This is a genomic window from Alpinimonas psychrophila (genome assembly GCF_014137865.1).
Taxonomy (GTDB): Bacteria; Actinomycetota; Actinomycetes; order Actinomycetales; family Microbacteriaceae; genus Alpinimonas; species Alpinimonas psychrophila.
Map to the genome: position 1 here is coordinate 57,672 of NZ_JACGWU010000005.1, position 57,012 is coordinate 114,683.

Sequence of the window (57,012 nt, forward strand, 5' to 3'; positions counted from 1 at the left end):
TCCGGTCATTGCAAACTCATACATGTTGGCCCACGGCACTCGCGATGCCGCGAAGCCGCGCAGGAGAGTCGCCGCAAGCTGCAGGAGGAACGCAAGGGTGGTCAAGGCCATAGCAATCCGGGGCAGTTTCGACGCCTTCACAACAGCGTCATCCCCGGCGCCGCGCGCCAAATCTAGCGTGAAGAGGATAAACGCGATGGCATAAATAGCCATCGACGAGTACAAGGACAAAACTGAATACTGCGAAAGAACATCGGTCACGAGGTCAATCCTAGATTGGTTGCGACAGCGTTATCCAGCGCTGTCACGGCTGAATCAAGAGTCGGGTCATCGCCGCGTGCGAGACCGGCTGTTTCAATGTGCACTGCTCCGCCGGGCAAAGTCGTGACGGCGACCCATAGACGACGGCGAGGAATGAAGAGCGAGATAAGCAAACCGGCCAGTGCAGCAAGGGCAAAGACGAGCACCCACCCTTGCGTCGGATCGCGGTGAATGTCGAGGGAGGCAAACCTTTTCACTCCGTCAAACGTCACGGTGCCAAGCCCGTTCGGGAGGTCGGCCGATTCGCCAGGCTTCAGTTCAATCGACTTGACACCCGTCTTTCCCCCGGTCAATTGCGTCAGATTTTTCGTATCCAGTGCGTAGACCGATCGGGCCACCCCAGCGTTCAACCCGAGATCTCCGGCGTACACATTAAAGGTGACTTCGGGATCAATGAGGTCGGGATACATCGAAAAGAGGGCGCCACTATGCCCCGTGCTGACGGTGGGGTAGAAAAAGCCGATCATTCCCAGTTGCTGGGAAAGGCCATCCGGTAATTTGATGACACCGACGGAGGTGAGGTTCCTGTCCTGCGGCAAGAACGGCGTGGAGTCGGTAAAGATGACCTCGCCCGCGGGGTTACGCACCGTGATGGTGGGCGCATAGCCGTTCCCGAGCAGGTAGACGTCGGTGTCGGCGATGCGCAAGGGTTCGTTGACCTTGATGTTCTGCTGGACGGGGGTACCGCCCCGCAGTTGGGTCGTCACACTGGCGTTGTAATCCAGGGGTTGACCGATGGCGTTGGGGTTGGCCTGCTCGTAAACGACCTTAAACGAGTCCAGCGAGATCGAGTACGGCGGCAGGGTTGACGGATTAAAGAAACGACCGGGATTGAACGAGTCATAGGCCAGTAGAGAGTTGGTGAAACCCTGGCCCTCAACGACCACGCGCTGGCCGGCAAAACCGAAGCCGCCACCAAAACCGACTGTGAGCAAGACCCCCACGAGGGCGAAGTGGAAGATGAGGTTTCCGGTTTCCCGGGCGTAGCCTCGCTCGGCTGAAATCGTCAGTGTTGACCCGCGGTCATAACGACGAACCCGGTAGCGCAAGCCCCGCGTAATCTTGTGGGCTGCCTCAATAACGGCTTCTGCGCTGACGCTTGTGACGTCGCGGGTCAGGTGGGCGGGCAGACGCGACAGGTTTACCGGCGTCTTGGGCGGGTCGGCGCGGAGTGCCTCAATGTGATGCTTGGTGCGCGGGATAACGCACCCGATCAGTGAGATGAAGAGCAGCAGGTAGATGCTGGAGAACCAAGCCGACGTGTAGACATCAAACATCTGAAAACCGTCAAGGATGGGCGCGCTTTTGGGGTTATTGACGAAATACTGCGTGACACCGTTGGGGTCAGAGCTGCGCTGCGGAACGATGGATCCGGGAACAGCGGCGATGGCCAGAAGCAGAAGCAACAGCAATGCCGTCCGCATGCTCGTGAGTTGGCGCCAGAACCAACGCATCCATTCGCGGGGGCTGAGCGCCGGGCTTGTGGCCGATGCCTTCGCGGGCGCAGGGCTGTCGAAGTGATCAGATGGTCGGGACAAAGCCTGAAATCACCGCCTGTAGTTGATATATCCATTGAGTCCAGAGTCCTGAGACCATAATCACACCGATGATGACAAGCATGATGCCTCCCGTGATGTTTATTGCACGGATGTGGCGGCGCAGGAATGCCACCGACCCCGTCACCCAAGTGAGGCCAAGGGCAACGAGCAGGAAGGGAATGCCGAGGCCGAGACAGTACGCCAAACTCAGAATTGCTCCGCGCCACGGGGACGCCGAGTTTAGGCTGAGCGACAAAATGGCCGAGAGGGTGGGGCCCATGCAGGGGGTCCAACCGATGCCAAAAACGATACCAAGCAGCGGCGCACCCCACACTCCGGTGGCGGGCGAAATGGCGAGTTTGGCCGTGCGCTGCATGAAGCCAAACTGGCCTACAAAAACCAGTCCCATCACAATCACGACGGCCCCGAGGATGCGGGTGATGAGGCCCTGCGACTGAACAAGCCACGCCCCCATGGCTCCAAAGGCGGCACCGTAAGCAACGAAGACCAGCGAGAACCCCAGGATAAAGAGGAAGACCCCCAGCAACAGCCGGCCGACGTCGCGGCGTCGGCGCTTGGCGCCGTTGGGCACGGAAGCGATTCCGCCGACATAGGCGAGGTATCCAGGAACAAGGGGAAGAATGCACGGGGATGCAAAAGACACGAGACCGGCTAGCAACGCCAGCGGCAGGGCCGCAATGAGCTGGCCGCTAAAAACAATCTGTCCGATATCGCCCACGCTATGACGCGCTTTCGGCGGAAATGTCTGTGACGAGCGTCGTCAGAATAGAGGTGTCGGAAATTTGCCCCAGAATTCGCGCGGCAACGCGACCCTTTCGGTCGAGAATGAGCGTCGTCGGCACGGCGTTCGGGGGAACATTGGAGGCGAACGACAGCTGGGCTTGACCATCGAGGTCAACGATGCTGGGGTACGTGACGCCAAACGTTTTGTCAAAAGTGACGACGGTTTCGGGCTGATCACGAACGTTCACCCCCATGAAACCGACCCCGTTCGGTGCCGTGGCCGTATGGACTTTTTCGAGGAGAGGAGCCTCGGCGCGGCAGGGAGCACAGCCCGCATACCAAAAGTTAACGACCAGAACGTTGCCAAGATAGTCAGCCGATGCCAGAGTTTCGCCGGTCTCGGAAAGCCCTGAGAAGACAATGGGCTCGGTGCGGTTCGCGAGCGGAATTTCGGTGACGCTTCCGTCACCGGCGATGTAATTCTTGTTGCTCCCTGCCCGGTACTGCTCCGCGAGAGGGTCGCTCGAGCATCCGGTTATTCCAACAAGGAGAACGAGGCCGAGACCCAGAGTGGCAGTAACGGTAGCGGCGAAACCACCCTTTCGTGTGCGGCTCATACTGCTCCCACGTCTAAGGCACCGGCCGACAACGGCTCCGCGGGGTCGACATAGCCAACCTCAACGAATCCGAGTTCGGGGCGGGCCGGGTCTACAAGTTCGAGCGTCGTGACGCTGGAGAGGGCGCAGCGCCGCGAACGGGGGTCGTGAAAAAGCCGTTCGTGATGCACGTCGCGGTGGACCATCCAGATGGGAAGTTGGTGACTCACGACCACAATGTCGCCCTCGATACCATCGGTATCGGCGTGCACCATGGCATCGGTCATGGCGGCTCGCATGCGCGAAGCGATGCTGCGATAGGGCTCGCCCCAGCTCGGGCGGAACGGGTTAACCAAGTACCGCCAATTCGCCGGATTCTTCAGGGCGGAATCGACGCCGCGCATCCGCTTGCCTTCGAAAGCGTTTCGGGGCTCCATGACTCGTTCATCAAGATCGATGTGAAGGTTCAAGGCAGCAGCAACCGGAGCGGCAGATTCCTGGGTGCGCTGGAGTGGCGAAGCAATCAGCCGCGCCATAACGCGGTCACGACCGGCGAGATCGTCGGCCGCTAGGGTAGCCATCTGGTGCCCGAGCTCCGAGAGCCGGTAGCCGGGTAGCCGCCCGTAGAGCACACGGTCGGGGTTAAAAACCTCACCGTGACGCACAAGATGAAGCTGTCTGGTGACCACCCGTTAAGTCTACGGATGCTCACCCAGAGAATTCGCCGTGCATTGCTTATACTTGCACCACGCTAAATCCAAACTACACATCACGTAAGGGGAAAGCACATGGCCTACATCACCGTTGGAACAGAAAATAGCACGAACATCGACGTCTACTACGAAGATCATGGAACCGGTCAGGCCATCGTGCTGATTCACGGCTACCCGCTCGATGGCTCGTCGTGGGAAAAACAGACCACCGCCCTGCTGAATGCCGGCTACCGTGTGATCACCTATGACCGTCGCGGATTTGGCCGTTCCAGCCAGCCGACCGTTGGGTACGACTACGACACGTTCGCCGCCGACCTCAATGTCCTGCTCGAAACGCTCGATCTTAAGGATGCTGTTCTTGTTGGCTTCTCCATGGGAACCGGAGAAGTCGGTCGCTACCTGGGAACCTACGGATCTGAGCGGATTGCAAAAGCCATTTTCCTTGGTTCCCTTGAGCCCTTTCTGCTCCAAACAGACGACAACCCGACCGGCGTACCGCAGGAGGTCTTCGACGGCCTGCGTGCAGCGGTCACGGCCGACCGTTTCGCTTTCTTCACGCAGTTTTACCAGAACTTCTACAACAGCGCCGAGAACTTAGGCACGCGTCTCAGCGAAGAGGTCCTTCGTCAGAGCTGGAACATCGCCGCGGGTTCCAGTGCTTTCGGTTCCGTCGCGGCACAAGCAACCTGGCTGACCGACTTCCGCTCAGACATTGCAAAAATCGACGTGCCTTCGCTCATTGTGCATGGCACCAGCGACAACATCCTCCCCATTGACGCAACAGGGAGAGAGTTTGCCAAAGCGCTCCCGGCCGCCGAATATGTCGAAATCGAAGGCGCCCCGCACGGGATGCTCTGGACCCATTACTCCGAGGTCAACGAAATCTTGCTCAACTTTCTTGCAAAGTAACTTTCTGAAAACATTCCCTCGTTGAGGTCTTAGGGTCACGGCATGGGCTAGTGCTGGTTTCGCGTAAACTCGAGGATTGTGACTGACCGCATCCTTATTAAGAACCTTTCCGCTACGCCCGAGGGCCCCGTCTCCGTTTCTGGATGGGTTGAGACCGTGCGTGATCAGAAGAAGGTGCAGTTCGTCGTGTTGCGCGACGAGAGTGGTGCCGTTCAACTTGTGCACCCTCGCTCAGAGGAGAGCGACCCCATCGCTGAGAGCATCTCCGGCCTCGCTGCGGGCAGCTTCATCACCGTTTCGGGTGACCTCAAAATCGACGAACGCGTCAAGCTCGGCGGCCTCGAGATCAAACTTTCTGATCTCACCGTTGTCTCCGAGGCCATCGCCGAGACCCCCATTGCCGCTGACAGCAGTATCGACAAGCGCCTCGACTGGCGCTTTCTCGACCTGCGCACCCCGCGTAACAGCCTCATCTTCCGCATCCAGACCACGCTTGAGCACGCCATGCGCACCTACTGGATCGAGCGCGACTACGTCGAGATTCACTCACCCAAACTGATGGCGAGCCCGAGCGAGTCCAACGCCGAGCTCTTTGAAGTCGACTACTTTGAGGGCAAGGCGTACCTCGCGCAGAGCCCCCAGTTCTACAAGCAGATGGCGCAGGCCGCTGGCTTTGGAAAGATCTTCGAGATTGGGCCCGTCTTTCGCGCGGACCCGTCGTTCACTTCGCGTCACGCCACGGAGTTCGTGAGCGTCGACGCCGAGATCTCCTGGATTGACAGCCACGAAGACGTCATGAAGATGCAGGAAGAGCTGCTAGTCGCCGCTCTCACTGCCGTGAAGAACAAGCATGGCGAAGAGATCAAGACCTACTTTGACGTGGATGTTGTGGTTCCATCGTTGCCCTTCCCCCGCATCCCGCTGGCCGAGGCCAAGCGCATCGTGGCCGAGCGTGGATACGAGGTGCCGCGCGCGGATGACGACATGGACCCCGAGGGTGAGCGCCAGATTGCCGCCTACGTGGCCGAGAAGTTCGGTCATGAGTTCGTGTTCCTCACCGACTACGCCGCCAGCATTCGCCCGTTTTATCACATGCGTGACGATGCCGATCAGAGCATCACGCGCAGCTACGACCTCATCTGGCGGGGCACTGAGATCACGACCGGGGCACAGCGCGAGCACCGCATCGAGGTTCTCACCAAGCAGGCGCAGGAGAAGGGTCTCGACCCCGAGGAGCTATCCTTCTACCTGGACTTCTTTAGGTATGGCGTTCCCCCACACGGTGGATTTGGCATGGGCCTTGGCCGCGTCATGATGCTGATGTTGCACCAGCCCAACCTGCGCGAGGTGACGTACTTGTTCCGCGGCCCCAACCGCCTCACGCCATAAGGTTCACTCTTTTCGCCCCACTTTCGGCTGACGTTCAGACACAAAAAGGGAGCCTTCGCGGGCTCCCTTTTTCATGCTAAGTCTCGGTGTTACTTGGCGGCACCAAGCTCGGTGAGCTTCGCGTGCAGTGCCGAGTCGGAGGGCTCCACCTGGTGGGTTCCATCCGGAAAAGCAATGACGGGGATGTTCTTGCGCCCGCTAATAGCCTCGGCCTGGGCGGCACCCTCGACGACGGCCTCGAGGTCAACGTAGTCATAATCCACGTTCAAAGTGTCGAGAAGCTTCTTCGAACGGCGGCAATCGCCACACCATTCGGCGCCATACATTGTGATTCGGGAGTCAGTTTGAGCATTCATACTTCCAGCGTACGTTCATCTCACACACAAGGGAAGCGCACATGTGAGCAGTTTTGCCGTCATATGGATGCTTTAAGCCGATAGGGTAACCGCTGGGGCCTCTCGGTCACACTCTGTCTACGAAAGGCTTCACAACATGTCAAACTTCGGAGATTTCATCTGGTTCTTCCTGGTGAGCTTCCTTTTCATCGCCTACTTGATGATCTTGTTCTCGATCATTGGTGACCTGTTCCGTGACCACAAGCAGTCCGGCTGGGTTAAGGCTGTCTGGATCATCTTCTTGGTCGTCGTTCCCTTCATCACCGCGTTCGTTTACCTCATCGTCCGCGGCCAAGGTATGGCCCAGCGTCAGAACGCTGCCGTCCTCGAAGCCAAGTCTGAAGCCGACGCCTACATCAAAGAGGTCGCCGGCACGTCACACGCTGACGAGATTGCTAAGGCTCACGCCTTGAAGGAGTCAGGTGCCATTACGGCCGACGAGTTCACGGCGCTGAAGAAGAAGATCATCGAAAGCGTGTAACAACCAGCCAACCTTCGGGTTGCACAACGAACGGCCCGGAGACATTTTCTCCGGGCCGTTCGTCATTGACGGTGAATCTAGATTTCGATGTCGATTGCCGTACGCGAAGCAAAGAGTGGCTTGAGGTGGTTGACGGCAACAACATGCAGGGGGTGAACGAGGTAGGTCTCGAGATCATCGAGATTGGCATATTCCGACTGAAGAATGGCATCCCCGTTCACGCCAAAGTAGGCAACGTTAGGCGTCACGCTCAGGCTGATGAGCTCGTCAAGTTGCTCAACAAGGGGCTCCAGGGTGCGGCGAATCTCGGCCACGGCCTCGGCACGTCCGGCTTCGTCGGTGGCAACAAGTTTCCAGATAACGATGTGGCGAATGCTCATAGGAGCTCCTTCAAAGAGTTGGTAAGGCGAACCGGGTCGATGCGCCAAAAATTATGAACTTTTCCATTGATGAGCAAGACGGGGATCTGTTCCCAGTACTCATCAAAGAGCGCGCGGTCTGTTTCGATCGAGAGCTCGCGAACAATGAGGCGAGAGACGCCCGGATCGATGGCCGGACTATCCGCGCTGTGAAGCTGGGCCACGACGTCGTTCACAACGAGACGCGCATCGTCACACAAGTGACAGCTGGGCTTGCCAATCAGGGTGAGGGTGATGTTGGGCACGTCTTCCAGCCTAGAGGGCGTGTGGCCCGCGAATGGGCATGCAAAAAGCGCCTGGCACTGTGGCCGGGCGCTTTTGGCGTGGAAGGAAAGAAGAATTTACTTCTTGTTGCGACGCTGGTGACGGGTCTTACGAAGCAACTTACGGTGCTTCTTCTTCGCCATGCGCTTGCGACGCTTTTTGATTACTGAACCCACGAGAACCTCACAAATATTGGGCTAGGCCAGAAACTTTACTGGCCAGATTGAGCAATATGCCTCGTGGAAGTCTAGCGGATGAATTTGATGCCAACTACTCCGAGCGGCGTGCTGCCCGGCGGATGGATTCGGAAAGCTTGGTGGCGGCATCTTTAGAACCGGTTTGGAGTTCACGCCACGCCTGGGTTACTTGGTAGACGGTGCTGGCAGCGACGCTTCCCACGTTTGTGGCCGCAGCCACGACGTCGTCTCCCAAGAGTCGCTCCGATTCGGCGCCATCAGCGTTGCCAGCGAAGTTAACACTGAGGAATGGTATCGCCCAGTCTTCAAGTTCCTCGAGCGGCGTGGCATCCAGGCGGTATAAACGGTGCTGTCCCTCTTCACGCACCACAACGAGTCCGGCCTCACGCAATACCTTCAGTTGTTTCGAGACAGTGGGTTGCGTGAGTCCGGTGCGCGCGACTAACTCCGACACACTGAGCTCGCTCGTGCCCTGCACCTGGTTCTCCAGAAGGATATGTAGCATCTCGCGGCGGGTTGCATCCGCCACCACGTCAAAAATGTCAGCCATGACACTAAGGTTACCGGAGTCCGTGACCGGGCTACCATGGCTGTGCGGGCATATCTCGCGTCACGGGTCGGCAAGGATGGGTGCATGAACGAGGAACTAGCCCAGAATGCGCCGGCCTGGGTGCGCGTGAGGGAAGCCCTGGAGGGCTTCGCCCGCAGGTCACCGTCCCGTTTTGCCGTCCTGATTTTCGCGGCGATGATTCTTGTTTTCACGGCAATTTTCGCGGCCCCATTCTCGGGGGCGAACAACACTCCTACAGCTCTTGCCGATGCGCTCTTCACCGCCGTCTCGACAATTTGCGTCTCGGGCCTATCCACGGTCGACATGGCCACGCACTGGTCGCCGCTCGGGAACGCCTTCGTCTTTATCGGAACCCAGATCGGTGCCATTGGTGTGTTGACGCTGGCCTCCGTGCTGGGCGCCATCATCTCCGGCGGCTTGGGCCTTCGCGCCAAACTCATGATTGCGAGCGACACCAACCCGCTTCGCCTGCACGCCGGGCCGGTGCCGGAGGGCCAAGCCATCAAGCTCGGGGATGTCGGCGGTCTCGTGGTTTCGGTGGCCGTGAGCCTCTTTGCCATCGAGACGGTCATCGCGATTCTTATGATGCCCAGCGTCATGGCGGCCGGGTACCCCGTGGGGGAATCCATTTGGTACAGCTTTTATTACGCGGCATCCGCTTTCACCAACACAGGCTTCACGCCGAACATCGGTGGACTCGCCATTTTTCAGGGCGACTTCTGGTTTCTCTCCCTCATCATGATTGCTGTGATGCTCGGCAGCTTCGGTTTCCCAGTTCTCTATGCCCTGCGCCGACACCTGTTTCACCCCCGCAAGTGGTCGCTCCATGTCAAGCTCACGCTGACGACCTGGTGGCTGCTGTGGGCTGGCGGCATCCTCGCCTTCCTCATCGTTTCCCCGATTGGGTCGACCGCGTTTCGGGCATTCGACGCCGGGCAAAGAATTTTTGAAGCGGCTTTTCTCTCGACGATGGCGCGCTCGGGCGGTTTCAATATCGTCGATATCAGTCAGCTCGACACGGCCACCCTCTTGCTCACCGACATGTTGATGTTTATTGGTGGTGGTTCGGCATCCACCGCCGGCGGTATCAAGGTCACGACCTTTGCCATCCTTCTGCTGGCAGCCGTGGCCGAGGCACGAGGACGTTCCTCTATCGAAGTCTTTCGGCGCCGGGTCCCCAGCGATGTTCTGCGCCTGGGGGTCAGCGTGGTTCTGTGGGGGGCGACAACGGTGGCTTTGGGCACACTGATTTTGTCGAATATTACGGATGCTCCGCTGGAATACATCCTCTTCGACGTGATCTCGGGTTTTGCCACTGTGGGTATGAGCACGGGGGTCACTGCGAGTCTGCCCGATTCTGGCGTCTACGTGATGGCTGCCATCATGTTCATGGGCCGGGTGGGTACAGTAACGTTGGCGGCGGCCCTGGCGGCAAGCCAGGTTGGCCAGTTCTTTAATCACCCCGAGGAAAGGCCGATCGTTGGTTGATCGCAAGAAGAAGAACACCGCCGTGCTCGTCATCGGGCTCGGCCGTTTTGGAGCAGCCACGGCAGGGCAACTCGATCGCCTCGACCGCGAAGTTCTGGCCGTAGACGAAAACATGGAGCTCGTTCAGAAATGGTCTGAGCGCATTACGCACGCCGTTCAAGCCGATGTCACGAAGATTGAAGCTCTTGAGCAAATCGGAGCCCGCGACTTCAGGACAGCTGTTGTAGCGGTTGGGTCTTCCATTGAAGCAAGCGTTCTCATCACCGCCAATCTTGTCGACCTCGGTGTCGAACAGATTTGGGCCAAGGCCATCAGTAAATCTCACGGCAAAATTTTGGAACGCATCGGCGCCAACCACGTCATTTACCCGGAGGCCGAAGCCGGCGAGCGCGTCGCCCATCTTCTCTCGGGACAGCTGCTCGACTTCGTCGAAATCGACCCGGACTTCGCGATTGTCAAGCTGCACCCCCCACGAGTTCTGGCCGGTAAAACATTGACCGAGTCAGGTGTGCGGGGGACCTCCAAGGTCACCGTGGTCGGCGTGAAGAAGCCCGGAGAATCTTTCACGTTCGCCACGGCCGAGACTCTCATCGATAGCGGTGACGAAATCCTCGTGTCGGGGCACCCCAGCGATATCGAGAGATTCGCCGCGCTACCGAAGTAGGGCCTGCGCCTACTGACCGACGGCCATTTCTTGGGATCGACTAATGGATGCGGCGGTGGCGCGCACGAAAATGCCGGGGAGGTCGGCCTCGTCGAAGACGGCGATGACACGCTCGGTGCTGCCCTTGGGGCTCGTGACCTGACGGCGCAATTCCGCCGGGGTCTCCCCCGAAGCCGCTAAAAGTTCGACGGCACCGCGGAAGGTTGCGCGCACGGCAAGATCCGCTTGCGCGGGGGTGAGCCCGTGGGCAATGCCGGCTTGGGTGAGAGCCTCAATGAAGTAGTAGACGTAGGCCGGGCCGGAGCCGGAGATCGCGCCCACGGCGTCCATTTGGGATTCGGGAACCACCAACACGTCGCCCACTGTGTCAAATAAGCGCGTTACTAGGTCAATATCAGCGGAACTCGACCGGGATCCCGCGCACACACCAGTGACGCCGAGACCAACCTTCGACGGGGTGTTCGGCATGGAACGAATAGCGGAAATGGCGGCGGGGAGGTGCGCTTCGAGGGTAGCCGTGGTGACTCCCCCGGCTACGCTGACAATGATGGCCCCGGGTTCCAACGCATCCGAAATCTCATCAAGAAGGTCGGGCACCATGATCGGTTTCACGGCCACAAGAACAATGGTGGCGCCGCGAACGGCCTCCCGGTTGGCATCCGGATTAATGCTGGTCGCCAGCGCTGTCACACGGGGTTCGTTATCGAAAGTCGCGGCTTGTTCGGCACTGCGATTGGTGACGCGGATGCCGCCCTCGACATAGACGTTCGGCGCCAGCAATCCCGAAAGAATGGCACGCCCCATCGATCCGGCACCCAAAATGGCAATGCTGGGAAGGTTAACTGTATTCACTCGCTCATTCTAGGATTGGAGCAGTTGCCGCGCGAGACCAGCGCGGCGGTCAGCGTGGGAATATCGGCGAAGAGGACAAGTTCTATGAGCGCAACCGGTGGCAACAAAGCAATCATTGCGGCACTTTTGGCCAACCTCGGAATTGCGGCGACCAAGCTCATTGCCTTTGCGTTCTCGGGGGCTACCTCGCTTTTGGCAGAGGGTGTGCACTCGATTGCTGACTCGGGCAACCAGTTGTTGTTGCTCCTCGGGGGTCGCAAGGCGCGTCAGCGGGCCGATAACAAGCATCCGTTTGGCTATGGGCGCGAGCGCTTCGTTTACGCCTTCGTGGTCTCGATTATTTTGTTCAGCGTGGGTGGCGTCTTCTCCCTCTACGAGGGCTTTAACAAGCTGCAGCATCCTGAGCCGCTCGAATACTGGTGGCTCCCCATGCTGGTGCTGACCATCGCCATTGTGTTGGAGAGCCTTTCACTTCGCACCGCCGTTCGGGAGTCGAATCCTCTGCGCGGTGACGCATCCTGGATCCAGTTCATTCGTCATTCCAATGCTCCCGAGCTTCCCGTTTTGCTTCTCGAGGACACCGCCGCTCTTCTGGGTCTGGTGATGGCCTTCTTCGGTGTGGGTCTCACCGTTCTCACGGGCGACAGCATGTGGGACGCCGTCGGCACCATCGGCATCGGCATTCTGCTTGTTCTCGTCGCCATTATTTTAGGCATTGAAACCAAGAGCCTCCTGGTGGGCGAGGGGGCAACACTCGAAGACGTTCAGGCCATTGAAAAGGCCGTCGAAGCGGGCGGTGAAGCCGAGAGCATCCTGCACTTGAAGACACTGTATTTGGGGCCGGATGAGCTGTTGGTGGGAGCCAAACTGGCCTTTCCGGCCGAGATGCGGTTCTCCGAGGTCGCCACCGCTATCGACAGAATTGAAGCCCGCGTTCGAGCTTCTGTGCCGGCCGCCCGCGTCATTTACATCGAACCCGACGTCGCGCGTGTCGAACACGGCACGTCGTTGAATACCGACGCCGTCTTCATCAAGAGCATCGACTAAGGAGTTTCGTGAGCAACGTTTTGAAAACAGCGCTGGTCATTCAGCATGACCCCTCTATTCATCTGGGCAATCTTGAGCCTGTCTTGCGTGAGCGCGGGTATGACATTCAGATTCTGGATGCCCGCACCACCGACTTCGAGACCCTTACACTGGCGCCCGATCTTCTCGTCGTTTTGGGCAATGACGGCGGTGTCTACGAACGGGATGCCCTTCCCTATATTGTTGCCGAGGAAGCGTGGCTGGCGTCGCGCTTGGCCGCCCAGCAACCCACGTTGGGAGTGTGCTTTGGTGCCCAGATCATGGCGAGTGCTCTCGGCGAGCGCGTGTACAAGGGCGACACCACGCAGATTGGTTTTCGGGACGTCGTTCCCACGTTGGCCGGTTCGAGCTCCCCCGTTCGGCATTTTGCGGGGGTGCCGGTCATGGAGTGGCACGGCGACACCTTTGACCTACCGGCCGGGGCGACTCTGCTGGCCGGGTCGAGTGACTACGCCAATGAAGCCTTTGCCTTGGGGTCATGGGGACTCGCGGTGCAATTTCACCCCGAGACCACGGAGGAAATGCACGAGGAGTGGCTTTCCATTGGGCGCGAGTCCGTGGTGAATCTGGGGATGGACCCCGATGCCCTGGTCGCCGAACGCGATACCCACTCCACTGCGATGGGCGTGGCCTCCCAGTCCATGTTAAACGAGTTTCTCGATGGGATCGAGAAGCGTTAGGGCTTGTCGCGGAAAAAGTCGGTGAGGATCTTGCCGCATGCCTCTTCCTCGACGCCGGCAATCACTTCGACTTGGTGGTTAAGCCGACGATCCCGCAGCAAGTCGTGAACCGACCCGGCCGCCCCCGCCTTGGCATCCCACGCACCGAAAACAAGCCGAGGAATGCGGGCGGCGAGAATTGCCCCGGCGCACATCACGCACGGTTCGAGGGTGACGACGAGGGTGACATCGGTGAGGCGCCAAGACCCACGTACCTCCGCGGCGGCCCGGATGGCCAGAATCTCGGCGTGAGCGGTGGGATCATTATCCCGCTCACGCTCGTTACGGCCCCTGGAGATAATGCGTCCGTCCGCGGTAACCACGAGGGCGGCCACGGGCACGTCGTTCGTCTCGAGCGCGAGCCGGGCATCCGCTAAGGCAATGTTCATCAGCATGCGGTATTCATCAGGCACGGGCAATGTCACGGTCGTTACCCTTTCCGCGGTCGCATCGTTCGTGCCAGCGTTGATGATCCCGACAACTCTCGTCACAGCATCATTCGATAGATTAAGCCTATGCGACTGCACGTAGCCAATCATCCTCTGATCACCCACAAGCTCACGGTATTGCGTGACAAGACCACTCCGTCATCGGTGTTCAGGTCGCTTACCGAGGAGCTCGTCACGCTGTTGGCCTACGAGGCCACGCGCGAGGTGCGCGTGGAGCCCGTCACGATTGAGACGCCCGTGACCACCACGGTGGGCGTCATGCTCAGTCAGCCGCGCCCCCTCGTTGTACCCATTCTTCGCGCGGGCCTCGGAATGCTCGAGGGCATGGTCAAGCTCATCCCTTCGGCCGAAGTCGGCTTTTTGGGAATGGTGCGCGATGAGGAAACCCTCAAGCCCAGCACCTACGCCGAGCGCCTGCCCGATGACCTGAGTGGTCGCCAGTGCTTCGTGCTGGACCCCATGCTGGCCACCGGAGGATCGCTTATTGCCGCCATTGAGTTTCTCTTCAAACGCGGCGCTACCGACATTACGTGCATCTGCTTGCTCGGTTCCCCCGAGGGTGTTGCGGCGGTCGAGGCGGCTACCGTTGATGCCAACGTCATGCTCGTGCTGGGAGCTCTCGACGAGCGCCTCAACGAGAGTGGCTACATTGTTCCGGGCCTTGGCGATGCCGGTGATCGGCTCTACGGCACGGTCTAGCCGTCGTTTCCTAGGGGTGCGTCATTTGACACCCCCTACTCGCTCCGGTTTACTAAGGTCATGACAAAAAGCGTTTTTTCCTTGGCCTCCTGTGGAGTCTCGGAAGCATCCGGCATGATGATGCCTGGAGTTGACGCTGCGTGTACGCGAATGTGTTGCTGTAACTAGGCACTTTTCGCCCTAGTTCTCCTTCATCTCCAGTTGCGCCTTGTTTGCAGTATCTGGTTGAGGAGAACGCTCTGCACAATGGTGCACGCCGACCCTAACGGGTCACCATACGTTTTCTGAAACACCCGAACACTGGTTTCGCAGGCCCCGCCGCACCACGTTCGCGCATCATCATAAGGATGAGACACATGGCACCCGCCACTAACGCCACACCTCCGACCGGCAAGAACCAAGCGCGCGGTTTCGCCCTCTATGTTGGCATCGATGAGGCGACCGCTGCTGCTAACGGCATCGACCTCGCCAAGATCGTCGAAGCTCTGAAGAACCTCACGACTCAGCTCGTTCCCGACGCCCAAACCTATGCCGCCGTGGCGCTTGCGCCCGAACAGGCCGGTGGACGAGACGTGGATGTCGTGCGCCTTGCTCTGCAGGAACCCTCGGCGGTGGCGCGGCATCGCGGCGATGAATCGGCGTCGGACAAAGAGGGCAGTGGGGTCACAATCGACATCTCCCGCAAGCGCATCCTGATCGATGACGAAACTGCTCCCCTCACCTTCAAGGAGTTTGAGCTGTTGCAGTTCCTCGTGATTCACAAGGGTTTGACGGTGAGCCGGTCAGAACTCATTGCGGCACTCTGGCGGGCCGACGATGTCGATATTCCCAACGAGCGCACGATTGACGTGCACGTTCGGCGGTTGCGCGCAAAATTGGGCCGCTTCGAGGACATCGTGCGCACCGTTCGGGGCATTGGTTACCGTTACGACACTCATGCGGACGTCACCGTGTTGCACGCGAGTGCCCCCAGTCCCGACATGTTCTAGGCTGCTCGCCCGCTTTTTTCCTACGCCCACGGATCGATGAGATCAAGGCCGAGTCCCTCGAAATCGCTGGTGTTACGCGTGGCCAATGATGCACCCTGGGCGAGGCAAACCGCTGCGATCTGGCTGTCCGCAAAACTGAGAGTTCTTCCACGCCTTTGTTGCTCCGCAACAAGTTCCCCCCACTCGTAGGCAGCCAGGCGGTCGAAGGGCACCACGAACTGAGCAAAGTCTTCCAGGATTACGTCCATGACGGATGCCGTCAGGTCCATTTTGCGCTGTCCGTCTGGAAGAATCGCCACGCCTCGAACGAGCTCCCCGACGATTGTGGCTGTCAGGAAAAGGTCGCGTCCAACATGGCGGTCAAACCACAACACGAATTGAGGATGCTGGCTCTTGCGAGTGAGCTCAGACACGACATTTGTATCGATAATGATCACAAGGATGATTCTGGCTCGCTGAAGTCCACCCCGCTGGCCAGTTCCGTTGATCTGGGGAAAACTAATTCCTCGGTGTCTATGTGAGCGAAACGAGCTCGCATGCGAGCGCCGAGCGAAGCGAGTGCCTCTTCAGACCGCGGAGAGTTTTCGGTTCGGAGAACTGCCGCCCCCAAAATAGCTCGAACTTCCGCCTCCATGGAGCGCCCGTTTCGCCTTGCCCGCTCCTTGAGACCCAGCTTCACTTCTTCTTCTAGATTTCTCACCACGATCGATGTCATTGGTCACCTTCTTCGTTTGATAGTCCCCCAACTGCTAGCAAAATGATATCATTTTGTCTCTACCTCCTGGGGATGCTTGCGAGTGCCCCCAGCCCCGACATGTTCTAGGTACGAAAACTCGGTCCGAAAAAGAAAATTCCAAATATCTCAAATTGGTAACGAAATGCACTAGCTTTCCGTTATCCGTTCGTTATATTCTTATCAAGCACCGATCATTTGCTGTGGTGATCGAATGTTGAATGTGATTGCAAGACACTCTTGGTGAATAAGATAAAGGGCCTACCAGTTGCCTCACTGGTTGGCCCTTTATCTTTGCCCTGAGTAGGGATTTTTATGAATACCAGCATTGTGTGGCTCCGCGACGACCTGCGTGTTTCTGATAACCCCGCCCTCCTCGCGGGGGCTGAGACATCCGACAATCTCGTCGTCGTTTATGTTCTTGACCAGGAGAGCCCCGGCATCCGCCCCCTGGGTGGCGCGACAAAGTGGTGGCTGCATCACAGCCTCGAAGCCCTCGCCGACAAACTCCAGCGGCTTGGCGGCCGCCTTATCCTGCGCCACGGCCCGGCCCACGACGTCCTCCGCGAGCTGATCGCCGAGACGAGTGCTCACGCCATCTTCTGGAACCGTCGCTACGGCGGTGCCGAGCGTGAACTGGATGCCACCATCAAGAGTTTTGCCCGCGCATCCGGGCTGAAAGCACAAAGTTTTCAGGCGAGCGTTCTCTTTGAACCCTGGACCGTGCGCACCGGAGGTGGCACTCCCTATACGGTCTTCACGCCGTTTTGGAAGTCCTGCATTAATAACCATGACATTCCCCGGATGCCGTTAGACGCACCGCCGGTCCTTCCGCATTCACCCCTCATCACGCGAGCTCACGGCGGCCAAGAGGCCGAACCACTCGCCAGTGACGACCTTGCCTCGTGGCACCTGTTGCCCACTGCCCCGGACTGGTCTGCGGGACTCGCCCATCGTTGGACTATCGGCGAAAACGCCGCGCACGAGCGCCTCGAGGACTTCATCGACACGCGCCTCCCCCAATACGCCGACGGCCGCGATGCCCCCGCACGTTTGGTGACCAGCGAACTCTCGCCCCACTTGCGTTTTGGCGAAATTAGTCCTTTTCAGGTGTGGCACCGAGTCGAAGCAGCCAAGGCGCATGGGGATGCCGTCGTGCTCAAGAATGCGATTAAATTCATGGCAGAGGTCGGATGGCGTGAGTTCAGCTACCACCTGCTGTATCACTGGCCCGATCTTGCCACGGTGAACTTTGACTCTCGGTTTGATGCTTTTCCGTGGGGAGAGGCCAACCCCGAAGCACTCGCAGCCTGGCAGCAGGGCCGCACAGGGATTCCTCTGGTCGACGCCGGCATGCGCGAGCTCTGGCAAAGCGGCACCATGCACAACCGCGTTCGCATGGTCGCCGCGTCGTTCCTCATCAAGAACTTGCTCATCGACTGGCGCGTGGGCGAACAGTGGTTTTGGGATACCCTGGTCGACGCTGATCCGGCGAGCAACGCCGCGAGTTGGCAGTGGGTTGCCGGCAGTGGGGCGGATGCGGCACCGTACTTTCGAGTCTTCAACCCTGTACTGCAGGCCGATAAATTCGACCCGCAGCACGAGTACCTCCACCGCTACTTAGGCGAGTATGAGCATCCGCTGGTCAGCGACTACCCGTTGCCCATCATCGACCTTGTCGAATCACGAAACCGGGCGTTGGCGGCCTTTGCGCAGCTGCAAGGCATCCCGCGCGCCATCAGGCCACCTTCGCCCTAGCGAGAAACTACTGAACGATGGCGAGACCTGTGGCGCTGGATGCCGCGGCGACACTTCCGGCATTGACCATGTCGGTAAAGCCGAGGCTCTTCATTTGCGTGATGGCTTGGCCGGCACGATTACCCGACTTGCAATAGACAACGTAGGTTCCCGCTGTCGGAAGCTTCGAGACCGTAGCCGCGAAGGTCGTCGACTCCACGTCAATGTTCACGGCACCCTCCAAGTGGCCTCCGGCGAATTCGGCGGGCGTGCGTACGTCAATGATGACAGTGCCCTGACTCACAACGATGGGGGCAGCGGCGGGGGCACACGCGGTCAGAACAAAAACGGTGGCGAGGGCAAGGGCGGCGAAAGCAAAAATCTTCTTCATGCGCTCACTGTAGCAGATACCCCATGGGGTATCTGCTACCCGCAAAGCTACGCCTCGCGCGTGATCTCCACCCGAACAAAGACTCCCGAAGCACTCGCCCCCGCGTACACGCCGCGCAACGGCGAAACGTCACGATAATCGCGACCATGCGCAATGAGAACATGGCGTTCGCCAATGGCAATCATGTTAGTCGGGTCATAGCCAAACCAGTCGCCGGTGAACCACTCTACCCACGCGTGCGACTCCCCCACGATGGTTTCCCCCAACGGGGCATCGGGCCGGGGATGAAGGTAACCCGAAACGTAGCGCGCCGGGATGCCGACGGACCGCAGAGCACCGAGTGTCACGTGGGCAATATCTTGACACACCCCCTGACCGGCCTCCCACGCATCGGCGCCGGTGGAATGAACCCCCGTGACGCCCTGCATGTAGGTGATGTGCTCGTGCACCGCTTGACAGACGGCCATGGCGGTTTCGGCCGGGGAGAGCCCTCTGCCCACAATCGATTCGGCGAGCGCCACAACCTCGACCGGCGGCTCCGTCATCCGCGTGTGATGCAAAAACTCCACAAACTGGGTTGTCGTTTGCGCCGTGTTGGTGAGCTGATCCCAAGAAATATCCGGGGTTTCCCGCACCACGGGGCGCACCTCAACCACGCTCGTGGCCGTCACCGATAACTCGGTGTGCGGGGTGAGCACTTCGAACGTGGAGACCCGCGTTCCCCAATAATCGACATAACTGTTTTGGGTCGCCGACGGCAAAATGTCGAGGGTGGCGGAGAAGACAAACTGGTCGCCGCCCGAAAAGGGAAGCATGCGTGCTTCGTTGTAGGACGCCGTAGCCGGGCTCTTGTAGGAGAACCCCGTGCGGTGCACAATGCGCAAGCGGCTCATGAGTTCTCCCCGATCCAGACGGGGACAGCGCTGGTGGGAAAATACCGTAACCGAATAGCGTCGCTCGCGGCACTGGTGACCGACTGCACATTTTCCATATGGCCGGGTAGGTCATCCATCAGTTCAATGATCGGGCGGTATTCCAATTCGCTGCGAATCTGGCCCAGCAGGCGCTGCGCGTGATCGGCAACGCCGGCACGGCCGCTGCGGGGATCAATGTCCCGCAGGCAGTCTTCCGCCCGCTTCACGGAGGCGAGAATCGACCGTGGAAACAGGCGATCGGTAAGCAAGAACTCGGCTGCGTTACGTGCCGAAGGGACCCCCCGGTAGGTGCGCAGATACGCTTCAAAAGCCCCACAGCTGCGCAGAATAGTGGTCCACGAGGGACCGCTGGCGTCTGTGAGCTGACGGGTTGCCAACAATCGGGCCGTCATGTCGGCGCGTTCGATGGCCCGACCGAGCGAGAAAAACTGCCATGCTTCATCGTGGCTCGTCCCCGAATCGACGATGCCAATAGACAGTGCCGCCCGCTCCCGCACCCACCGAAAGAACTCGTGGGTCTTGTCGATTCCGACTTTCTTGGGCATGCGCGCATTGTTGGAGTTCAGACACTCCCACAGCTCGGTGGAAATAATTTCGCGAGCCCGCCGAGCATTCTCGCGTGCGGCATCCACGGCGTAGGCAATGGAAGCGGGGTGGGTGCGGTCAATGGCCAGAATGGCAATAACGTCTTCGCGCGTCACCAGCTGATTTTCGGGCATGTCGGTCCCCATGACCGACAAGAGCGATCGGCAGGCCGTATCTTCGTCAATCCACGGGTCCTCGAGCAGCAACTGAAGGTGAACATCCAGGATGCGCGACGTCCCGTCGCTGCGCTCAACATAGCGACCGATCCAGAAAAGTGACTCGGCAATTCTGCTCAGCATTGTGAATCCCTTCGTGCCAGGAGTTGCTGTTGCTGTTGCTCCTGTTGCTGCATGCGCTTGCCCGCGTCGCCATCGCGAGGAGAGGATTCCGGCATGTTCCGAATTTGGTGGACCACGCCGGTTGCGGGAGACAGCTCCTCTTCGATGGCCAACTGTTCGGCTTCGGCCTCATCGATGGCTGCTTGCTCCACTGTTGCCTGATCGATGACAATTGTGGCAACGCCCCGAGATCCGGCCGAACGTCGGTCGCGATCCTTGTGCCCCAAAACCCAGGTGTCTTTCGAACCGCCGCCCTGGCTGGAGTTCACAACCAGCTCCCCCTCGGGAAGGGCAACGCGGGTGAGGCCGCCCGGTAAAACGTAGACGTCGTCGCCGCTGTTCACAGCGAAGGGCCGCAGGTCGGCGTGCCGCGGACGCATGCCTTCCTCCACCAACGTGGGGATCGTGGAGAGCTGAACAAGCGGTTGGGCGATCCACCCGCGCGGGTCGTCAATGAGCCGCTGGCGAAGGGCATCCAGTTCCTCTTTTGAGGCGTCCGGGCCCACAACGAGACCCTTACCACCAGAGCCGTCAACGGGTTTGATCACCAGTTCGTCGAGGCGATCAAGCACCTCTTCCAGTGCCTCCGGTTCTTCGAGGCGCCAGGTATCGACGTTCGGCAGAATCGGTTTCTCGCCCAGGTAATACTCAATGAGCGCAGGCAAGTACGTGTAGACAAGTTTGTCATCGGCGACACCGTTACCCACCGCATTAGCGATGGTGACGTGGCCGAGGCGTGCCGCGAGCAACATCCCGGGCGAACCTAAAACAGAGTCGGGGCGAAATTGCAGTGGGTCGAGAAACTCGTCATCGACGCGGCGATAGATAACGTCGACGCGGGTAGGACCGGCGGTGGTGCGCATCCAGACACGCCCCCCGGAGCAAAAGAGGTCTCGGCCCTCGACGAGTTCGACGCCCATCAAGCGAGCCAGCAGGGTGTGCTCAAAGTAGGCAGAGTTGTAGACCCCGGGAGTGAGCACCACGACCGTGGGATCATCCACACCATCGGGGGCGGAGGCACGCAAGGCATTGAGCAAACGGTACGGGTAGTCGCCCACCGGGCGCACACTCATCGAAACAAAAAGTTCGGGCAACGTCTGTGCCATGACGCGACGGTTGGAGATGACGTAACTGACACCGCTGGGCACACGCACGTTGTCTTCAAGAACTCGCCAGGCTCCTTTCTCATCACGGATGAGATCGATACCTGCCACGTGAATACGAACGCCATTTGCGCTGACAATCCCGGCCGCTTGACGGTGAAAGTGCTTGGATGTACTGATGAGTGCGGCAGGAATGACACCGTCGCGGACTGCGAGCTGGGGGCCATACACATCGGCAAGAAATCGTTCGAGGGCCTTGACCCGCTGGGTCACGCCCTTCTCGACATTTGCCCAATCATCCGCTTCGATGACACGGGGAACAGCATCGAGCGGAAAGGGGCGTTCTTCGCCGGCAAAATCAAAGGTCACACCCTGTGCAAGGTAGCTACTGGCGAGGGCTTCCGTGCGGCCGCGCAACTCCTCCTGCGACATCTGTGCGAGTGCGCCATAAATGTCTTTATAGGAGCCGCGGGGGGAGGAAAAATCAGCAAAAGACGGAAACATCTCGTCCCACGGAGGCGTTCCCTTGCGTGAGCGAGGAGTCTCGTGGGCGGTGCCATAACCGTCGAACAGGGTTGCCATGTTGCCATCCTGCCTGTGAGGGATTACGCGAATGTTACCGATGTATCCCGCCGCATCGCCCTGAGCGAAATATAACAATTACAGCGTACTTTCTCTTGTGCCGAGCAAATAACTCGGTCGATGTGAACTCATCGCGATAAGGAAGCGTAAGAAAGTTGTGAGGTTCTCCCAGATTGCTGTTTGGAAACCGTTAGGACTCTGATTTAGCGCCGAATCAGGGTGTCTAATCGGTTCATGGCCGTTACGGCAGTCGCGCGCCGCTTGGGTGTCGCGTCAGCTCTTTCCAGAGGGAGTTCTACTCGTGTTTGACATTTTTTACGTGCTCGGCATTATCGCCGTGTTCGCACTTATCGGCGTCATCGGATGGGGGGTCGAGAAACTGTGATTTTCTTTGACGTTCTGTCCGCGGTGTTGGCTGTTGCCGCCGTGGTGTACCTCGTGTATGCCCTGGTTAAGCCGGAGCGCTTCTAGGTGGATACATTATTCGCAATCTTTCAAGTGGCCTCTTTGGTCCTTATCCTCGCGTTGCTGTATCACCCACTGGGCGAGTACATGGCCCGCATCTACACATCCACGAAGGATCTCAAGGTAGAGCGTGGCTTTTACCGCCTGATTGGCGTAGAAGCGCGGTCCGAGCAGACGTGGCAGTCCTATTTGCGCGGAGTGCTTGCCTTCTCCGTCACTGGGTTACTGTTCGTGTATTTGCTGCAACGCTTTCAAGCCGTGCTCCCTTACTCTCTGGGTCTCCCCGCTGTTCCTGAGGGCCTGTCTTTCAATACGGCCGCATCCTTCGTGGCGAACACTAACTGGCAGTCGTATTCGCCCGAGTTGACGTTGGGTTACACGGTACAAATTGCCGGACTTGCTGTGCAAAATTTCGTTTCGGCGGCGGTAGGCATTGCTGTGGCGATCGCGTTGGTGCGCGGCTTCGCCCGACGTAAGTCGGGCACAATAGGTAACTTTTGGGTCGATCTGACCCGAGGCACCCTCCGCCTCCTGCTTCCGATCTCACTGCTCGGTGCGGTCGTGCTCATCGCCAGTGGTGTGATTCAAAACTTTAATGGATTCACTGAGATTTCAACCCTCAGCGGCGGTGTGCAGCATCTACCCGGAGGTCCCGTCGCGTCCCAAGAGGTGATTAAAAACCTCGGAACAAACGGCGGCGGTTTCTTTAACGCGAATGCCGCACATCCATTTGAAAATCCAAACGCGTGGACAAGTTTGCTGCAGAACGTGCTCATGCTGATGATCCCGTTCTCATTGACGCGTACCTTCGGTCGCATGGTCGGAGATCCAAAGCAAGGTCACGCAATCCTTGCGGTGATGGCCACAATCTTTGTTACCTCGCTCACTTTCCTCACCTACCTCGAACTGAAGGGAGCCGGAACCGCGCCCCAGCTAGCCGGTGCGGCTATGGAGGGTAAAGAGCAGCGCTTTGGCATCTTCGCCTCCACACTGTTCGGTTCGACCAGCACACTGACCTCAACGGGGGCCGTGAATTCCATGCACGACTCCTACACGGCGCTGGGCGGCATGATGCCCATGATCAACATGATGCTCGGTGAAGTTACTCCTGGTGGGGTCGGTTCGGGGCTTTATGGAATGCTCATCCTCGCGGTGATTGCCGTCTTTATCGGAGGCCTACTCGTCGGGCGAACCCCCGAGTATTTGGGCAAAAAACTGGGCCCCAAGGAGATCAAACTCGCAAGCCTGTTCATCTTGGTCACCCCGACCTTGGCCCTCGTAGGGACCGCGCTGAGCTTTGGAATTCCTGCGATCCGAGCGGATGTTGAAGCGACCTCAATATGGAACCCCGGCGTCCACGGCCTGTCGGAGGTGTTGTATGCGTTCACCTCGGCGGCGAACAACAACGGATCGGCGTTCGCTGGTCTCACCGCCAACACTCCGTGGTTGAATACGGCGCTCGGGATAGCGATGCTCCTTGGTCGTTTTATTCCCATCGTGTTTGTCCTCGCGCTTGCCGGCTCCTTGGCTGCCCAGGACAAGGTTCCTGCCACTGCGGGAACATTGCCCACTCATCGACCACAATTCGTCGGTCTTCTTATTGGAGTGACGCTCATCGTGACCGCGCTCACCTATTTCCCTGTTCTCGCCCTGGGACCGCTCGCAGAAGGATTGCTGTAAATCATGTCCACAACAACACTCAGCCAGGCCACTCCCCAGGAACTGGAGAAGAGCCACGCCAAGAAAACGATGGCAACCGCCTTCAACTTCGCGCAGCTTCTTAACGCTTTCCCTGGAGCATTCCGAAAGCTTGACCCGAGATTAATGTGGCGTAACCCGGTCATGTTTATCGTCGAAGTTGGCGCGGCCCTCACCACAATTCTGGCTGTCGCCGAACCATTCCTCGGCGGCCCCCAATCCTCCGGTGGCACCCCCGTCCCCGCAAGCTTTACCTGGGGTATTGCTGTTTGGCTCTGGCTGACCGTGATCTTTGCGAATCTGGCCGAGTCCGTCGCCGAAGGTCGCGGCAAAGCACAGGCTGACAGCCTACGCAAAACTCGGACCAGCACCATAGCTCACCGCGTTACCGGATACGAGGCTTCGGTTGATCCCGCCGCCGAACGATCACTCACCCAAGAGGTGTCCTCCGCTGAACTGCACCTCGGCGACATACTGGTCGTGGTCGCGGGCGAATTGATTCCCGGCGATGGCGACATTATTTGGGGTATCGCCTCGATCGATGAGTCCGCCATTACAGGCGAGTCAGCCCCCGTCGTGCGCGAATCTGGCGGTGACCGCAGTGCCGTGACCGGCGGCACCCGGGTGTTGTCCGACCGCATCGTTGTGATTGTCACCTCGAAACCGGGCGAGACCTTCGTGGACCGCATGATTGGGTTGGTCGAGGGAGCCTCCCGGCAGAAGACCCCCAATGAAATTGCACTGAACATCCTGCTCGCCAGCCTGTCCATCATCTTTGTCATCGTCACCCTGACCCTGAACCCCATCGCGTCCTACTCGGCCGCGACCGTGAGTCTGCCCGTGCTCATCGCTCTGTTGGTCTGCCTCATCCCGACCACAATCGGGGCACTGCTTTCGGCCATCGATATCGCTGGAATGGATCGCTTGGTGCAACACAATGTGCTGGCCATGTCGGGTCGCGCGGTCGAAGCCGCCGGCGACGTGACGACCCTGCTGCTGGATAAGACGGGAACGATCACCTACGGCAATCGTCAAGCCTCCGAGTTCGTGCAACTCGCCGACGTGAGCGAGCAAGAGCTCATCCGGGCCGCGGCGCTTTCGTCACTGTCCGACCCAACACCCGAAGGCAAGTCAATCGTCACGCTCGCCGATGCGCAAGGCGTGCATGTGGGTACGTCGGTCGACGGTGTCATCGTTCCCTTTACCGCTCAAACTCGGATGAGTGGTCTCGACCTTCCCGACGGTACTCAGATTAGAAAGGGCGCCGGATCCGCGGTCCTCGCGTGGCTTGCAGAAGATGAACCGACCCCCAGCTCGGTCCTGATCGAACTCGAGACGCACGTGGAACACATCTCACAATCTGGTGGTACCCCGCTGGTGGTCGCTTGTAAGACCTCGGCAGGGGTGAATCAGATCCTTGGGGTCGTTCACCTGAAAGATGTTGTCAAGGAGGGTTTATCGGAGCGTTTCGCGGAACTGCGAGCCATGGGAATCCGTACAATCATGATCACTGGAGACAACCCTCTGACGGCGAAAGCGATCGCAGCCGAGGCGGGGGTCGATGATTATCTCGCGGAGGCAACTCCCGAGGACAAGCTCGCCCTGATCCGCCGTGAGCAGGAGGGTGGAAATCTCGTCGCCATGACCGGTGACGGCACCAACGATGCCCCTGCCCTTGCTCAGGCGGATGTCGGGGTGGCAATGAACACAGGGACCTCCGCGGCAAAAGAGGCCGGAAACATGGTCGACCTCGACTCCGACCCGAGCAAACTTATTGACATCGTGCGGATCGGCAAGCAGTTGCTGATTACCCGTGGCGCCTTAACGACGTTCTCCATCGCCAATGACATTGCCAAGTATTTCGCGATAATCCCAGCGATGTTCATGGGGGTATTTCCGGGTCTTGCCGTACTGAACATCATGAATTTGCATTCGCCGTCCTCGGCCGTGTTGTCGGCCATTATCTTCAACGCGATGATCATCATCATCCTCATCCCGCTCGCCCTCCGCGGAGTGAAATATCGGCCACTGAGCGCCTCGAAGATCCTCAGCAGAAACCTCTTGGTTTACGGCCTCGGTGGCGTCATCGCACCCTTCATTGGAATCAAGCTCATCGACCTCATTATCAGCGTGATTCCCGGTTTTTGAACCAGTGCCTGAACGAATACAAAGAAAAAGGAAAACATCATCATGAGTTCACCACGCACGCGCATCCGCCACTATTGGGTCGCCCTCCGCGCCATGCTCATCTTCACCGTGGCCCTCGGTGTTCTCTACCCGCTTGCCGTCACGGGAATCGGACAACTAGCTTTTCCGGCACAAGCTAACGGCTCACTCGCGAAAGTCGGTGGTGCGACAGTAGGTTCCGCTCTCCTCGGCCAGTCCTTTGCTGACGCGGACGGCAACCCGCTTCCGGAGTGGTTCCAACCCCGCCCCTCCGCCGCCGGCGCCGGTTATGACGCGGGAGCATCGAGCGGCAGTAACTGGGGGCCAGAAAACGCTGACCTGATTGCCGCAATTGAGCAACGCAAGGCCCAGATCGCGGAGTTCAACGGGGTCAGCCCGGGGGACATCCCCGCCGACGCGCTCACGGCTTCTGCTTCCGGACTCGACCCGCACATCAGCCCTGACTATGCCCGCCTCCAGGTGGCACGTGTTGCTGCCGCCCGCCATCTTCCTGAAGAGAGCGTTCGCGCACTGGTCGAAGCTAAAATTCACAATAGGGACCTCGGGTATCTGGGCGAGCCCACCGTGAATGTGCTCCAACTCAATATCGCCCTCGACGCGTTGAAAGGCTAGCCATGAAACGAGGGCGCCTTCGAGTGCTGCTCGGTGCCGCTCCCGGCGTCGGGAAAACCTACACCATGCTTGAGGAAGGCAAACGCCTCCTGAGTGAGGGTAAAGATGTCGTCGTCGCGGTTGTAGAAACTCACGGTCGCGCCGCCACGGCGGCGATGACTCAGGGCCTCGAAGTAATCCCGCGAGTCTCCGTTTCCCATCGCGGCATCGAACTTACCGAAATGAATCTTGCCGCTGTGCTGGCGAGAAATCCCGCAGTGGCTCTGGTCGACGAACTCGCCCATACGAATGCTCCCGGATCTCAGCATGAGAAACGGTGGCAAGATGTCGAGGCGTTACTTGCTGCCGGTATCAACGTGATGTCCACGGTGAACATCCAGCACATCGAGTCGCTCAATGACGTTGTTGAACAGATCACGGGTGCCCCTCAGCGGGAAACGATTCCTGATGAAATTCTGCGCGAAGCTGACCAAATCGAGGTCATCGACCTTGCCCCACAAGCACTCCGTGATCGCCTCGCCGAAGGCCACGTCTACCCGTCCGAACGAATCGACGCCGCCCTCTCAAACTATTTTCGGCTCGGCAACCTCACTGCCCTCCGTGAGCTGGCGTTACTGTGGCTGGCCGATGAAGTCGACAGCGCCCTCAAGAATTACCGGGCTGAACACGGCATCGAAAGCAAATGGGAAGCGCGTGAACGTGTCGTCGTCACCCTCACCGGTGGTCCAGAAGGGGAAACCCTCTTGCGCCGGGGTGCCCGAATTGCCGCGCGCTCCGCCGGGGGAGAACTTCTCGCCCTGCACATCACCAGTCAGGACGGACTGCGTACCCCCGACCCCGAAGCCCTCGCAGCGCAGCGCGCGTTGGTCGAAAAACTGGGCGGCACTTACCACCAAGTCGTCGGCGATGACATCCCCCTCGCGCTCGTTGAATTCGCCAAAGCAACCAATGCAACCCAACTTGTCATCGGTGTCAGTCGCAGGAGTCGCTTCATGGCCGCCCTCACCGGCCCCGGCATCGGCGCGACCGTCATCCGGGAATCCGGAAACATCGATGTCCACATCGTCAACCATGCCGCCGCAGGTGGTGGTTTCTCCCTGCCGCGTTTGACTGGCGGGCTGACTCTCAAACGCAGAATTTATGGTTTCGTCATCGCGCTTGTTGGGGGGCCTCTCCTGACGTGGCTACTCGTGTCGTTTAGAAGTAGCGACTCGCTCACCAGTGACGTGCTGGCTTATCAACTCCTCGTCGTGCTGGTGGCGCTCGTCGGCGGCATCTGGCCAGCCCTCTTTGCTGCCCTTCTCTCGGGCGTCACCTTAGACTTCTTCTTTGTCGATCCCCTCTACACCGTGACCGTCGGCAAACCTATGCACCTCTTCGCCCTAGTGCTCTACGTCGTCAACGCTCTGCTGGTCAGCTATGTCGTGGACCAAGCCGCTAGACGCTCCCGCACGGCTATTCGGGCAGCAGCTGAATCTGAGCTCCTCGCCACCATCGCCGGAAGTGTGCTCCGCGGGCAAGGTGCGCTTGACGCCTTCGTCAGCAGGACCCGGGAAGCCTTCAACCTCACGGGAGTTCGGCTCGTTGTTGACGGTGAGATTCTCTGCACAGACGGTGACGTTGCCCCCGACGATAAATCTGCCACCGTGCCAGTTGGCACCCGCGCGGTTCTCGAACTTTATGGTCCGGACTTGGAATCGTCTGAACGCCGCCTCCTCACTGTGATCGTCACCCAAATTGATGCGGCTCTCGAACACACAGCCCTCAGCGAAACCGCCAGTGAAGTTGGTCCTCTCGCTGAGACAGACCGCGTCCGAAGCGCGCTCCTCTCAGCGGTTAGTCACGACCTCCGCCGTCCACTGGCTGCAGCAATCGCCGCCGTCAGTGGCCTCCGCTCTACCGACGTGTCCTGGTCGACCTCGGATCGCGAAGAACTTCTTGCCACAGCGGAAGAAAGTTTAAGCACTCTCTCCGCCCTCGTCACTAACCTGTTGGATGCCAGTCGGCTCCAAGCCGGGGTCCTCGGTATTTCACTCGGACCCGTTGATGCAGAAGACGTCATCCTGCCCGCATTTGATGAACTCGATCTCGGACCAGGCGACATAGAACTCGACCTCGGCCGGGGCCTGCCCCCACTACTGGCTGATGCGGGATTGCTCCAGCGTGTTATCGTCAATCTTCTTGCCAACGCGCACCGCTTTGCCCCTCCTGGCACCCGGGTTCGAATCTCCACGAGCAGCTTTGGAAACACCGTTGAAATCCGCATCGTCGATCACGGACCCGGTATCCCCTCTGAACGCCGTGACGAAGTCTTCGTTCCCTTTCAGCGCCTCGGTGATACTGACAACCTCACCGGCCTCGGACTGGGCCTTGCCCTGTCAAAAGGTTTTGCTGAAGGGATGGGTGGCACGCTCGAAGCGGAAGACACCCCGGGAGGCGGACTCACTATGGTCATCGCCCTCCCGATTGCAGACACAATCCCATCACTTCAGGACACTCCATGAAAATCCTCATCGCCGACGACGATCCCCAAATCCTCCGTGCACTGCGCATAACACTGTCCGCCCGGGGGTACGAAATCATCACCGCGGCCAATGGTGTCGAAGCCGTCAACGCCGCCATAGAACACCACCCTGACATCTTCATGCTTGACCTTGGGATGCCCGAACTCGACGGGATCCAAGTCATTGAAGCCCTTCGAGGGTGGACCCAAGCCCCGATCCTTGTCGTATCCGGAAGAACAGGGGCGGCCGACAAGGTCGAGGCCCTCGACGCCGGCGCAGACGACTACGTAACCAAACCATTTTCCATCGACGAACTCCTAGCGCGGATCAGGGCGCTCACCCGTCGCGTTCCCAACCAAGAAGCCACTCCGGTCGTTACTATCGCGAACATCGCCATCGATCTCTCTGCGAAAAGCATTACAAAAAACACTCAAGCCGGATCAGAATTAATCCGACTCACCCCTACCGAGTGGCACGTGCTCGAAATACTCGTGCGTAACGCAGGTAAACTCGTGACCCGCCAGAGCCTCCTCACCGATATTTGGGGATCCGAACACATCACAGATACCGGATATTTACGCCTCTATATTGCCCAACTCCGCAAAAAAATTGAACCCGACCCCAGCCAGCCTCGATATTTACTGACCGAATCAGGAATGGGCTACCGCTTTCAACCGGATACAGAAACAGCGACTACAAATTGATTTGCAAAATATAGCCGCTGTGACATATGGCAAAAGTAGAGGTTTCTCGCCAATGAATGCAGCCACGCGCGCTACGCGTTGAGGATGACCTTGAGGGCCTTTGTCTCAGCGGCGCGACTAAACACGTCGTAGGCCTCGATGATGTTCTCAAGCGCAAAAGTGTGGCTGACGAATGCTTCGGCAACAATTTTCTTCTGGCCGACGAGTTTCAGCAACGTTCCGAGCGTATTGGTATTAACCAGCCCCATACTGATGTTGATATTGGAAATCCACAGGTCCTGCAATGGGAGCTCGACCGGCTTGCCGTGTACACCGACGTTAGCGACATGACCGGCGGGGCGAACAATTTCGAGACACATGGCGAAGGTCTGAGGTATGCCGACAGCCTCGATTGCGACGTCAACACCAAGACCATCCGTCAGCGCAAGCACTTGCTTCTTCCAGTCCGTCTCACTTGAGAGAACACCATCCGTCGCACCGAATTTCTTGGCCTGTTCGATCCGGTTCGCATCGAGATCGATGGCGATTATCTTGGCTGGACCGTAGAGTCCAGCAGTCGCTATCGCGGCGAGCCCAACTGGCCCGGTACCGATAACTGCGACGACATCCCCGGCTTTCACCTGACCGTACTTCACACCAATTTCGTGACCGGTGGGCAGGATATCGGAGAGCAGAGTGCCCTGCTGCGGTGAGACGTCAGCAGGCAGGAGATAAACCGAGGTTTCGGCGTAGGGTACGCGCACGTACTCGGCCTGGGTGCCATCAATGAGGTGGCCGAAGATCCAGCCGATACCGGAGGCTCCCTCTGCTCCGAGGCAGTGCGAGAAAACGCCCTGCTTGCAATAGTCGCAGTGGCCGCACGCTGAAATACAAGACAAGATGACCTCGTCGCCCACTTTAAGGCTGGTGACCGCGGATCCAATCTCGGTAATGGTGCCAACACCTTCGTGACCGAGGATGCGACCGGGAGTGACCGTCGGGACATCTCCCTTGAGGATGTGCAGATCGGTTCCGCAGATAGTGGTGCTGATCATCTTGACGATGATGTCGGTGGGCTGCGTGATGACCGGATTCGGTACCTCTTCCCATGCCTTCTGGTTAGGACCTTTGTACACGAGCGCCTTCATTGGGTTCCTCACTTCGATGGTTTCAAAACTGATGGTTTCAAAAACTATATGGTCGAGTAGCAGCGTCAACACTTGCGATAGTAGTCCTTCCAGACGACCAGAAGGTATAACGAAATCCACCGCGGGAGAGCGCGCAGGCCCTTAGCCAGATCAGCCATTGCTTCAGGCATGGTTGCTGGGTGGCTCCCGAAGTGGCGGACGTCACCTAGCCCACTGGAAACGAAAGAAACGGTTCACCCATAGGGTAAAACCGCTTCACATCTCGCTGTCTCAACGAGTGCGCCCGAAGGGATTCGAACCCCTAACCTTCTGATCCGTAGTCAGATGCTCTATCCGTTGAGCTACGGGCGCAGTGTTGGAAACCAACTCAGAAAGCATAGCAGTTGGAGGGTGCCACACTTTAACCGAAGGCGTTCAGCGCCTTAGGCGCGGGCGGCCAGCAACCCGCACACGTGAGCGGTCGTTTCACGAACACGTTCAGCAGCGGTCGTCACGAGTCTCGCAAGATCGGTGGGTCCTGGGGCAATCGAGAATGCCCCAGCAACACCGGCGGCTCTCGTTTCGGCGGCCGACAACGCAACACGGCCGGCAATAACAATAATCGGGCAATCTTGAGACGCGGCGGCGATGACGCCATCAATCACTTTGCCCCCCAGTGACTGGGAGTCGAAAGAGCCCTCCCCCGTGAACACAAGGGTTGCTCCCGCCATGGCCTCCGCAAGGCCGATCGCATCGACAACGAGACGCGAACCTTGAACCATGTGGGCATCCAGCAGTGCGACCATGCACACGGGCAGGCCGCCCGCGGCACCAAATCCAGGGCCGGTCAGGCTCTGGATGTCGGCCACCGCGTTGACCGGAGCGTTGACCACGTCGTGAAGGATGCCTGCTAAGTGAGCGAGGCCCGCATCCAACAACCCGACATCGTGAGGACTCGCACCTTTCTGCGGCCCAAAAGTGGCGGCGGCTCCCTGCTCTCCGCACAACGGGTTGTCTACGTCTACCGCGATGCGCCAGGTGGCTAGGCGGGCGCGGGCGTGAAGATGTGAGAGGTCAACCGACGTAATCGCCGCCAATCCTTCTCCTCCTGGGGCAACGTTCCTCCCGTGAGCATCCAGAAATCTGACACCGAGCGCGGTCAGCAGTCCCGTGCCACCATCGGTGGTTGCCGAGCCGCCGATGCACAGCAATATTTCTGTGGCGCCACGGTCGAGCACCTTCCGAGCAATGAGCCCCACACCGAAGGTGTCGGCACGCAAAGGCCGGAGCGTGACATCTGATACGTGGGGTAGCCCGTTGGCCTCAGCGGCCTCGATAATCGCGCGCCGGCCATCCGTTGATATGCCGAAACGCGCACGAATTGGCCGACCAATCGCATCGACCGTCGTCATGGTCTCGGGCACAACTTCCCACGCAGAAGCGATCACGTCGAGAGTGCCTTCGCCCCCGTCGGCCATCGGCCTCTGCACAATGTTGGCAGTGTCACCGAAGACATCTCGAACGCCCGCAGCCATTGCCGCGGCGGCTTCGGCAGCCGACAAGCTCCCCTTAAAGGAGTCCGGTGCGATGACAATTCTCATGCCTCAGCCTCCCACGTTTCATTGCGGACGTTGAAGAAATGAGCCCGTGATATTCGTTCTACGCGCCACCCGTGCTAGTCGATGGTCGAAGAATCACTCAAGGCGTGCCACGTTCGGTTGTGATAGACCAACGGTCGAGAATTCTCGGGCAGTCGAGTGCTCTCATCGGGAAGGTGAACTTCAAGAATCTCGGCAGCGATAATCAGGGAATCACCGACATCCATGCGATTGACAATCTTTCCGCGCATCCACGTGGAAGCCGACGGGAGAAAGGGTTCACCGGTCGGAAGACGTGACCAGGTCGAGGCATCCGCAAATCGATCGATACCGCTGGTGGCAAAAGTCTTCGCTAATTCGAGATGACTTTCTCCGAGGAGGTGCACGACCACTGTCGCGGCCGCGTTCAAGGCCGGGCCTGACGAGGAATGCGCCGACAACGAGAAAATCAAAAGTGGCGGATTGGCCGAAACGGAGGTGACCGACGTGGCAGTGAGGCCGACCGGGCCGCGTCCCGCATCAGCGGTTATCACAGCAACACCCGCCGGGTGGTTTCGAAAAGCCGCCTTGAAGTCATCGGCACTGACCGCTTGTTCTACTGGTTGTTCTCCGGCCTGGAGCGGGGGTTGTGATTCGGGCATAATCCAATTATCCCCGCTGCGTCACTGCAGCTGGACGAGAGCTAAATGGTCGTCCAGAACAAACTCATCACTCGTGGCACTCACGAGAAGTGACACGAAGTTCACTTGGCCGCCGATGACGGTCAAAAATGCGACGTCTGCCGCATCCCGCCCGGTCGCTATACGCACGAGTGACTGGCGGGGAGCAGTGCCGGTGGCATCAATGACATGCCAGGCGCCGTCAACGAACGCCTCCGCAACGGCGTGAAAATCCATCGGGCTCAAGCCTGGCGCATAGGTGGACACAACGCGTGCGGGAATATCTAATGCTCGAAGCAGGCCAACAACGAGGTGAGCAAAGTCGCGGCACACACCCTTGCGGGAAATCAACGTTCCCACGGCCCCATCGGTGGAATTACTGGACCCCGAAACGTACCGCACCTGGGTCGCCACCCACTCGCGCACAGCGCTCACCAGCTGAACCCCGGTGAGCCCTCGGAACAGTGCACGGGCCGTCGGTGCCAAAACATCAGACTCGCAATAACGGCTTTGCCTCAGATACCGGATGTTGTCCATCTCACTGGGTGCCAACGCCACAGATGTTCCACGAAACTGTGCACTGTAGTTGACATCGATGGGCCCAGCCACGACATCCACAAGGTGCAATCGCGTTCCATGCTGATCTAAAATCTCGCGCACCATACAATCGTTATCGCCTTGCGTGACGACAATTTGTTCGGTCGCATTTGTTGCATCCACGATCGCCACCGAAAGCACCAGTTGCGCCGGGGCAAGAGCGTTCAGCACGAGGTGTGAGCCAACAGTACGAAGCATGAATGACCTTTGTGGCGCAATAGTAAGGGATGGTTATTCTGACAACATTAGCCGCGTTTATTTCGATGCGGAAAGCACTGTCTTGAGGGACACCTTGCTCGTGTATTGAATGGATCCGTAGCGGAACAGCCGCACGGCCAGGCGGAGAACAACGGCGCTCAAAAGGAAGAGTACCGCGATCACGATGGCGGCCTCCCCACCCGAAAGCGACCCGACCGCGTTGCGGATCATTGCGGTGACGGGCGCGGAGTATGGGAAGTAGGTGAATATCTGCACAACGATTCCATGGGGATCCGACAAGATGAGCGACACCACATACAGCGGCACAAACATGAGGATCATGAGTCCGGCAAAGAGATTGCCGGCGTCTTTTGCGGTCGGCATGACCGAACCAATGGCGACGAGTGTTCCCGTGAAAAGAGCAAAGCCCCCCAGTGCCAACAGGGCGCCAATCACCATTCTCCACGGATCAACGCTCAGCCCCGCGAGATCAATTTCGGGCAGACTCAATGCCGTTCGGAAGAAGACATAACCGATCAGGAGCGGCAAGGCGAAGCAGAACATTTGCACAAGACCGACGGTGAACAGGGCAATGATTTTCCCCCCGATGAGCGCGGTGGGATTCACGGTCGTGAGGATCATCTCCGTGACCCGATTCTCCTTCTCCTCCAACGTGACCGTCAGCATCTGATTCGATAACAAGACAAACGTGAGGAAGAACAGCACGAGGAAGATGAGTGGCGGGAGGATGCCGCCGAATCCAGGGTTGACCTCACCGTTTACGAAGGTCGTGGACGTCACCGGCACGTTGCCCTGGGCAAGGGCGGCGAGCGTAGGGTCTCCAATCTTGGCCTGGCTGCTGGCAACGAGAAGCTGGGTGGCCACCTGCCCGTACGTCGAGTTGGCGAAGAGACCAAGGTCGGCCCCGTAAACGGCCGTCGCGGTGGTGGTTGGATCTGCGGCGAAGACGAAGTGCGCCTCGGTCGTGCCCGTTCTGACGGCCGCTATCGCGGTGGCATCATCCGTGACGGCAGTACCGCCGAAAGCGCCGGCAATGGCGGGGTCAATATAACCGGATGCGTCGCTATACGTGAAGGAAAGTTCGGTATCCGATTGGGCGGCTGCAGAGCTCCCAGCCGATGAGTTTGAGAGCACGATCAAGGCGATCACAATCGCGATGGCTACGGGTACGAAAAGGGTGATGAGCCAGAACCTTTTTCGTCCCAGCGTGCGTGCCACTTCGAAACTGACCACCGTCGATAAGTTGTGCTGTGCCATCTCAGACTCCCGCCTTCATTGTCTGCTCGCCGTAAACCTGCACGAAAATCTCCTCAAGCGAGAGTTTGCTCGTCGTAAAGCTACGAACGAGCACTCCTGCCGTCACGAGATCCCTCAGAATCTTTGCTTCGTCCACGGAATCAGCCAACGTGAGCTCCGCATAGTTGCGGGTGAGTGTGCTGATCTCGTAATGCGGTGACGGCGGAACCTCGCCGGAGTACACCAGCCGAATCATGGTGCCCCCGTACTGGTTCTGCACCTCCGGGATGGTGCCATACGCCTCTGCTTGCCCGTCTTTCAGAAGGATGACACGGTCACACAACCGCTCCACTTCCTCCATTTGATGCGTGACCATCAGCACGGTCGCCCCGTTGGTCTTCTGTTCCTCGATGATGTCCATCAGCAGGCGTCGGTTGACGGGGTCGAATCCTTTGGTCGGCTCATCCAGAATGAGAAGTTCCGGATCATTCATGATCGTGACGCCAAGTTGAACTTTCTGCTGCTCACCACCGGAGAGTTTCTCCACCCGGGTTCGCGCCTTATCGCCGAGGCCAACCCGCTCGAGATAGTTCACCGACCATTCTGCGGATGCCCGTCTACTCAAACCTTTGAGCCGCCCAAAGTAGGTCATGACGTCGATGACGGATTCTTTTTTGTACAGTCCGCGTTCCTCGGGCAGGTACCCAAGGCGCGGGCCCGTCTCGGGCGTGAAGGGACGGCCATCGATGTGGAGGACCCCGGCGGTGGGCTTGTAGATCCCGAGCAGCGCCCGGAGGGTGGTCGTCTTTCCTGACCCATTCGACCCCAGAAAACCGAAGGTCTCTCCGCGCTGAACATCGAAGGAAAGGTCATTGACGACCGTGGTTCCCCCGAAATCCATTCGGAAATTCTCGATATGGACAGGATGCTCAGTAGGGGGAGTCATCAATTCAGCCTAAGCGCCAACGCGTCTCCCACCCAAATGGCGGAGCGGCGGCGATTACCGGGCGCGCGGGGTCGCGGTGTCGCTGATGGCTGCGAGGAGGTTGCGTTTCACCAGTGGGAGGAGCTCGTTGCGCTGAATCGGGTCGATGCTAGGCCATGCATCCTCGATCGCGCCGTTCATTGCCGCAGCGAGGGTTCGGATTTCGTGTTCTACCCGGCCGATGTCGAGGCCCGTGGAGCGGGCAAGTTTGCGCCAGTGGTCGAGGCTGACTGCAGAGGGGCGTCGGGCTCCGCTGATTTCCATGGCGAGGTTCTGGTCGTACTCGGGGTAGAGGATGACGGGCACGGCGTCGTAGAGAGGGGCGAGGGAGATCCGGTCGGGCCGGAGCATGACCGAGTAATTCTTCGCGTGAGCGTCAGCGTTGCCGATTATGGTGTTGAACGCGAGCTGGCGGAGGAAGTCGTATTCGATGTCCGGATCGGCAAGCTCGGCGGCACGGAGCAATTCGATCGTCTGCTTCGCTGTCTGGTCATACTTTCGTTTGGCCGAGGTGCCGGAAGCCTGAGCGAGATCCTCCGCGTGGATCCGCTGGGCAGCGACGGTCCCGGTTGGTGCGCGGTCGAACCGTTCGACGATGAAGGCCTGCTGGTCGAGCATGTGTAGGAGTGAAGCTTTCGCAGCAGGGAGCCCGACGGTGCTGGCCAGCGCGAGGGTGTCGGCTTCGACCTGTTCGAGGCCGGGGAGCCTCATGGCTGCGGGCTTGATGATGTGGGTGGACGGCATCGTGCGGTTCGACCAGTACCATTCCCCTTCGTAGTCAGCGAGGGCAAACTTTCCCTGTGATCCGGCGAGGGAGAAGCGCGCCGGACCTTCGGCGGGTGTCCAGGCGTCGGGGTCTCGTTTGATCGCGGCGATCCGTTCGGCTACGTCCATGTCAAGCGCCGGGTCGAGGAGCGGCTGGTCGCGGCGGAGGTCAGCTCCGGCGGGGACAAGAACGAGACCTCCGGCGATGTCGCCTCCGGCGGCGGCGAGGAGGCTAAGGGTGTCGGCGCCTGCGGCGCCGTAGCTCTTCTTCATGCGCTCCCGCACCTCGGCGCGGTCGGGCAGGAGGTTGTCAAGGAGGTTCGTCGCTGCGGAGCGAGATGCGCGGCCATCGCGCGGGATCGAAAGCGAGATAGGTGTCGCCGGTGCTGATTCGTCATAGGTGAACACCAACTCGCCGGTGTGGCCCCCTTCGGCGAACCGTCCATAATAGACACCCTCCAGGTAGGCGTCGAGCTCGATCACCTGTCGCCTCGCGGGGTCGGCAGCGCGGTCGCCTCGATGTCGAGTGCACGCAGCACACGGCGGATCGACCCAACCGAGTCCGGGTCGGCATGCTCGATACGGCGCACCTGGCGTGGGGTCAGGTCAACGTTCACAGCGAGAGCCTGAACGCTCAGGCCCCGGATGGTTCGCTCACTGAGAACGGCGGAGGCGAGGTCCTCCGGGCGGCGAAGGTAGAGGGTTGGGCGACGGCGAAGCTGCGTGCGGACACTGTTGTGGTCTCCGGCGATCGCGCGCACCACCATGCTGCTGGTCGCGTCGATGATCGTGGGCGCGGTGTTGCCCCACCACTCGGCGAGAAGGGCCGCGGGGTCCTCGGCCTCGCGCAGGGCCCTAATCCGCTTGGCGGTGCGGGCGCGGAGCTGTCCTTCGAGGGAGGCGATGCTCCGATTCTGGATCGCAGCAGAAAGGGCCTTGCGAGACTCGGCCGACAGTGGGCGCCGAGATGGTACGGGGTTGCGTGCAAAGTCAGAGTCGATCTCCCAGGCGCGTCCGCGTTTGGTCGCGCGGACGGAGCCATTAGCGATGAGCGCACGCACGCGCCTCTCGCTAATCCCACGCTCGAGGGCGAACTCTTTGATGTCCATGACACAAGGGTACCGCATGTCCGCCCTTAAGGTGCCTAGTTCATTCGCATGCCGTCTTCGCGACGTATGGAGTGGAAACCAACGGTCCCACAAACGAAGGATTATGGAACAAGTTTCTTAGATTTCTGAATGTCAGAGTGAACCGTCCCTGATTATGCGGCGGCTTGTCTATTAACTAATCGTTTCTCTAATGAGATGAAGGCTGTTCTGATACCGTTCTTTTCTGATCCTTGCATGAAGCCATTGTTCTGCGATTCGGACGCCATCAAGTTTTCTAACTTCCGTAACAAAGTCATTGAAACCAAGCAAGTCGTTGAACGTTATCGTTCCCACGAGATTAAATCGACCGACGGTACGGGCTATGAACTCAAGTCCGCGTTGTCCTTCCAATAATTCTATGAGCTCAGATTGGTCACTAGTTGCTATAAACCCGAAGCCAAAAACTAGCTCGTTCGTAATTTCCGTCCGTTGACGCAAAAGGCCAATCTGCATCGCTCCAGTCTCAATAAGGCGGTTAATTCGGGTTCGACAACCCGAAATTGACAGCCCAACTTGCTCGCCCATTTCGGAGTATCCAAGTCGTCCGTCCAACTGAAGTAATTCAATGAGGTGCAAGTCGATGGAGTCAAGCGCCAGTTCAAGCATTTGTGGTTCTTCACCAAGGAAAAAGCTCTTGAGCATTCGCTCGTAAATAATCACCTGCACTTCAAGGACACCCGCTATGGAACGAATGTAATGAACATCGTTGTAAAGATCATTCATATTTGCCATGTGCAATTCAGCAACAAGTTGATTGTGGCCCGCCACCTCAGATACGAAAATTGATGAATTCATCTCGCAAACCATTTCTGACATTGCGCCAACATCACCCTCAGAACGAATAGTCACGTGAGCAAGTACGTTGAGCCCCAGTAGGCGTGGATGAACTGCAGCAACGATGCGAATGTCACCATTTTCTATCAACGCTCCTATTCGTTTCGCAACGTTGGTTCGATTTGTATTTAGCTGACGAGCGATATCGCTAAAAGACGCTCTTCCGTCTCGGCGAAGAAGTGCAACGGAGGCTTCGGTAATGGTGTCCACGACGAACAGAATACAGTGCGCCGCAAACGCCTGAAAACAAAATTATTATAAATACTTCATTTGAAGCAAGTATTGTCGATAAAACACGTGCAATATGTGCCGCTTTTTGAAAGTTTTAGTCATATAACAGCAATTATGAATTGACAAACAAGAGCGTTGTGCACAGGATGAGCATTACGCATCCGCCCTCAGCAACGTCATCCCCGGGTGGAGCAATATGCATTCAATGGAGAAGTCATGAAAAAACCAATGTACGGATTGATCGCCGCTGCATCGCTCGCACTCGTTCTCTCGGGCTGCGCAGCGGGGAATTCTAACGCTGATACGACGACCGCAGCAACGGATTCAAACTCAAAAGCACCTGCCGGCCTTGTCAATGAGGGCTATTTCACTGCTTGCATTGACCCTGAATACCCACCACTTGAGTATTACGCAGATTCGACGGGGGGCGACATTATCGGCTTTGACGCAGACGGCATCAGAGCAGTCGCAGACGCGTGGGGCGTCGAACCAAAGTTTGAAGTCACATCATTTGACGGGCTTATGCCCGGGCTTCAGTCAGGAAAATGTGACGTCATCTTCGGTGGTCTTTACATGAGCGAGGCTCGAATGCAAGTAGCTGACGCCAGCGCTGTCATGAATGCCGGCCCGTCGGTCCTCGCTTCACCTGCTCTCGCCAAAACATTGAATAAGCCTGAGGACCTTTGTGGTCTGAATGTCGCCACACAGGCGGCCTCCAGTAATGCCGCGAGTGTTGTGGCACTCAGCGATAAGTGTGTTGCAGATGGCCGGAAGCCAATCAATAGCACGGAATACCCCAAGACCGCGGAAACCGTTCTTGCCGTGATCAACGGAAAGGCCGATGCGCTTGTTGAGACGAATGTTGCTGCTACATACATGGCAACTCAGAGTGAAGGCAAGTTAGCCGTTGCCGGAAATGTATTTGCCCCTGATACAACTTTTGGAGTGTTCACGAAGAAAGGCAGTCCCTTGTCTGAAGCGGTAGCTAAGGTTCTTGTCACCGTGTTTGATAACGGAGCTCTTGCCAAAGCCGCCAGTCAATACAATTTGGACGTTTCAATCTTGAACGTTCACTAAAGACCCAGCTTGTGTGGTTGTCGAGGTGGGCTCTCTGGAACAGCGCAGTGACTCTGACCGACACTCTGTTTTTCTATGTGTACAGAGTCCCTCTCGATAACCACATGTAAATAGGAGTTGTTTCGCATGCTTTTTGATCCTCAAATATTCTTAGAACAGCTCGTGAATCCCGCTTACCTTTGGGGCGCATTTCTTTCAGTTGGTGTGGCGGTCTTTTCGCTCCTCATCGCTACCGTCATCGGTTTCTTCTTGGCCTTGGGCCGAACTTCAAAAAAACTATTCCTTGTTGCGCCTTCTCACGCGTACGTTTGGTTCTTTCGCGCTCTACCAGCCCTTCTTGTCTTACTGATTATGTGGAACGCTCTGCCTCAATTGCTGCCCGCGTTACGGTCAGACTGGTATACACCCTTCCTGGCCGCCTCGATCGGCCTAGGTCTTGTTGAAGCGGCTTTCATGGCGGAGATCATTCGATCCGCTCTCAGCAGTGTTGATGAGGGGCAGGCATTGGCCGGTCGCGCATTGGGCTTGAAACCAGCTTCCGTGATGATCAAAGTTGTCTTGCCCCAAGCCATTAGGACCGCTCTACCTCCAACTGGTAATGAATTTATTGGCCTAATTAAATACTCTTCTCTTGCCTCAGTGATCTCACTGCGCGAATTGTTGACGACCGCGCAAGTCGGTGTAAACATCACTTTTCGCTACGCGGAGTACTACACCGTTGCCATCATCTACTACCTCGTCATCGTCACAATTATCACCGTCGTGCAAAGCCGCGTTGAACGAAAGTTTCTATGGACATCAAAGTCCGTCAAAAGAGTCGATCGAACGTCGAGAACCTCATTGAATCAACTTGAGGAGCAAAAATAATGAGTTTGGATAAGCCTGTCGCTCCAGATCGTTCGGAGAATGAGTCCACACCAACACTTCAAGTGAAGAATCTTCACAAGGCCTACAACGGCAATGAAGTTCTCAAGGGTGTTGAGTTTGCAATCAACAGGGGTCAAGTGAAGGCAATTCTGGGCCCCTCTGGATCCGGAAAATCAACGATGCTGCGTTTGATGGCTCTACTTGAACCCGCCGACGATGGGGCCGTCTTTCTTGATGGCCTTCAAATTGGAACAAGCAATTCAAAGGGAAAGACAATTCACCACTCGGAAGGAAAACTCGCCGTTGAACGCAGAGACATCGGCATGGTCTTCCAAAGGTTCAATTTGTTCCCCCATCTATCAGCCCTTGACAATGTTGCGCTGGCGCTCATCAGTGTGCAATCAATAAAGAGGTCAGATGCGAGGGAGACGGCGTTCCGTCTTCTTGAGAGGGTGGGACTTGCTGATCGTGCCAGTCATTTCCCTTCAGAACTATCTGGAGGCCAGCAACAGCGCGTAGCTATTGCTAGAGCCCTTGTCCTCAAGCCACATGTAATGCTCTTCGATGAGCCGACATCTGCTCTGGATCCTGAACTAGTAGGCGAAGTGTTAGAAGTCATGGAGGACCTTGCTGCGTCGGGGATGACAATGATTGTGGTGACACACGAAACCCGGTTTGCGCGCAGAGTCGCCAACGAAGTGACGCTTTTTGATAGTGGAGTGATTGTTGAGCAGGCGGAGCCGAATGAGTTTTTTGAAAATCCACAGCACGAACGGACTAAGAGGTTCTTGAGTCATGTCCACTAAACAAGTTGAATCTCAACTTGCTTCGCCGGAAGAACGGACGATGTCACATCCGTTTAATCGGGCCGTATATACGGATCTCGATGGAATTGACTTCACTGCCGGCATCGAATTGCTGGAGGCTAACGGTTTTTCCTTTTCACTGATCAGCTCACTCGATTCAGAAGAAATTATTAGTGCCTCAGAGGGTGCCTCCGCACTACTGGTGGGCTATGCAGAAATCACACGAGAAATGATTGAGAGGATGCCTAGCGTTCGAATCATCGCACTCATGTCAATGGGCTTTGACAACGTTGATGTCGAAGCCGCGTCAGACCATGGAATTTGGGTTACAAACATACTTGGCGCCGCTACCGAGGAAGTCGCAACCCATGCGCTGGCACTGACTCTCAATGTAGTTCGAGGTATCTCACTTTCAGACCGATTAGTCAGATCAGGGCATTGGAACGCGAAAAAGGAGTCCACTCCACCACGCCTGAGCGACTGCACTCTTGGTGTGATCGGTCTCGGTCGCATTGGGTCGAGATTTGCTGAAATCGCACGGCCGCTATTCCGAGAGGTGATTGGATACGATCCGCTCCTACCAGATACGAGTGAGTCGCGTGCGTGGTTAGAAGGTATTGGTGTGCGTCGAGTTTCCCTTTACGTGTTGTCCTCAACAGCACGGGTCGTTTCCCTCCATCTCCCTCTAACGTCTGAAACGGTCAACATGATTGACTCTGATTTTCTATCGACGATGCCCAAGGGCTCATTCCTTATCAATGTCAGTCGTGGAGGCCTAATAAACAGCCAGGCACTTGCTAACTCCCTGACGACCGAGCACCTAGCCGGAGCTGCGCTCGACGTTCTCGATGTCGAGCCCCCGCCTTCTAGCCACCCACTTCTTCAACACCCGAAAGCTGTGATAACTCCACACAACGCCTATCTGTCGGACCGCAGTGACGCCGAGTATGTCCGCCAACAGGCACAAAACATCGTGACTTGGGCAAGATGTGGTCGCCCGGACACGCCAATCATCGATTTAGCAAAAAACCAATCCCATACTTCCTGACATTCGGAGCATCGCATTATGAGAAAACTTTCAACGTTCGAGCGGCCCTTCAGCGATTACCATCTCGAAATCGTTTCGGCGCGTTCTATTTACACTGTTGACGCGAATGACACCGTCGTGACCGCGATTTTAATTGCTGCAGGGCAGATTGTTGCCTCCGGAACAATAAGCGAGTGCCGCACTGCTGCTTCAAAATTATCGACTCAATCACCCACCGAGACCGACTTCGGTCACAACATAATTGTTCCAGGATTCATCGATGCACACGCGCATCCATTGATGTTGGGACAAATGATGAGCTGGGTTGATTGTGGACCAGATAAGGCCAAAAACATTCCGGAGATTATTTCTCTTTTGAAAGCTGCAGCAGTTAGCGTTCCCGACGGGCATCCCATCCGTGGCTATGGATATGAACAGCGGAATCTCGATGAGAAACGACACCCGCACAAAAGCGAGCTCGACGAGGTGGCCTCAAATAGGGAGGTATATCTCATGAATGCCTCGGGCCATGGTGGAGTCGTGAATAGCTACACTTTTGACCTTTACGGAGTGACTAAGGAAACTCCCAATCCTCAAAGCGGTGAGTTCTTTCGAGATAACCAAGGGGAACTAACGGGTGAACTTTCTGATGCTGCGTGCAATATTCTGACAGGCCTTAACGGAGTCAAAATTGGTCACCACGGCCCGAACTTTCATCTCAGCGACGCCCCGGCCGAGCACGTGCGTCAACTCGCTGTTGCGCAAGAAAATTTTCTTGCGGGGGGGGTTACGGCCATTGGGGACGCGCAGGTTTCCAAACGCGAATTTGACACTTATCTTCGCCTTGCCGAGCAAAAAGGCCTCAAGACACGAGTTTCAATGTACTTACTTTCACACCTCCTTGATGACGCCATTGACTCCGGAATGCATGGGGCTTTCGGGAACTCCTTCCTCAGCTTTGCAGGCATCAAGTTCTACGCAGATGGAACGCTTGGCGGTTGGACAGCCTATTTCCCAGACGGCTATCTAGGGGATCCTTGCAGAACTGGACAGCTTTACCATGAACCAGAAGAATACAAGCGACTAATCTCTCGCGCCCATGCTGTCGGATTGCAAACAGCAACGCACGCACAATCACCCACAGCCATTGAAATGGTCATCGTCGCAATTGAAGATGCCTTGGCAGAAAGTCCTTCCACTGATTCGCGCCACCGAATCGAACATTGCGGCCTTCCGACTCCTGAACAGATAGCAAGAATGGCAAAAGCAGGGATTCGTCCTGTTAGCCAGCCCCAGCATCATTACAACTGGGGCGAAGGAGTTGAACAGGCCATTGGAACTCCCGGAGAAAGATTCAACCCTCTCGGCGAATTCGCACGTGGAGGCGTGAGCATCACCATCAGTTCAGACGCCCCAGTCGCAAATCCACGCCCTCTTGAAGCAATCAGAGCAGCAATTAGTCGCATAACCAGGCGTGGCAGCCAACTTGGTGAAGAGACTTTGGCAATATCGCGCGTCCAGGCTCTTCGCGCCCATACAATCAACGCGGCTTTCACGCTCGGGCGTGAGTCAGATTTGGGCAGTCTGGAAATAGGAAAGCGTGCAGATTTTGCTGTCCTTGATGCAGATCTTTTTGAAATTGATCTTGAAGAGATTGCCCACATAAAGGTTGTTCAAACTTGGGTGGATGGCTGTAGCCGCTACTCGTCAGAATAAGGATTTGCTTTGAATTACAGCTCAAAATCGATAGCAAGCGCCTTGACTGCAGGAGTTATTGTCGATAACGCAGGACGGGCAATCATGACCACTTTGCGGAACTACGGGGTGGATACGGTTTTTGGCATTCCCGGAACTCATAATTTGGAGTTATATCGACCTCTGAAGGAACTTGGGATTCGCCCTGTAACGTCGCGCCATGAGCAGGGGGCGGGATACGGTGCTGATGGATGGTCACAACAGACGGGTCTTCCTGGAATCGTCATTACAACCTCAGGACCTGGACTGCTAAATGCCCTTTCGGCAGCAGGAACGGCATATTGCGAATCTCGACCTCTCATTATTTTGTCGCCCGGTGCCTCCGAAGGCCAAGAATTTGCAGATAACGGCGCGCTTCATGAAACCAAGAACCCTACCGGTGCCGTTGGAGCAATCGTTGAATGGAGCAGACGTGTTCACAGCGCAACTGAAGCGGTTCAAGCCGTCCACGACGCCTTCGAACTCTTTCGCTATGGTCGTCCGAGGCCTGTTCATATTGAAGTTCCTCTAAATATCCTCGAAGGATTAAGTGACTGCCCTGAATCACTTAAACGCGCTCGCCCCGTTCGAGCCTCCATGGAGGCAGATTATGGAGACGTCCTAGCTGCCGCTAAAACGCTTCGGCAAGCCCTTAGGCCACTTATTATTGCTGGTGGCGGAGCCCTTCGTTCAAGCAGTGATTTATCGTCCCTCGCCGAGTTGTTGAATGCTCCTGTGATCACAACGCTTAACGGCAAGGCCGCTATTCCGGAAGCACACGCACTGTCACTTGCTTCAGATATTCGACTTCCTTCGATGCAGACTTTTATTAATGACTCTGATGCAATCCTGATTGTCGGCTCTAAACTTGGCGACGCCGAGCTATGGGGAGGCACGATAAGCCCAGTCGGAATTGTTGTCCGTATCGACATACTGGAGTCACAGCTTCAAAAGAATGTGAAATCCGAAATATCTCTTGTGGGCGACAGCTCCACGGTCATCCGGCAACTTATGGAATGCCTCCTTGAATGCGCCAAGAGTCAACCGTCTGTCTCTTTCCATAAACTTCAACATCGCTCGGAACAATTAGATTCTGTCCGATTGGAAGCGGCCGCCGAGGCGCGTTCAATATCACCCCAACTTTATTCAATCGCGAAAGCAATTGCAGGCGCGCTGCCAGAAAATGCCATAGTAAGTGGCGACTCGTCACAAATTACTTATTTTGGAATGTCGAGCGTCGTTCGGCAAGACCTCGCTCATTCATTTCTTTATACGCCTACCTACGCAACCCTCGGCTACGGCCTACCTGCTTCTATCGGAGCAAAGGTGGCAAGTCCGCATCGACCTGTCATCTGTGTTTTGGGAGACGGTGCACTGATGTTCTCGATTCAAGAATTGATGACCGCCGTGGAGCAAGAAATCAGCATCACGGTTGTGTGTGTTGACAATGGCGGTTATGGCGAGATTCTTCAGAATGAACGCGACCGAGGCATTGAGCCAGTTGGCGTTGTGCTTAGGCAACCTGACTGGGTGGAACTTGCGAATGCTTTCGGCGCAAGGGGCTATCTCATCGCAGATTTGGAAGAACTTTCGCTCGTGGTCGCACGCGTAATCAACGCGCCCGGAGTGGACGTTCTTCACGTTCCACTTCATCGATTCTAAACCTTCGAGATTCATTTGATCGAAATCATCCGTAAGCATCCAGATTGGAAAAACTCATGCATGCACTAAAAGACAACATGGCGGCCAAGAAATCTGCTCAAGTCTGGATAGACGAGAACATGCCTTTGCTATCTGATTGGCATACCAACATCTGGGAGCTGGCGGAGCCGGCGTGGAGGGAGTTTCGTTCGGCGAAGTGGTACGTCGAGTGTCTGCGCGCGGAAGGTTTTACCGTAGAAGAAGGATCCGCGGGGATGCCAACGGCCTTTAGCGCAACTTGGACAAACGGCATGGGCGGCCCAACGTTACTTACATATGCCGAGTACGACGCGGTGCCCGGAAACAATCAGTCTGCATCAGTTATTGAAGAGACTCGGGATGGCATGAGTCGGTTTGCTCCTGGTCACACCGATCCCCATTCAGCGCTAGGAATATCCACTCTTGCGGGGCTGCTTGCCACAAAACATGCAATGACAGAGTTCAGCATCTCAGGCACTCTAAAGTACACGGGCGAACCCGCAGAGAAAATGCACGGGTCGAAAGTAGTCCATGGACTTCGCGGCTACTACGACGATGTTGACGCAATTGTGAGCTTTCATCCCTTCTACATGTTGCCCCTCTGTAACACCGCCCGATGGGATACCCAATGCGGTGCCTATTACAGCAAGGTCTATACATTTATCTGCGATGAGCCAGAATCCTGGCAACTTTCGTCAAACCCAAACTCACCGATCCCCGCTTCGCATTCTTCGGCACGCGCTCCAGGCGCAAACGTTGCACTGATGTCGATGTACACCACGGCGCGAATAATGCAGGACGCGATGCTACCGAGCTTTGGCGGATGGAGCCTCAGTGACGCGATTCTTCTTGATGGGCAGGCCACTGCAGATAACCTTCCCGCCCGGGTTGCTCGAATTCAGTATTCATGGCGAACTCCGAACATTGAAATGGCTGAGCATGTTCTCGCCGTCCTCGATAGAAACGCAAAGAACTCAGCGGAAATGGCTCACTGTTCAACTGAAGCCACATGGATCGCCAGAAGCCGACCAGGAATCACTAACCACGTAATGGCCACTGTCCTCTACGAGAACCTGACGTGTGTGGGAGCGCCAGTATACGATCAGAACGCAATCAAAGTAGCACAGGAAATTCAGAAAAACTTAGGTCTCGAAGTCATGGACAAACCATTCCTCAGCGAATGCGAGAAACTAATTTCTCCTCAGGACGCCGAGGCCCTTCTTCGGGAACACCTAGCTCCTTGGCAGCAAAACTGGACGAGCGATGACTATGTGGAGATGACTCACTACGCACCAACCGTGCGCTTCTACATTTCGCGCCCGGCCCTCAAAACGCCCGCCGGGGCAGGCGCCTATCCAGGTTGGGTCATGAATGCCCTCGGCGGGATTCCAGCGACAATTGATCCGACAATCGTGACAGCAGGAAAGACGATCTCAGGAACATTCATCGACCTATTCACTGAGCCACACCTTCTCAAGGAAGCCCGAGATGAGTTCAACGATCGCGTGGCTGCAAACCCAATGCCGGTTTTACTGGATGCTGACTTTGAACCTCCGATCAATCTACCGTGGCCCGACTATAGAGCCCGAGGCGAAGAACGAAGCTGGGGCTAACTCTAATCGCACTAACAAAGATTGCGATGTTCGGTATCGAAGACGACATTGCCAGCCTTGATCTCAAGTCGCGCCTCCTCTTGCAAGTCCATGACGAACTCGTGCTCGAGGGTTTTGAAGGGGAGTGGGACGTCGTCGAGAAGCTCGTCGTCTATCGCATGGAGAACGCCGCGACACTGAGCGCGCCCCTTGATGTACAGGTCGGTAAGCGCCAAAATGGGCGAAGCTGCTCATGCTTTGTACTCGGTAATGACGTTGGTAACACGCGACTGATTGGTGCGAGCCCCCCGCATGTGGTGTGTGCTTGAGTGTAGTTGCAGTAAGCAAACCACGAGCGAAGTGCGTTCGGCGGCGATATGGTCGTCGTTGACTTGTGAGATGAGTCCGAACAAATTCTTGCGTGCTCCAGTTCCGGTAATCGGAGTCATTGGTGTCTCCCCTCCTAGCCACACGTGTTGACGAGCAAACTTTTCGCGATTTTGAAAAAGTCCTCGCCGCTACCGGCGTTAGTCAAAGCCAACTCCTCCGGTCCTGGCCCAGCGTTGGCATAAGCCAGAAGACGGCACAAACATGGGAATCACATTTCCCCGAGCTAAAGAGTTCTGCGGAGAACTCGCGACAATAGGCCGCCAAAGAGATCACCCCTAAAGAATTAGGCGGAAGCCAGGCCGGTGCGGCACACACACCCATGCTGCTTGCTTCTCATACCAGGCATGGTAGCCATACAGAGTGCACGTAAGAACTGCGTTAGCTGCATGAACAACAAAAGCTGTGGCAACTGGTTCGCTTGCGGAATATCTGTCGCGGCGTATCGTTGAAGGGGAAGTCAGCGACGTTAAGGAGTTAGCTAATGACCGATCTCAAGGTAATGCCACACAGTTCAACCGATCCGGATATCGCCTCGGGAGTAGCCCAGGTCCTCGGCCCCGTCGTGGTCGATCTGACCGCGCTCTCCGTCGACAGCAAGCAAGCGCACTGGCACGTGCGTGGTGCAAACTTTCAGGCCGTTCACGAGCTCCTCGACGTCGTCGTTGACAACGCCAGGCAGTACGCAGACACCGCAGCGGAGCGCGTCATTGCGCTTGGTCTGCCAATCGACGTCCGAATACAGACCGTCGCGAAGAAAGCAACGACAGGCACAATGAGTGCTGGCTTCCAGCAGGCAGACACGGTGATCGCCGAAGTCATCTCCGCGATCGACGCGGCGCTTGTCACGGTGCATACGGCCGTCGAAGAACTGGCCCAGCTCGACCCGGTCAGCCAGGACGTCGCCATTGAAATCGCGCGCGGACTCCAGAAAGACCGCTGGTTCTTGTTCTCCCACATCAGTGCGAAGTAGCACGGTCATCACTCCGCTGTCATAAATTCCCATCCGTATAGTCGATGACGGATGTGGGGGAGGGTCACCTTCTTGCAGAGTCTGCTCATTGAGTTAACGGATTAGAAAGAGGTCTACTAATGTCCCGCCGAAATGCCCCCGTTGCCCGCCGGTCTACATTTAAACTCGGGCTCGTCGGGCTCGTCGGGCTCCTCACTTTCGCGTTGGCCGCCTCGGCACTCCCCGCTTCCGCCGCAGTGACATCAACCATTCCCGTTTACCAGGATGACCTTTCGTCAACCAACGTGAGTAGTGGGCGGACGTCTTGGGACTCGTCAAATTCAGTCAAATTTAATGAACTTCCCGCTGCGGGCACAAAGTGGGCACTCGACATCGAAAACAAGCCAGCCGGATCAGCATTAATCGGTGTTAGCGGACTGACGCTGAGTGTCACGAACAATAACTCTACGCCGACCAAGGTTCGCTACCAGTACTACGTGGGAACTGGAGGCTACCCTGCGGTCGACGCCCGGTTTCCGACCCTGATAGATGTGTTCGCTGCACCGTTGGGCTGGGATCAGGCCCTTGTTTCCGGCGAAGAGAGATTTGGCGTCGGTCTTCAGATCCAGTTGGAGAAAGAAATCACGCCTGGCGCCTACGCCCGCGTGACCGTTACTAACACTGCAGTTCCGGGGACCGGTCCGCGTGATTTCAGAACCGGGAACTGGTTCGCAAACACGAATATCCACGCTGACGGCTATCTTGACGGCATTGTTGTCAACGAGAGATACTTTACCGTTGGCGTTGCGCGGGACATATTGCTCACAAACTTCGGCGATTTCAAGGTGGTGTCGTTCGGCCCGAACCTCGGACGTGATCTCGCGTATGATTACCGCGTCCAAGACTTCACGATCCTCGACCAGACGTTCCATTTCACGGTGCCGTCGGTGAGCACCAGCTCCACGGTGTCCGTCTCACCATCCGGCTCGGCCATAGCGGGCGCGAAAGTGACCATCACTGGAACGGTGTCGCCATCGGATGCCATCGGCACGATCGAGATATTCGACAACGGGACCTCACCGCTAGGTGCGGGCGCGGCAGCCGGTGGAGTCTTCACAGTAGTGACCTCCACGCTCAGTGTTGGCAGTCACAGCTTTACCGCCACGTTCACTCCGACCAACCCCGTGAACTACCAGGCGTCGACGTCGCCTGCGGTCACGTTCTCCGTCAATAAAGCCGAAGTGCCGGCGCCTCCGCCGACGCCAAGCGGATCCATTCAGATCGTGGAACCCATCGCACCTCAAATACCGGTCGTGACAGAGCAGACTCCACCCCCACCTCCGGTGACCGCACAAATTGTGTTGACCAAGATAGGTTCCTCGACCGCGCAGCTACTGGAGCGTTACCAAACGGCCAACAATGGAAACGCGCCTCCCCCAGCCGCGGAGGTACTGACGATTGCTGCCGGTGAACTCGAGGCCCGGACCGGTGCCATCCTCTCCACAACTCACTTCGTAGCATCCATGCCGTGGACAGGAAACAGCGATGACCAGTGGGTCGATGTCTGGGCGTACTCAACACCAACCTATATCGGCACTTTCCCGGTCATCAACGGCGTACTAAAAATCACCGGGGCCGATCTGTCAGCACTGACAGCGGGCGACCACCACCTCGTGCTCGTTGGCCAAAGCAGCGGCGCCAGCGAAGTGATGGGCTTTGCGATCGCCGATCCCGCCAGTGTGCCAGGCGACAACGTCACGGTGACCCCCGAAGCTACAAACCCGAATGTGACTGCCGAGTCACCGGATCTCGGCTGGCTGCTGTGGGCGGCCATCGCCGGTGTGGCCATCGCGGCCATCACCACCATTGGAACCGTAATCAGACGCCGCCGCGACTAAGCTTCGCAACCCGCCTCTCGCAACCCAAGCTTGCGGTCTGTGAGGTGGCAGAAAAACCAATTGCCGATGTGCGAGTTAACGATTGCCAGCCCGGCCGTGTCCCTCTCCTGGCGGGCCAAAGAGGGTTACTAACCGAGCGCGAACCCAGAACCATTGAGCGTCCATAAAGGCGCGACGACGGCAACCATGACAAGCACAATCAAAAGAGTCCATAACGCTCTATCGCGACGTCTGGGTCGAATTATTGCGCCGGTGACCAACAACGCCACAAAGAGGGCAACGAGGACGGCGCTGCTGACAAGTGCGGGACCCAACCGTGCACCTGGAGCGCAGCTGGGTGGAACGGGGTAAATTGCGGGACAAATAATGGGTAGCGATTGGGCTACCCAAATCAGCGAAATTGAGATCGCAGCGATCGCGGCAGCCGGTACCGCCCAGCTCCATAAAGGTCGCACCGTAGACTGTTCATCCGATTTGATTGTCATGGGCTCAGAGTAACGGAGAGCTACGCTGGCCTAGAGTTTGTGAAAGTCGGATAACGTTTTGCCTGTAAGCCAGCCTCTGTGGATTCGAGGTTAATTTGGTCACGGCAATGCCCTCTCCGGCCTCAGTTGGCTCGGCGCGGTACTCACGCCAAGTGGTCGGTATCATGCCGCAACCCTATGACGTGCCTCACCAAAACTCGCAAGCAGAACCGCTAACGCGAAGATTTACATGAACGCAACGCCACACCACCAACGGGGAAAACGACCAAACCTCCCGCGCAGAAAAAAGCAATCCACTCGCCCGTGGCTAAGCTCACCCACAGCCCAGCCGCGAGAATTACCAGGCTATAGACAATTCCAAAAATCCAAAATCGCCGACGAGATGAGGTGATCTGAGCGGTGGACATGCCCTCACACTACTGGACACCCAAGGACTTGTGGCCTGCCGTGTTTGATAAAACCTCACACGCGTTGTCACGCTCGTCATGCAATGGGTTTGCGCGATCGATAACCTGGACGACATGCCCGTCAAGACAAAGACACAAGGCGCCACGCGCTCACTTGCAGTCGCAGCTTGCACTGTCCTTCTAGGCTTACTTCTCCTTTGGCTAGCACAGCCGGTTCTGCCTGGTTGGGCCTGCGCGGCCAGTCATCCAAGAGTGTGTCCTGCGCAGTTATTGCCTGTTCGTGCATCGCTAATCAGCTCAGGCCTTCTCGTCGCACTGCTCGCGATTGTCCTCGTCGGGCTACTGCTTCGGCCCCGAGCAAACCGCTGGCTGAGCAATATGTCTCATAGTGCCGTCGTCGCCGTTCCGGTAATTTTGGCCTTAACAGTCGTCGCGCACTTTCATATACCGCAGCCCTGATTCAAGCCTGCTTGGCGCGGATTGCGAGCACAGTCCTCGAGTTAACGCTGATTGACGGATTGTCCTAGCCGCTGCTGGGGTAAGCCAAAGTCAACTCTTAGCTGGAACCATTGATCTGCTGCTGGTTGAATACGGAAGCCTCAGTGACCGCAAACGCGAAATACTTATCCGGATATGGCCAAGCATCGGAATTAGTCAGAAGACAGCGCAAACATGAAAGCAACACTTTCCTTAGTCAAGAGTTCAAAGGAGAAATCATGACCCTGGATGCGTATTCAGACCTCTTCGACGATGATCTGGGCAGCGTTTCGGCCGCCTTCAATACGACCTAGGGCGAAGAGAACGTGTTCATTTGGTGTTCAGTTTGGTCTTTTGGAGCAAAAACCCTCTACTTCCTCTCAGATAAAGGGATGTAGGGGGTAAGACTTGGCGGAGACGGAGGGAACTCTCGGAACCCTTACGAGTTCCCCACCTTAGCGGAGTCGCCTTTTCCTAATCAGGGCCGACGTTGCAAGCCTCGAGGCTCCGGCCGTCGGCTCGTCCTCTCCCGTCTGCGAGATCGAGTAGATCTGGGACTCGCGCTGCGTCACAAGGCAAGGGGTTCGGGTACGTCGGGCGCATCAGGTGGCCCGTCGGCGAGAATCGCGGTCACGATGCTCACCGCGCGTTGAGTGAGAACATCGCCGGGATAGAACTCTTCATAGAGGTCTTCGGCTCCCTCGAGTGTGCTGATGTGACAGAGACTGAAAAGCAGGCGGATGTCGCGGGTGTCGCGGCCGGGCCGGTTGGCCCGCAGCTTCATCGCTTCCTGGGCGAACATGGAGTGAGTCGAGATCCTGAGTTGTCCCGCGGTCGAAGTAGCACAGAGCCAAGGCAGCACCGCCGACGAGTCGGATGCCCGCCACCTGATCGGCCGCGCGAAGCTCGACGATGAGTTCGCGAAGCCCGGTGATGATGTCGTCGCGGTCCAACGCAGTCACGGTCAGACGCTCGCGAAGGTGTCTCGCCAGGCGAGCACGCCACGCTTCGCGAACTCCGGGGGCACCTCGGAGTTCGGCGGAACCGGGTCGGCGGGATCGACGTCGAGGCCACGCGGGTTCTGCACGAAGCGGCTTCGCGCATTGACCCATTCGGGTGAAGGGAGGTTGTCTTCGCCGAGGCGCCATGCGACGATTGCAGCAAGTGCCGCGTCCCATACTGAGTCTTTGGTCGTCTCTGGTTCGGCGAGTCCAAGGACGCCGCGGACGAGGCCTCGCTCTGCTACGAGATTGTCGCTCAGCTGGATAAGAGCACGCAGCGCCCGATCCTTGTCGCCGACACGAAGCCGCTCACGTATTTCGGCGGCGATTGTCGCGGCGTCGTCGCGGCGAGTGGGCGCCGAATAGAGGCGATGATCGGCCCCAGCTAGCAAGCGATCGATGGTGTTGAACTCAGCGTCACGCCCACGCTCTGAACGAGAAACCGTGGCCTGGTCAATGCCTGCACGATCAGCCAACTGCGCCTGAGTGAGCTGCTGGCTTTTGCGTGCTGCGCGCACGAGCGTCGATGCGACTGCCACCGGAACCTCCTTCTGAATATGACTCGGAAATCATATTGTATCTGGATCAGCGGAGTTGCGCCACAGCTCACGAGCAATTCCCGGGCTTACCTTGGCACGAGCCACACGTTGCCGTTAATGGCGATGTGGGACGTTCAGGACGTCACCGAATCACTCATCCGGTCGTGTGGCAAGTTCACCGGAAATCAAGACATCTACTACTGGCTCGAGGCACTCGATCAGCTGTCTTACGTGGTGCGCGGTTCGGTCAGCGGCGGACAAGATCTCCTCGATTCCGTGTTTGCGAAGTCGACGCCCGCCGACTGAGGTGCATCACGCTCACCTGCAAGTCTGGAGGTTTCAACGAATCTCGACAGCAGCACTGGACCAGAAAGCCCCCCCCCTTCCGGATGGAGAACCCTCGGTAAACGCCAAGTACACAAAACGGAGCGGCACCACTCAATCAGTAGGTCACAGCAAAGCCAATGCTGGTCTAAATCGTACGCTGACCAAGGATTTTCTGGCGGAGTCGGAGGTGTCTGGTTTCAGGACATAGGAAACATCTGTCTCAAGACATAAGAAACAAACACCCACCATGCTGAAGCATGAACAGGGCCCGCCTCATTGTCACCGGCACTCGCACGGACGACACCAGCTCAGGCCCGTAGCCCTGATAGGCGACGCACGAGTGTGTTACGACAAGCTCGACTCAACCAGTGTGATCACATTCCGATACGGAGGGAAACTCCACCACATTGGCATCGGCCGGCCCTACAAAAAACGCCCATCATCATGCCCATCAACGGCCTTCAGATTCGCGTCTTTGACCAGAAAACCGGCGAACTCATCCGGGAATTAACCTTTGATGCCAGCCGCGATTACCAACGGCAAAAATGAAAGAAACCCCCGAACCCGTAGGTTCGGAGGTTTCCGATGTCTTGAGACATCACAATGGCGGAGTCGGAGGGATTTGAACCCTCGGAACCCTTACGAGTTCTCCACCTTAGCAGGGTGGTGCACTAGGCCGAACTATGCGACGACTCCTTGCGCACACGTCAAAACGCACGCACGGGTCCCATCATACCGGTTACTGCTGGTTGAGCGTTCGGCCCTTGGAGCACGTGAAAGACCCGGCCGTCTGTCCCGTAATTGAATCCGGCAAGACAGTGGCCGCCTGTTGAGTCGCGGCCGGAGTTGCTGTGGCCGTGGCCGAATCCGATGGGCTCGCCGTGCCCGCATCCGGCGTTGTTGTCGGTTCCACAGGAACCACCGTCGGGGCATTGGCATCAACGACGGAGCCTACCCCCGTCGTTCCCGAAAGGCTAATGGGTTGATCCGCGGAGATGGCATCGAAAAGTACGGCCGCGGCAGCCACGTTAGGTTGGACCTTACCCGAGTAGACACCTGCGCCCCCAGTGGTGCCCGGGTACTGCACGAAAACGATGCTGTCGAGAGGAATGTCTTTCATGGCCATGGCGATGGAAACCATAGTGTCGACATTGTTTAGGCTGTTCGATAGCGTCATGTTGCTCGCGGCTGCCTTGGCAAGCCCATAGAGCGCGACCGGGTTGGTTAGCGTTTCGGCACTCTTCAACTTGCGTACCAAGGACGAGAGGAAGACTTGTTGATTCGAGATTCGGCCGAGGTCACTCCCGTCGCCCACTCCGTGGCGGGTGCGCAGAAACTGGAGGGCGGCAAGGCCGGACAGTGTGTGCATTCCGGGATCAAGGAAGGTCTGCGTGTACTCATCCTGAATCGGATCGGCGACGCAGACGTCGACTCCCCCGATGGCGTTAGCCATCTCGATGACGCCGTTGAACTGAATTTCGGCAGCAAATGGAATACTCAGGCCCGTCAGCTCCTCGACAGTGAGCACCACACAGGCCAAACCGCCCTCATTGAGCGTGGCGTTGATGGGGCCTGTCCAGCCTCCGCCACCACCGGGGCAGTTAGGGAAGTGAACGACCATGTCACGCGGGATGCTAATAACGGTGGCGCTCTTGTGGTCTTGTGAAATGTGCAAAATCATGTTCACGTCATTGAGGACGCTGCCGGGATCGACATCAAAAACATTCGGGTCCGTGTTGGCGCGACTATCACTGCCCACCAGAAGAAGATTTACGCCTCCCTCGATCGCACCAATTTGGGGAATAGTGGCCTCATTCGCAAGGGCGACCCCGGGCTTAAAAGAACGCGCTACGTCCCACGCAGCGACGGCAGCAACCGAAGCTCCGCTCACGAGAAGGACCACCACAGCAGCCCCAATGAAGCCGAGAACCGTGCGAACGGGGCCGCGGGATTGCTGGCGGCCGTGACGAACAATGCCGGAGTCGCGGCGAACCCGGCGTGCACGAGTACGTGGCTCTTCACTCATGTTGCTCCCCTTGCGCTTCTCTTAGGTCAATCGATTACCGCATTTCTAGCGGAGGGCGTGGGATTCGAACCCACGAAACATTTCTGTTCACTGGTTTTCAAGACCAGCTCCATCGGCCGCTCGGACAGCCCTCCCGTTATCTTTCCGCACCAAAAAGATGCTTCAGACGACCGCTCGATTCTACCCGACGACAGCTCTTAGGATTTCAGAGCATCCTGCATGAAACCTGAAAGGCCCTAAGAGATGAGGGCTAGGGCGTGCGCGAGACCATCTTCAAGCACGGATCCACAGGTTT

General features: G+C 57.5%; 58 protein-coding genes and 3 tRNA genes (2 of these 61 running past the window's edge). 27 read left to right on the forward strand and 34 right to left on the reverse strand.

Annotated elements, in window-relative coordinates; translation table 11 throughout:
- The 5 genes in view from ccsB to FB555_RS07975 are tightly spaced (at most 1 nt apart) and all read right to left on the reverse strand, a layout consistent with a single transcriptional unit that may run on beyond the window.
- A protein-coding gene (gene ccsB / locus FB555_RS07955) for a c-type cytochrome biogenesis protein CcsB (protein ID WP_425485608.1) crosses the window boundary here: on the reverse strand, positions 1 to 261 show its 5' portion. The gene continues 744 nt to the left of window position 1, outside the view; 261 of the gene's 1,005 nt are visible here — the first part of the coding sequence; the start codon lies at positions 259 to 261; the stop codon falls past the left edge of the window.
- Positions 258 to 1,859: a cytochrome c biogenesis protein ResB gene (resB, locus tag FB555_RS07960; protein WP_182484946.1), complete on the reverse strand. Its 1,602-nt coding sequence runs from the start codon at positions 1,857 to 1,859 to the stop codon at positions 258 to 260. The genes ccsB and resB overlap by 4 nt, the downstream gene beginning before the upstream one ends.
- The gene (locus tag FB555_RS07965; protein ID WP_182484947.1) at positions 1,843 to 2,598 is read right to left on the reverse strand and encodes a cytochrome c biogenesis protein CcdA; all 756 of its coding nucleotides are present in this window, start codon (positions 2,596 to 2,598) and stop codon (positions 1,843 to 1,845) included. Before FB555_RS07965 ends, resB begins: the two co-directional genes overlap by 17 nt.
- A gap of 1 nt (position 2,599) precedes the next feature.
- Positions 2,600 to 3,220 (reverse strand): TlpA family protein disulfide reductase, encoded by a 621-nt coding sequence (locus FB555_RS07970; RefSeq protein ID WP_182484948.1) that lies wholly within the window; start codon positions 3,218 to 3,220, stop codon positions 2,600 to 2,602.
- Positions 3,217 to 3,888, reverse strand: coding sequence for a histidine phosphatase family protein (locus FB555_RS07975; RefSeq protein ID WP_182484949.1), 672 nt, complete (start codon positions 3,886 to 3,888; stop codon positions 3,217 to 3,219). The genes FB555_RS07970 and FB555_RS07975 overlap by 4 nt, the downstream gene beginning before the upstream one ends.
- A 99-nt stretch (positions 3,889 to 3,987) precedes the next feature.
- Between FB555_RS07975 and FB555_RS07980 the strand changes: the two genes are divergently transcribed.
- Positions 3,988 to 4,821: an alpha/beta fold hydrolase gene (locus tag FB555_RS07980; RefSeq protein ID WP_182484950.1), complete on the forward strand. Its 834-nt coding sequence runs from the start codon at positions 3,988 to 3,990 to the stop codon at positions 4,819 to 4,821.
- A 78-nt stretch (positions 4,822 to 4,899) separates the two neighbouring features.
- Positions 4,900 to 6,210, forward strand: coding sequence for an aspartate--tRNA(Asn) ligase (gene aspS, locus FB555_RS07985; RefSeq protein WP_182484951.1), 1,311 nt, complete (start codon positions 4,900 to 4,902; stop codon positions 6,208 to 6,210).
- Between the two features lie 89 nt (positions 6,211 to 6,299).
- Here the strand turns inward: aspS and FB555_RS07990 are convergent, their stop codons facing one another.
- On the reverse strand, positions 6,300 to 6,566 hold the full coding sequence (locus FB555_RS07990; protein ID WP_182484952.1) for a glutaredoxin family protein: 267 nt from the start codon (positions 6,564 to 6,566) through the stop codon (positions 6,300 to 6,302).
- 136 nt (positions 6,567 to 6,702) lie between these two features.
- Here FB555_RS07990 and FB555_RS07995 point away from each other — a divergent pair, with 136 nt between their 5' ends.
- Positions 6,703 to 7,086 carry an SHOCT domain-containing protein gene (locus tag FB555_RS07995; RefSeq protein WP_182484953.1) on the forward strand — a complete coding sequence of 128 codons (384 nt, stop codon included), beginning with the start codon at positions 6,703 to 6,705 and terminating at the stop codon, positions 7,084 to 7,086.
- 77 nt (positions 7,087 to 7,163) lie between these two features.
- Here FB555_RS07995 and FB555_RS08000 read toward each other — a convergent pair whose 3' ends face one another.
- The 4 genes from FB555_RS08000 to FB555_RS08015 all read right to left on the reverse strand — a co-directional run bounded on the left by FB555_RS08000 (position 7,164) and on the right by FB555_RS08015 (position 8,516).
- Positions 7,164 to 7,466, reverse strand: a complete 303-nt coding sequence (locus FB555_RS08000) for a Dabb family protein (RefSeq protein WP_182484954.1) — start codon at positions 7,464 to 7,466, stop codon at positions 7,164 to 7,166.
- Entirely contained in the window at positions 7,463 to 7,750 is a 288-nt protein-coding gene (locus tag FB555_RS08005; RefSeq protein WP_182484955.1) for a glutaredoxin family protein, read from the reverse strand. The genes FB555_RS08000 and FB555_RS08005 overlap by 4 nt, the downstream gene beginning before the upstream one ends.
- A gap of 96 nt (positions 7,751 to 7,846) precedes the next feature.
- Positions 7,847 to 7,945 (reverse strand): 30S ribosomal protein bS22, encoded by a 99-nt coding sequence (locus FB555_RS08010; RefSeq protein WP_003792170.1) that lies wholly within the window; start codon positions 7,943 to 7,945, stop codon positions 7,847 to 7,849.
- Positions 7,946 to 8,039: 94 nt separating this feature from the next.
- Positions 8,040 to 8,516: an ArsR/SmtB family transcription factor gene (locus tag FB555_RS08015; protein ID WP_182484956.1), complete on the reverse strand. Its 477-nt coding sequence runs from the start codon at positions 8,514 to 8,516 to the stop codon at positions 8,040 to 8,042.
- Positions 8,517 to 8,600: 84 nt separating this feature from the next.
- Here FB555_RS08015 and FB555_RS08020 point away from each other — a divergent pair, with 84 nt between their 5' ends.
- A complete protein-coding gene (locus tag FB555_RS08020; protein ID WP_182484957.1) occupies positions 8,601 to 10,025 on the forward strand; it encodes a TrkH family potassium uptake protein in 1,425 nt (474 codons plus the stop codon).
- The gene (locus FB555_RS08025) at positions 10,018 to 10,689 is read left to right on the forward strand and encodes a potassium channel family protein (protein WP_182484958.1); all 672 of its coding nucleotides are present in this window, start codon (positions 10,018 to 10,020) and stop codon (positions 10,687 to 10,689) included. The genes FB555_RS08020 and FB555_RS08025 overlap by 8 nt, the downstream gene beginning before the upstream one ends.
- Positions 10,690 to 10,698: 9 nt before the next feature.
- Here FB555_RS08025 and proC read toward each other — a convergent pair whose 3' ends face one another.
- Positions 10,699 to 11,541: a pyrroline-5-carboxylate reductase gene (gene proC / locus FB555_RS08030; protein ID WP_343046435.1), complete on the reverse strand. Its 843-nt coding sequence runs from the start codon at positions 11,539 to 11,541 to the stop codon at positions 10,699 to 10,701.
- 84 nt (positions 11,542 to 11,625) lie between these two features.
- Between proC and FB555_RS08035 the strand changes: the two genes are divergently transcribed.
- Positions 11,626 to 12,588 carry a cation diffusion facilitator family transporter gene (locus FB555_RS08035; protein ID WP_182484959.1) on the forward strand — a complete coding sequence of 321 codons (963 nt, stop codon included), beginning with the start codon at positions 11,626 to 11,628 and terminating at the stop codon, positions 12,586 to 12,588.
- 8 nt (positions 12,589 to 12,596) lie between these two features.
- Positions 12,597 to 13,307 carry a glutamine amidotransferase-related protein gene (locus FB555_RS08040; RefSeq protein WP_182484960.1) on the forward strand — a complete coding sequence of 237 codons (711 nt, stop codon included), beginning with the start codon at positions 12,597 to 12,599 and terminating at the stop codon, positions 13,305 to 13,307.
- Here FB555_RS08040 and tadA read toward each other — a convergent pair.
- Positions 13,304 to 13,771: a tRNA adenosine(34) deaminase TadA gene (tadA, locus tag FB555_RS08045; RefSeq protein WP_425485609.1), complete on the reverse strand. Its 468-nt coding sequence runs from the start codon at positions 13,769 to 13,771 to the stop codon at positions 13,304 to 13,306. The two genes, FB555_RS08040 and tadA, sit on opposite strands and share 4 nt — an antisense overlap.
- 90 nt (positions 13,772 to 13,861) lie before the next feature.
- On the opposite strand from tadA, the gene upp reads away from it, so the two are divergent.
- Complete coding sequence (gene upp / locus FB555_RS08050; protein ID WP_182484961.1) at positions 13,862 to 14,494, forward strand: uracil phosphoribosyltransferase; 633 nt, start codon at positions 13,862 to 13,864, stop codon at positions 14,492 to 14,494.
- A gap of 347 nt (positions 14,495 to 14,841) precedes the next feature.
- The gene (locus tag FB555_RS08055) at positions 14,842 to 15,483 is read left to right on the forward strand and encodes a winged helix-turn-helix domain-containing protein (RefSeq protein WP_182484962.1); all 642 of its coding nucleotides are present in this window, start codon (positions 14,842 to 14,844) and stop codon (positions 15,481 to 15,483) included.
- A gap of 20 nt (positions 15,484 to 15,503) precedes the next feature.
- Here the strand turns inward: FB555_RS08055 and FB555_RS08060 are convergent, their stop codons facing one another.
- Entirely contained in the window at positions 15,504 to 15,920 is a 417-nt protein-coding gene (locus FB555_RS08060; protein WP_182484963.1) for a PIN domain-containing protein, read from the reverse strand.
- Positions 15,917 to 16,198: a FitA-like ribbon-helix-helix domain-containing protein gene (locus FB555_RS08065; RefSeq protein ID WP_182484964.1), complete on the reverse strand. Its 282-nt coding sequence runs from the start codon at positions 16,196 to 16,198 to the stop codon at positions 15,917 to 15,919. The genes FB555_RS08060 and FB555_RS08065 overlap by 4 nt, the downstream gene beginning before the upstream one ends.
- A 333-nt stretch (positions 16,199 to 16,531) precedes the next feature.
- Here FB555_RS08065 and FB555_RS08070 point away from each other — a divergent pair, with 333 nt between their 5' ends.
- Complete coding sequence (locus tag FB555_RS08070) at positions 16,532 to 17,974, forward strand: cryptochrome/photolyase family protein (protein ID WP_182484965.1); 1,443 nt, start codon at positions 16,532 to 16,534, stop codon at positions 17,972 to 17,974.
- 7 nt (positions 17,975 to 17,981) lie between these two features.
- Here the strand turns inward: FB555_RS08070 and FB555_RS08075 are convergent, their stop codons facing one another.
- Genes FB555_RS08075 through FB555_RS08090 form a run of 4 tightly spaced genes read right to left on the reverse strand, consistent with a single transcriptional unit; the run spans position 17,982 to position 21,887 of the window.
- Positions 17,982 to 18,344 carry a rhodanese-like domain-containing protein gene (locus tag FB555_RS08075; protein WP_182484966.1) on the reverse strand — a complete coding sequence of 121 codons (363 nt, stop codon included), beginning with the start codon at positions 18,342 to 18,344 and terminating at the stop codon, positions 17,982 to 17,984.
- A gap of 47 nt (positions 18,345 to 18,391) precedes the next feature.
- Entirely contained in the window at positions 18,392 to 19,237 is an 846-nt protein-coding gene (locus FB555_RS08080; RefSeq protein WP_182484967.1) for a transglutaminase family protein, read from the reverse strand.
- The gene (locus tag FB555_RS08085; protein ID WP_182484968.1) at positions 19,234 to 20,163 is read right to left on the reverse strand and encodes an alpha-E domain-containing protein; all 930 of its coding nucleotides are present in this window, start codon (positions 20,161 to 20,163) and stop codon (positions 19,234 to 19,236) included. The genes FB555_RS08080 and FB555_RS08085 overlap by 4 nt, the downstream gene beginning before the upstream one ends.
- On the reverse strand, positions 20,157 to 21,887 hold the full coding sequence (locus FB555_RS08090; RefSeq protein ID WP_182484969.1) for a circularly permuted type 2 ATP-grasp protein: 1,731 nt from the start codon (positions 21,885 to 21,887) through the stop codon (positions 20,157 to 20,159). The genes FB555_RS08085 and FB555_RS08090 overlap by 7 nt, the downstream gene beginning before the upstream one ends.
- A 381-nt stretch (positions 21,888 to 22,268) precedes the next feature.
- On the opposite strand from FB555_RS08090, the gene kdpF reads away from it, so the two are divergent.
- The 6 genes from kdpF to FB555_RS08120 are packed head-to-tail and all read left to right on the forward strand — an operon-like array spanning position 22,269 to position 30,057.
- Positions 22,269 to 22,358: a K(+)-transporting ATPase subunit F gene (gene kdpF / locus FB555_RS08095; protein WP_182484970.1), complete on the forward strand. Its 90-nt coding sequence runs from the start codon at positions 22,269 to 22,271 to the stop codon at positions 22,356 to 22,358.
- On the forward strand, positions 22,359 to 24,032 hold the full coding sequence (kdpA, locus tag FB555_RS08100) for a potassium-transporting ATPase subunit KdpA (protein WP_182484971.1): 1,674 nt from the start codon (positions 22,359 to 22,361) through the stop codon (positions 24,030 to 24,032). It begins immediately after the preceding gene.
- A 3-nt stretch (positions 24,033 to 24,035) separates the two neighbouring features.
- Complete coding sequence (gene kdpB / locus FB555_RS08105; RefSeq protein WP_182484972.1) at positions 24,036 to 26,198, forward strand: potassium-transporting ATPase subunit KdpB; 2,163 nt, start codon at positions 24,036 to 24,038, stop codon at positions 26,196 to 26,198.
- Positions 26,199 to 26,240: 42 nt separating this feature from the next.
- The gene (kdpC, locus tag FB555_RS08110) at positions 26,241 to 26,849 is read left to right on the forward strand and encodes a potassium-transporting ATPase subunit KdpC (protein ID WP_182484973.1); all 609 of its coding nucleotides are present in this window, start codon (positions 26,241 to 26,243) and stop codon (positions 26,847 to 26,849) included.
- A 2-nt stretch (positions 26,850 to 26,851) separates the two neighbouring features.
- Positions 26,852 to 29,353, forward strand: a complete 2,502-nt coding sequence (locus FB555_RS08115) for a DUF4118 domain-containing protein (RefSeq protein WP_182484974.1) — start codon at positions 26,852 to 26,854, stop codon at positions 29,351 to 29,353.
- Positions 29,350 to 30,057 (forward strand): response regulator, encoded by a 708-nt coding sequence (locus tag FB555_RS08120; protein WP_182484975.1) that lies wholly within the window; start codon positions 29,350 to 29,352, stop codon positions 30,055 to 30,057. The genes FB555_RS08115 and FB555_RS08120 overlap by 4 nt, the downstream gene beginning before the upstream one ends.
- Before the next feature lie 71 nt (positions 30,058 to 30,128).
- Here FB555_RS08120 and FB555_RS08125 read toward each other — a convergent pair whose 3' ends face one another.
- The 10 genes from FB555_RS08125 to FB555_RS08170 form a co-directional block, all read right to left on the reverse strand.
- Positions 30,129 to 31,184: a zinc-dependent alcohol dehydrogenase family protein gene (locus tag FB555_RS08125; protein ID WP_182484976.1), complete on the reverse strand. Its 1,056-nt coding sequence runs from the start codon at positions 31,182 to 31,184 to the stop codon at positions 30,129 to 30,131.
- Between the two features lie 278 nt (positions 31,185 to 31,462).
- Positions 31,463 to 31,535, reverse strand: a tRNA-Arg gene (locus FB555_RS08130).
- Positions 31,536 to 31,606: 71 nt separating this feature from the next.
- On the reverse strand, positions 31,607 to 32,764 hold the full coding sequence (locus FB555_RS08135; RefSeq protein WP_182484977.1) for a glycerate kinase: 1,158 nt from the start codon (positions 32,762 to 32,764) through the stop codon (positions 31,607 to 31,609).
- A 74-nt stretch (positions 32,765 to 32,838) separates the two neighbouring features.
- Positions 32,839 to 33,402: a flavin reductase family protein gene (locus FB555_RS08140; RefSeq protein WP_182484978.1), complete on the reverse strand. Its 564-nt coding sequence runs from the start codon at positions 33,400 to 33,402 to the stop codon at positions 32,839 to 32,841.
- Positions 33,403 to 33,423: 21 nt separating this feature from the next.
- Positions 33,424 to 34,215, reverse strand: a complete 792-nt coding sequence (locus FB555_RS08145) for a transglutaminase-like domain-containing protein (protein WP_182484979.1) — start codon at positions 34,213 to 34,215, stop codon at positions 33,424 to 33,426.
- Between the two features lie 57 nt (positions 34,216 to 34,272).
- On the reverse strand, positions 34,273 to 35,493 hold the full coding sequence (locus FB555_RS08150) for an ABC transporter permease (RefSeq protein ID WP_182484980.1): 1,221 nt from the start codon (positions 35,491 to 35,493) through the stop codon (positions 34,273 to 34,275).
- A gap of 1 nt (position 35,494) precedes the next feature.
- Entirely contained in the window at positions 35,495 to 36,418 is a 924-nt protein-coding gene (locus FB555_RS08155) for an ABC transporter ATP-binding protein (RefSeq protein WP_246323664.1), read from the reverse strand.
- A 54-nt stretch (positions 36,419 to 36,472) separates the two neighbouring features.
- Complete coding sequence (locus tag FB555_RS08160; protein ID WP_182484981.1) at positions 36,473 to 37,705, reverse strand: HipA domain-containing protein; 1,233 nt, start codon at positions 37,703 to 37,705, stop codon at positions 36,473 to 36,475.
- Positions 37,702 to 38,349 carry a hypothetical protein gene (locus FB555_RS08165; RefSeq protein WP_182484982.1) on the reverse strand — a complete coding sequence of 216 codons (648 nt, stop codon included), beginning with the start codon at positions 38,347 to 38,349 and terminating at the stop codon, positions 37,702 to 37,704. The genes FB555_RS08160 and FB555_RS08165 overlap by 4 nt, the downstream gene beginning before the upstream one ends.
- Before the next feature lie 153 nt (positions 38,350 to 38,502).
- Entirely contained in the window at positions 38,503 to 39,414 is a 912-nt protein-coding gene (locus FB555_RS08170; protein ID WP_182484983.1) for an AsnC family transcriptional regulator, read from the reverse strand.
- Positions 39,415 to 39,621: 207 nt separating this feature from the next.
- Here FB555_RS08170 and FB555_RS08175 point away from each other — a divergent pair, with 207 nt between their 5' ends.
- The 10 genes from FB555_RS08175 (at position 39,622) to FB555_RS08220 (ending at position 51,455) form a co-directional block, all read left to right on the forward strand.
- Positions 39,622 to 40,512: a transporter substrate-binding domain-containing protein gene (locus FB555_RS08175; RefSeq protein ID WP_182484984.1), complete on the forward strand. Its 891-nt coding sequence runs from the start codon at positions 39,622 to 39,624 to the stop codon at positions 40,510 to 40,512.
- Positions 40,513 to 40,638: 126 nt separating this feature from the next.
- Complete coding sequence (locus tag FB555_RS08180) at positions 40,639 to 41,379, forward strand: amino acid ABC transporter permease (RefSeq protein ID WP_182484985.1); 741 nt, start codon at positions 40,639 to 40,641, stop codon at positions 41,377 to 41,379.
- Complete coding sequence (locus FB555_RS08185) at positions 41,379 to 42,185, forward strand: amino acid ABC transporter ATP-binding protein (RefSeq protein WP_182484986.1); 807 nt, start codon at positions 41,379 to 41,381, stop codon at positions 42,183 to 42,185. Before FB555_RS08180 ends, FB555_RS08185 begins: the two co-directional genes overlap by 1 nt.
- Positions 42,175 to 43,233: a C-terminal binding protein gene (locus FB555_RS08190; protein WP_246323665.1), complete on the forward strand. Its 1,059-nt coding sequence runs from the start codon at positions 42,175 to 42,177 to the stop codon at positions 43,231 to 43,233. The genes FB555_RS08185 and FB555_RS08190 overlap by 11 nt, the downstream gene beginning before the upstream one ends.
- A gap of 18 nt (positions 43,234 to 43,251) precedes the next feature.
- Positions 43,252 to 44,928 carry an amidohydrolase gene (locus tag FB555_RS08195; protein WP_182484987.1) on the forward strand — a complete coding sequence of 559 codons (1,677 nt, stop codon included), beginning with the start codon at positions 43,252 to 43,254 and terminating at the stop codon, positions 44,926 to 44,928.
- Positions 44,929 to 44,937: 9 nt separating this feature from the next.
- Positions 44,938 to 46,608, forward strand: coding sequence for a thiamine pyrophosphate-binding protein (locus FB555_RS08200; RefSeq protein ID WP_246323666.1), 1,671 nt, complete (start codon positions 44,938 to 44,940; stop codon positions 46,606 to 46,608).
- 56 nt (positions 46,609 to 46,664) lie between these two features.
- Positions 46,665 to 48,239, forward strand: coding sequence for a zinc-binding metallopeptidase family protein (locus FB555_RS08205; protein WP_182484988.1), 1,575 nt, complete (start codon positions 46,665 to 46,667; stop codon positions 48,237 to 48,239).
- 20 nt (positions 48,240 to 48,259) lie between these two features.
- Positions 48,260 to 48,547 carry a DNA polymerase gene (locus FB555_RS08210; protein ID WP_343046438.1) on the forward strand — a complete coding sequence of 96 codons (288 nt, stop codon included), beginning with the start codon at positions 48,260 to 48,262 and terminating at the stop codon, positions 48,545 to 48,547.
- A 542-nt stretch (positions 48,548 to 49,089) separates the two neighbouring features.
- Positions 49,090 to 49,578, forward strand: coding sequence for a Dps family protein (locus tag FB555_RS08215; protein WP_182484990.1), 489 nt, complete (start codon positions 49,090 to 49,092; stop codon positions 49,576 to 49,578).
- A 119-nt stretch (positions 49,579 to 49,697) separates the two neighbouring features.
- Complete coding sequence (locus FB555_RS08220) at positions 49,698 to 51,455, forward strand: Ig-like domain-containing protein (protein ID WP_182484991.1); 1,758 nt, start codon at positions 49,698 to 49,700, stop codon at positions 51,453 to 51,455.
- 1,937 nt (positions 51,456 to 53,392) lie between these two features.
- Here the strand turns inward: FB555_RS08220 and FB555_RS08225 are convergent.
- On the reverse strand, positions 53,393 to 53,626 hold the full coding sequence (locus FB555_RS08225; protein WP_182484992.1) for a hypothetical protein: 234 nt from the start codon (positions 53,624 to 53,626) through the stop codon (positions 53,393 to 53,395).
- Positions 53,627 to 53,788: 162 nt separating this feature from the next.
- On the reverse strand, positions 53,789 to 54,364 hold the full coding sequence (locus FB555_RS08230; RefSeq protein ID WP_182484993.1) for a helix-turn-helix domain-containing protein: 576 nt from the start codon (positions 54,362 to 54,364) through the stop codon (positions 53,789 to 53,791).
- 117 nt (positions 54,365 to 54,481) lie between these two features.
- On the opposite strand from FB555_RS08230, the gene FB555_RS08235 reads away from it, so the two are divergent.
- Positions 54,482 to 54,670, forward strand: coding sequence for a hypothetical protein (locus FB555_RS08235; RefSeq protein ID WP_182484994.1), 189 nt, complete (start codon positions 54,482 to 54,484; stop codon positions 54,668 to 54,670).
- A 625-nt stretch (positions 54,671 to 55,295) separates the two neighbouring features.
- Here the strand turns inward: FB555_RS08235 and FB555_RS08240 are convergent.
- The 4 genes from FB555_RS08240 to FB555_RS08255 form a co-directional block, all read right to left on the reverse strand.
- Positions 55,296 to 55,387, reverse strand: a tRNA-Ser gene (locus FB555_RS08240).
- Between the two features lie 43 nt (positions 55,388 to 55,430).
- Entirely contained in the window at positions 55,431 to 56,717 is a 1,287-nt protein-coding gene (locus tag FB555_RS08245) for an LCP family protein (RefSeq protein ID WP_182484995.1), read from the reverse strand.
- A 49-nt stretch (positions 56,718 to 56,766) separates the two neighbouring features.
- Positions 56,767 to 56,851: transfer RNA gene (locus FB555_RS08250), tRNA-Ser, on the reverse strand.
- A gap of 102 nt (positions 56,852 to 56,953) precedes the next feature.
- Positions 56,954 to 57,012, reverse strand: partial view of an HAD family hydrolase gene (locus FB555_RS08255; RefSeq protein WP_182484996.1) — the 3' end only. Its footprint extends 757 nt past the window's final position; the window shows 59 of its 816 coding nt (coding positions 758-816); the start codon falls outside the window, past its right edge; it ends in the stop codon at positions 56,954 to 56,956.

Excerpts from the sequence above, each read along its gene's own strand:
- FB555_RS07970 (WP_182484948.1), bottom strand. The coding sequence starts at position 3,220 with ATGAGCCGCACACGAAAGGGTGGTTTCGCCGCTACCGTTACTGCCACT.
- FB555_RS07980 (WP_182484950.1), top strand. The coding sequence starts at position 3,988 with ATGGCCTACATCACCGTTGGAACAGAAAATAGCACGAACATCGACGTC.
- FB555_RS07990 (WP_182484952.1), bottom strand. The coding sequence starts at position 6,566 with ATGAATGCTCAAACTGACTCCCGAATCACAATGTATGGCGCCGAATGG.
- FB555_RS07995 (WP_182484953.1), top strand. The coding sequence starts at position 6,703 with ATGTCAAACTTCGGAGATTTCATCTGGTTCTTCCTGGTGAGCTTCCTT.
- FB555_RS08000 (WP_182484954.1), bottom strand. The coding sequence starts at position 7,466 with ATGAGCATTCGCCACATCGTTATCTGGAAACTTGTTGCCACCGACGAA.
- FB555_RS08015 (WP_182484956.1), bottom strand. The coding sequence starts at position 8,516 with ATGGCTGACATTTTTGACGTGGTGGCGGATGCAACCCGCCGCGAGATG.
- FB555_RS08020 (WP_182484957.1), top strand. The coding sequence starts at position 8,601 with ATGAACGAGGAACTAGCCCAGAATGCGCCGGCCTGGGTGCGCGTGAGG.
- FB555_RS08035 (WP_182484959.1), top strand. The coding sequence starts at position 11,626 with ATGAGCGCAACCGGTGGCAACAAAGCAATCATTGCGGCACTTTTGGCC.
- upp (WP_182484961.1), top strand. The coding sequence starts at position 13,862 with ATGCGACTGCACGTAGCCAATCATCCTCTGATCACCCACAAGCTCACG.
- FB555_RS08055 (WP_182484962.1), top strand. The coding sequence starts at position 14,842 with ATGAGACACATGGCACCCGCCACTAACGCCACACCTCCGACCGGCAAG.
- FB555_RS08065 (WP_182484964.1), bottom strand. The coding sequence starts at position 16,198 with ATGACATCGATCGTGGTGAGAAATCTAGAAGAAGAAGTGAAGCTGGGT.
- FB555_RS08070 (WP_182484965.1), top strand. The coding sequence starts at position 16,532 with ATGAATACCAGCATTGTGTGGCTCCGCGACGACCTGCGTGTTTCTGAT.
- FB555_RS08075 (WP_182484966.1), bottom strand. The coding sequence starts at position 18,344 with ATGAAGAAGATTTTTGCTTTCGCCGCCCTTGCCCTCGCCACCGTTTTT.
- FB555_RS08080 (WP_182484967.1), bottom strand. The coding sequence starts at position 19,237 with ATGAGCCGCTTGCGCATTGTGCACCGCACGGGGTTCTCCTACAAGAGC.
- FB555_RS08085 (WP_182484968.1), bottom strand. The coding sequence starts at position 20,163 with ATGCTGAGCAGAATTGCCGAGTCACTTTTCTGGATCGGTCGCTATGTT.
- FB555_RS08090 (WP_182484969.1), bottom strand. The coding sequence starts at position 21,887 with ATGGCAACCCTGTTCGACGGTTATGGCACCGCCCACGAGACTCCTCGC.
- kdpB (WP_182484972.1), top strand. The coding sequence starts at position 24,036 with ATGTCCACAACAACACTCAGCCAGGCCACTCCCCAGGAACTGGAGAAG.
- kdpC (WP_182484973.1), top strand. The coding sequence starts at position 26,241 with ATGAGTTCACCACGCACGCGCATCCGCCACTATTGGGTCGCCCTCCGC.
- FB555_RS08115 (WP_182484974.1), top strand. The coding sequence starts at position 26,852 with ATGAAACGAGGGCGCCTTCGAGTGCTGCTCGGTGCCGCTCCCGGCGTC.
- FB555_RS08120 (WP_182484975.1), top strand. The coding sequence starts at position 29,350 with ATGAAAATCCTCATCGCCGACGACGATCCCCAAATCCTCCGTGCACTG.
- FB555_RS08125 (WP_182484976.1), bottom strand. The coding sequence starts at position 31,184 with ATGAAGGCGCTCGTGTACAAAGGTCCTAACCAGAAGGCATGGGAAGAG.
- FB555_RS08135 (WP_182484977.1), bottom strand. The coding sequence starts at position 32,764 with ATGAGAATTGTCATCGCACCGGACTCCTTTAAGGGGAGCTTGTCGGCT.
- FB555_RS08140 (WP_182484978.1), bottom strand. The coding sequence starts at position 33,402 with ATGCCCGAATCACAACCCCCGCTCCAGGCCGGAGAACAACCAGTAGAA.
- FB555_RS08145 (WP_182484979.1), bottom strand. The coding sequence starts at position 34,215 with ATGCTTCGTACTGTTGGCTCACACCTCGTGCTGAACGCTCTTGCCCCG.
- FB555_RS08150 (WP_182484980.1), bottom strand. The coding sequence starts at position 35,493 with ATGGCACAGCACAACTTATCGACGGTGGTCAGTTTCGAAGTGGCACGC.
- FB555_RS08155 (WP_246323664.1), bottom strand. The coding sequence starts at position 36,418 with ATGACTCCCCCTACTGAGCATCCTGTCCATATCGAGAATTTCCGAATG.
- FB555_RS08165 (WP_182484982.1), bottom strand. The coding sequence starts at position 38,349 with ATGCGGTACCCTTGTGTCATGGACATCAAAGAGTTCGCCCTCGAGCGT.
- FB555_RS08180 (WP_182484985.1), top strand. The coding sequence starts at position 40,639 with ATGCTTTTTGATCCTCAAATATTCTTAGAACAGCTCGTGAATCCCGCT.
- FB555_RS08185 (WP_182484986.1), top strand. The coding sequence starts at position 41,379 with ATGAGTTTGGATAAGCCTGTCGCTCCAGATCGTTCGGAGAATGAGTCC.
- FB555_RS08190 (WP_246323665.1), top strand. The coding sequence starts at position 42,175 with ATGTCCACTAAACAAGTTGAATCTCAACTTGCTTCGCCGGAAGAACGG.
- FB555_RS08195 (WP_182484987.1), top strand. The coding sequence starts at position 43,252 with ATGAGAAAACTTTCAACGTTCGAGCGGCCCTTCAGCGATTACCATCTC.
- FB555_RS08205 (WP_182484988.1), top strand. The coding sequence starts at position 46,665 with ATGCATGCACTAAAAGACAACATGGCGGCCAAGAAATCTGCTCAAGTC.
- FB555_RS08215 (WP_182484990.1), top strand. The coding sequence starts at position 49,090 with ATGACCGATCTCAAGGTAATGCCACACAGTTCAACCGATCCGGATATC.
- FB555_RS08220 (WP_182484991.1), top strand. The coding sequence starts at position 49,698 with ATGTCCCGCCGAAATGCCCCCGTTGCCCGCCGGTCTACATTTAAACTC.
- FB555_RS08225 (WP_182484992.1), bottom strand. The coding sequence starts at position 53,626 with ATGTTCGCCCAGGAAGCGATGAAGCTGCGGGCCAACCGGCCCGGCCGC.
- FB555_RS08235 (WP_182484994.1), top strand. The coding sequence starts at position 54,482 with ATGGCGATGTGGGACGTTCAGGACGTCACCGAATCACTCATCCGGTCG.
- FB555_RS08245 (WP_182484995.1), bottom strand. The coding sequence starts at position 56,717 with ATGAGTGAAGAGCCACGTACTCGTGCACGCCGGGTTCGCCGCGACTCC.